Source organism: Pseudoalteromonas sp. H105 (assembly GCF_001469215.1).
GTDB lineage: Bacteria > Pseudomonadota > Gammaproteobacteria > Enterobacterales > Alteromonadaceae > Pseudoalteromonas.
The window spans coordinates 57672-115342 of sequence record NZ_LOFH01000012.1 but is presented as its reverse complement, the minus strand read 5'-3'; the positions used below and the strand labels follow the sequence as shown (position 1 = coordinate 115342).

Annotated in this window: 50 protein-coding genes (2 of these 50 cut by a window edge); 25 read left to right on the top strand and 25 right to left on the bottom strand. The window is 40.4% G+C overall.

The features are described 5' to 3' along the window. The 7 genes in view from ATS75_RS17570 to ATS75_RS17540 are tightly spaced (at most 33 nt apart) and all read right to left on the bottom strand, a layout consistent with a single transcriptional unit that may run on beyond the window. Positions 1-447, bottom strand: partial view of a PQQ-dependent sugar dehydrogenase gene (locus ATS75_RS17570; RefSeq protein ID WP_058561724.1) — the 5' end (the start) only. The gene continues 648 nt to the left of window position 1, outside the view; only the first 447 of its 1095 coding nucleotides appear in the window; it begins with the start codon at positions 445-447; the stop codon falls past the left edge of the window. After that, the gene (locus tag ATS75_RS17565) at positions 440-2365 is read right to left on the bottom strand and encodes a GGDEF domain-containing protein (RefSeq protein ID WP_058561723.1); all 1926 of its coding nucleotides are present in this window, start codon (positions 2363-2365) and stop codon (positions 440-442) included. Before ATS75_RS17565 ends, ATS75_RS17570 begins: the two co-directional genes overlap by 8 nt. 15 nt (positions 2366-2380) lie before the next feature. Continuing rightward, positions 2381-4270 carry a DNA topoisomerase IV subunit B gene (parE, locus tag ATS75_RS17560; protein ID WP_058561722.1) on the bottom strand — a complete coding sequence of 630 codons (1890 nt, stop codon included), beginning with the start codon at positions 4268-4270 and terminating at the stop codon, positions 2381-2383. A 32-nt stretch (positions 4271-4302) separates the two neighbouring features. Further along, positions 4303-4863 carry a YqiA/YcfP family alpha/beta fold hydrolase gene (locus tag ATS75_RS17555; RefSeq protein ID WP_058561721.1) on the bottom strand — a complete coding sequence of 187 codons (561 nt, stop codon included), beginning with the start codon at positions 4861-4863 and terminating at the stop codon, positions 4303-4305. Beyond that, positions 4848-5639: a metallophosphoesterase gene (locus ATS75_RS17550; protein ID WP_058561720.1), complete on the bottom strand. Its 792-nt coding sequence runs from the start codon at positions 5637-5639 to the stop codon at positions 4848-4850. Before ATS75_RS17550 ends, ATS75_RS17555 begins: the two co-directional genes overlap by 16 nt. Next, positions 5626-6084 (bottom strand): DUF1249 domain-containing protein, encoded by a 459-nt coding sequence (locus ATS75_RS17545; protein WP_058561719.1) that lies wholly within the window; start codon positions 6082-6084, stop codon positions 5626-5628. The genes ATS75_RS17550 and ATS75_RS17545 overlap by 14 nt, the downstream gene beginning before the upstream one ends. 33 nt (positions 6085-6117) lie before the next feature. Then, complete coding sequence (locus ATS75_RS17540) at positions 6118-6744, bottom strand: NUDIX domain-containing protein (RefSeq protein WP_058561718.1); 627 nt, start codon at positions 6742-6744, stop codon at positions 6118-6120. 156 nt (positions 6745-6900) lie between these two features. Here ATS75_RS17540 and tolC point away from each other — a divergent pair, with 156 nt between their 5' ends. The 3 genes from tolC (at position 6901) to ATS75_RS17525 (ending at position 9901) form a co-directional block, all read left to right on the top strand. Next, entirely contained in the window at positions 6901-8241 is a 1341-nt protein-coding gene (gene tolC, locus ATS75_RS17535; protein ID WP_058561717.1) for an outer membrane channel protein TolC, read from the top strand. Between the two features lie 101 nt (positions 8242-8342). After that, positions 8343-9269: an LpxL/LpxP family Kdo(2)-lipid IV(A) lauroyl/palmitoleoyl acyltransferase gene (gene lpxL, locus ATS75_RS17530; protein WP_058561741.1), complete on the top strand. Its 927-nt coding sequence runs from the start codon at positions 8343-8345 to the stop codon at positions 9267-9269. Positions 9270-9328: 59 nt separating this feature from the next. Continuing rightward, positions 9329-9901 (top strand): TcpQ domain-containing protein, encoded by a 573-nt coding sequence (locus tag ATS75_RS17525; protein ID WP_058561716.1) that lies wholly within the window; start codon positions 9329-9331, stop codon positions 9899-9901. A 356-nt stretch (positions 9902-10257) separates the two neighbouring features. Here ATS75_RS17525 and glnE read toward each other — a convergent pair whose 3' ends face one another. Beyond that, entirely contained in the window at positions 10258-13056 is a 2799-nt protein-coding gene (gene glnE / locus ATS75_RS17520) for a bifunctional [glutamate--ammonia ligase]-adenylyl-L-tyrosine phosphorylase/[glutamate--ammonia-ligase] adenylyltransferase (protein ID WP_058561715.1), read from the bottom strand. 71 nt (positions 13057-13127) lie between these two features. Here glnE and ATS75_RS17515 point away from each other — a divergent pair, with 71 nt between their 5' ends. The 6 genes from ATS75_RS17515 to ruvX all read left to right on the top strand — a co-directional run bounded on the left by ATS75_RS17515 (position 13128) and on the right by ruvX (position 17882). After that, positions 13128-14021: a hypothetical protein gene (locus tag ATS75_RS17515; protein ID WP_058561714.1), complete on the top strand. Its 894-nt coding sequence runs from the start codon at positions 13128-13130 to the stop codon at positions 14019-14021. 30 nt (positions 14022-14051) lie between these two features. After that, on the top strand, positions 14052-14516 hold the full coding sequence (locus ATS75_RS17510) for a hypothetical protein (protein WP_058561713.1): 465 nt from the start codon (positions 14052-14054) through the stop codon (positions 14514-14516). Positions 14517-14870: 354 nt separating this feature from the next. Beyond that, on the top strand, positions 14871-15605 hold the full coding sequence (gene rsmE / locus ATS75_RS17505) for a 16S rRNA (uracil(1498)-N(3))-methyltransferase (RefSeq protein ID WP_058561712.1): 735 nt from the start codon (positions 14871-14873) through the stop codon (positions 15603-15605). A gap of 53 nt (positions 15606-15658) precedes the next feature. Further along, the gene (gshB, locus tag ATS75_RS17500; protein WP_058561711.1) at positions 15659-16612 is read left to right on the top strand and encodes a glutathione synthase; all 954 of its coding nucleotides are present in this window, start codon (positions 15659-15661) and stop codon (positions 16610-16612) included. Between the two features lie 232 nt (positions 16613-16844). After that, positions 16845-17402: a YqgE/AlgH family protein gene (locus ATS75_RS17495; protein WP_058561710.1), complete on the top strand. Its 558-nt coding sequence runs from the start codon at positions 16845-16847 to the stop codon at positions 17400-17402. A 33-nt stretch (positions 17403-17435) separates the two neighbouring features. Continuing rightward, on the top strand, positions 17436-17882 hold the full coding sequence (gene ruvX / locus ATS75_RS17490) for a Holliday junction resolvase RuvX (RefSeq protein ID WP_058561709.1): 447 nt from the start codon (positions 17436-17438) through the stop codon (positions 17880-17882). Here the strand turns inward: ruvX and ATS75_RS17485 are convergent. The 3 genes from ATS75_RS17485 to ATS75_RS17475 are packed head-to-tail and all read right to left on the bottom strand — an operon-like array spanning position 17845 to position 20956. Next, on the bottom strand, positions 17845-18756 hold the full coding sequence (locus ATS75_RS17485; protein WP_058561708.1) for a hypothetical protein: 912 nt from the start codon (positions 18754-18756) through the stop codon (positions 17845-17847). The genes ruvX and ATS75_RS17485 overlap by 38 nt on opposite strands. 4 nt (positions 18757-18760) lie before the next feature. Continuing rightward, the gene (locus ATS75_RS17480) at positions 18761-19888 is read right to left on the bottom strand and encodes a PilT/PilU family type 4a pilus ATPase (RefSeq protein ID WP_058561707.1); all 1128 of its coding nucleotides are present in this window, start codon (positions 19886-19888) and stop codon (positions 18761-18763) included. Between the two features lie 27 nt (positions 19889-19915). Then, a complete protein-coding gene (locus tag ATS75_RS17475) occupies positions 19916-20956 on the bottom strand; it encodes a type IV pilus twitching motility protein PilT (protein WP_058561706.1) in 1041 nt (346 codons plus the stop codon). Positions 20957-20958: 2 nt separating this feature from the next. Here ATS75_RS17475 and ATS75_RS17470 point away from each other — a divergent pair, with 2 nt between their 5' ends. The 8 genes from ATS75_RS17470 to ATS75_RS17435 all read left to right on the top strand — a co-directional run bounded on the left by ATS75_RS17470 (position 20959) and on the right by ATS75_RS17435 (position 28225). Beyond that, entirely contained in the window at positions 20959-21672 is a 714-nt protein-coding gene (locus tag ATS75_RS17470; RefSeq protein WP_058561705.1) for a YggS family pyridoxal phosphate-dependent enzyme, read from the top strand. A 15-nt stretch (positions 21673-21687) separates the two neighbouring features. Beyond that, positions 21688-22509 (top strand): pyrroline-5-carboxylate reductase, encoded by an 822-nt coding sequence (gene proC / locus ATS75_RS17465; protein WP_058561704.1) that lies wholly within the window; start codon positions 21688-21690, stop codon positions 22507-22509. A 209-nt stretch (positions 22510-22718) separates the two neighbouring features. Further along, positions 22719-23252 (top strand): YggT family protein, encoded by a 534-nt coding sequence (locus tag ATS75_RS17460; RefSeq protein WP_058561703.1) that lies wholly within the window; start codon positions 22719-22721, stop codon positions 23250-23252. A 47-nt stretch (positions 23253-23299) separates the two neighbouring features. Next, complete coding sequence (locus ATS75_RS17455) at positions 23300-23743, top strand: DUF4426 domain-containing protein (RefSeq protein WP_058561702.1); 444 nt, start codon at positions 23300-23302, stop codon at positions 23741-23743. A gap of 3 nt (positions 23744-23746) precedes the next feature. After that, a complete protein-coding gene (locus ATS75_RS17450) occupies positions 23747-24346 on the top strand; it encodes an XTP/dITP diphosphatase (RefSeq protein ID WP_058561701.1) in 600 nt (199 codons plus the stop codon). Next, positions 24343-25479, top strand: coding sequence for a radical SAM family heme chaperone HemW (gene hemW, locus ATS75_RS17445; RefSeq protein WP_058561700.1), 1137 nt, complete (start codon positions 24343-24345; stop codon positions 25477-25479). Before ATS75_RS17450 ends, hemW begins: the two co-directional genes overlap by 4 nt. Before the next feature lie 84 nt (positions 25480-25563). Continuing rightward, complete coding sequence (locus ATS75_RS17440; RefSeq protein ID WP_058561699.1) at positions 25564-27396, top strand: DUF885 domain-containing protein; 1833 nt, start codon at positions 25564-25566, stop codon at positions 27394-27396. A 136-nt stretch (positions 27397-27532) separates the two neighbouring features. Further along, positions 27533-28225 carry a hypothetical protein gene (locus tag ATS75_RS17435; RefSeq protein WP_058561698.1) on the top strand — a complete coding sequence of 231 codons (693 nt, stop codon included), beginning with the start codon at positions 27533-27535 and terminating at the stop codon, positions 28223-28225. A gap of 94 nt (positions 28226-28319) precedes the next feature. Here ATS75_RS17435 and ATS75_RS17430 read toward each other — a convergent pair whose 3' ends face one another. Continuing rightward, positions 28320-29036, bottom strand: coding sequence for an SIMPL domain-containing protein (locus ATS75_RS17430; RefSeq protein WP_058561697.1), 717 nt, complete (start codon positions 29034-29036; stop codon positions 28320-28322). A gap of 116 nt (positions 29037-29152) precedes the next feature. On the opposite strand from ATS75_RS17430, the gene ATS75_RS17425 reads away from it, so the two are divergent. Together ATS75_RS17425 and ATS75_RS17420 are read left to right on the top strand one after the other, a co-directional pair. Further along, positions 29153-31825 (top strand): bifunctional acetate--CoA ligase family protein/GNAT family N-acetyltransferase, encoded by a 2673-nt coding sequence (locus ATS75_RS17425; protein ID WP_058561696.1) that lies wholly within the window; start codon positions 29153-29155, stop codon positions 31823-31825. Between the two features lie 18 nt (positions 31826-31843). After that, a complete protein-coding gene (locus ATS75_RS17420) occupies positions 31844-32791 on the top strand; it encodes an ion transporter (protein WP_058561695.1) in 948 nt (315 codons plus the stop codon). 321 nt (positions 32792-33112) lie between these two features. Here the strand turns inward: ATS75_RS17420 and ATS75_RS17415 are convergent, their stop codons facing one another. The 3 genes from ATS75_RS17415 to ATS75_RS17405 are packed head-to-tail and all read right to left on the bottom strand — an operon-like array spanning position 33113 to position 38259. Then, positions 33113-37621 carry an EAL domain-containing protein gene (locus ATS75_RS17415; protein WP_058561694.1) on the bottom strand — a complete coding sequence of 1503 codons (4509 nt, stop codon included), beginning with the start codon at positions 37619-37621 and terminating at the stop codon, positions 33113-33115. Between the two features lie 3 nt (positions 37622-37624). Further along, positions 37625-38053, bottom strand: a complete 429-nt coding sequence (locus ATS75_RS17410) for a GNAT family N-acetyltransferase (RefSeq protein WP_058561693.1) — start codon at positions 38051-38053, stop codon at positions 37625-37627. A 2-nt stretch (positions 38054-38055) separates the two neighbouring features. Further along, on the bottom strand, positions 38056-38259 hold the full coding sequence (locus tag ATS75_RS17405) for a DUF3283 family protein (protein ID WP_058561692.1): 204 nt from the start codon (positions 38257-38259) through the stop codon (positions 38056-38058). A 173-nt stretch (positions 38260-38432) separates the two neighbouring features. Between ATS75_RS17405 and ATS75_RS17400 the strand changes: the two genes are divergently transcribed. Further along, positions 38433-39098: a substrate-binding periplasmic protein gene (locus ATS75_RS17400; RefSeq protein ID WP_235591205.1), complete on the top strand. Its 666-nt coding sequence runs from the start codon at positions 38433-38435 to the stop codon at positions 39096-39098. Here the strand turns inward: ATS75_RS17400 and ATS75_RS17395 are convergent. The 4 genes from ATS75_RS17395 to zntR form a co-directional block, all read right to left on the bottom strand. Continuing rightward, positions 39095-39337, bottom strand: coding sequence for a DUF1289 domain-containing protein (locus tag ATS75_RS17395; protein ID WP_058561691.1), 243 nt, complete (start codon positions 39335-39337; stop codon positions 39095-39097). The two genes, ATS75_RS17400 and ATS75_RS17395, sit on opposite strands and share 4 nt — an antisense overlap. Before the next feature lie 100 nt (positions 39338-39437). Beyond that, the gene (locus ATS75_RS17390) at positions 39438-40571 is read right to left on the bottom strand and encodes a 1-acyl-sn-glycerol-3-phosphate acyltransferase (protein ID WP_058561690.1); all 1134 of its coding nucleotides are present in this window, start codon (positions 40569-40571) and stop codon (positions 39438-39440) included. A 159-nt stretch (positions 40572-40730) separates the two neighbouring features. Continuing rightward, positions 40731-41858 carry an SO_0444 family Cu/Zn efflux transporter gene (locus ATS75_RS17385; RefSeq protein ID WP_058561689.1) on the bottom strand — a complete coding sequence of 376 codons (1128 nt, stop codon included), beginning with the start codon at positions 41856-41858 and terminating at the stop codon, positions 40731-40733. Continuing rightward, positions 41845-42255, bottom strand: coding sequence for a Zn(2+)-responsive transcriptional regulator (gene zntR, locus ATS75_RS17380; RefSeq protein ID WP_082665513.1), 411 nt, complete (start codon positions 42253-42255; stop codon positions 41845-41847). The genes ATS75_RS17385 and zntR overlap by 14 nt, the downstream gene beginning before the upstream one ends. 103 nt (positions 42256-42358) lie before the next feature. Between zntR and ATS75_RS17375 the strand changes: the two genes are divergently transcribed. Both ATS75_RS17375 and ATS75_RS17370 read left to right on the top strand, forming a co-directional pair. Continuing rightward, positions 42359-43303, top strand: coding sequence for a D-2-hydroxyacid dehydrogenase (locus tag ATS75_RS17375; protein WP_058561687.1), 945 nt, complete (start codon positions 42359-42361; stop codon positions 43301-43303). 164 nt (positions 43304-43467) lie between these two features. Then, complete coding sequence (locus ATS75_RS17370; RefSeq protein ID WP_058561686.1) at positions 43468-43851, top strand: DUF3192 domain-containing protein; 384 nt, start codon at positions 43468-43470, stop codon at positions 43849-43851. 12 nt (positions 43852-43863) lie between these two features. Here the strand turns inward: ATS75_RS17370 and ATS75_RS17365 are convergent, their stop codons facing one another. The 3 genes from ATS75_RS17365 to ATS75_RS17355 form a co-directional block, all read right to left on the bottom strand. Continuing rightward, positions 43864-44799, bottom strand: coding sequence for a diguanylate cyclase (locus ATS75_RS17365; protein WP_058561685.1), 936 nt, complete (start codon positions 44797-44799; stop codon positions 43864-43866). Between the two features lies 1 nt (position 44800). Further along, positions 44801-48565 (bottom strand): PAS domain-containing hybrid sensor histidine kinase/response regulator, encoded by a 3765-nt coding sequence (locus ATS75_RS17360; protein ID WP_058561684.1) that lies wholly within the window; start codon positions 48563-48565, stop codon positions 44801-44803. A 65-nt stretch (positions 48566-48630) separates the two neighbouring features. Next, a complete protein-coding gene (locus tag ATS75_RS17355; protein WP_058561683.1) occupies positions 48631-50028 on the bottom strand; it encodes a PhoH family protein in 1398 nt (465 codons plus the stop codon). 296 nt (positions 50029-50324) lie between these two features. On the opposite strand from ATS75_RS17355, the gene rapA reads away from it, so the two are divergent. From rapA to ATS75_RS17340, 3 genes are all read left to right on the top strand, one after another. Beyond that, on the top strand, positions 50325-53219 hold the full coding sequence (gene rapA, locus ATS75_RS17350) for an RNA polymerase-associated protein RapA (protein ID WP_058561682.1): 2895 nt from the start codon (positions 50325-50327) through the stop codon (positions 53217-53219). Positions 53220-53618: 399 nt separating this feature from the next. Continuing rightward, on the top strand, positions 53619-54272 hold the full coding sequence (rluA, locus tag ATS75_RS17345; protein ID WP_058561681.1) for a bifunctional tRNA pseudouridine(32) synthase/23S rRNA pseudouridine(746) synthase RluA: 654 nt from the start codon (positions 53619-53621) through the stop codon (positions 54270-54272). A 78-nt stretch (positions 54273-54350) separates the two neighbouring features. Continuing rightward, positions 54351-55313: a DUF3530 family protein gene (locus ATS75_RS17340; RefSeq protein WP_082665512.1), complete on the top strand. Its 963-nt coding sequence runs from the start codon at positions 54351-54353 to the stop codon at positions 55311-55313. Here ATS75_RS17340 and djlA read toward each other — a convergent pair. The 3 genes in view from djlA to ATS75_RS17325 are tightly spaced (at most 1 nt apart) and all read right to left on the bottom strand, a layout consistent with a single transcriptional unit that may run on beyond the window. After that, positions 55296-56165, bottom strand: a complete 870-nt coding sequence (djlA, locus tag ATS75_RS17335) for a co-chaperone DjlA (protein ID WP_058561680.1) — start codon at positions 56163-56165, stop codon at positions 55296-55298. The two genes, ATS75_RS17340 and djlA, sit on opposite strands and share 18 nt — an antisense overlap. Beyond that, positions 56155-56826, bottom strand: coding sequence for an N-acetylmuramate alpha-1-phosphate uridylyltransferase MurU (murU, locus tag ATS75_RS17330; protein WP_058561679.1), 672 nt, complete (start codon positions 56824-56826; stop codon positions 56155-56157). Before murU ends, djlA begins: the two co-directional genes overlap by 11 nt. A 1-nt stretch (position 56827) precedes the next feature. Beyond that, positions 56828-57671 carry the 3' portion of an aminoglycoside phosphotransferase family protein gene (locus ATS75_RS17325; RefSeq protein ID WP_058561678.1) on the bottom strand. It continues 161 nt past the right edge of the window, so only the last 844 of its 1005 coding nucleotides appear in the window; its start codon lies beyond the right edge, outside the window; the stop codon is at positions 56828-56830.

Sequence of the window (57671 nt, the reverse complement as noted above, 5' to 3'; positions counted from 1 at the left end):
TTCACCCGTTGGTGAAAAACGAATAAATTTCCAACCATGGTGGCGATCTACAGGAAATTGATCATAAACGACGTCATAGTTAGGCTTTTTGAGGTGTTTATCTATGTCTTTGAAACGGATGATTCGCTCAACTTCAGCAACAAAGAGATCGCCATCTTTTATCGCTAATCCCGATGGCATATTTAAGTCTTTAGCAATCACTATTTTTTTATCCGCAACGCCATCGCTATTATGGTCAATAAGTGCGTATACGTTACCCGCTTTACGAGTTCCTACATACACAATGCCTTTTTTTGATACCGCAAGCTGGCGAGGATTGTCCACTTTTTTAGCGAACAAACTAATATTGAATCCATCTGCCGCACTCAGCTCTTTAAGTACATCAACAGCAATAGCAGGCATACTCAAGCACCCCAATAAAACGAACAATGCGAGCACTTTACTCATATATCTCTACCCTGTTTCGACCCTTAGTTTTAGCTGAATACAAGGCTTTATCTGCTTGTTTCAATAAGTCTTTGAAGGTATCTATTTGATTGCTCTTTTGGGTCACTCCTAAGCTGACAGTGACTTTAACTGTTTGCCCATTTTCGCAATCTATCGTCTCTTTTTCTATTGCACTTTTAATTCGATATGCAATCTCAGTTGCTTGCTCTAGATTAGTATTGTGCAGCACCACTAAAAACTCTTCTCCACCAATACGCCCTAAACAATCCTTATCACGAATAGCTTGTTGTGCTAATAGCACCACTCTTTTTAAAACAAGATCTCCCACGGGGTGACCATATTCATCATTGACCTTTTTAAAGTGGTCTAGGTCAAAACTAATCAGCGAAAAGCACGTGTCGGTTTTTGATAACTCCAGCCATTGCAACTCAGCGAAATCCATTATTTTTCGACGATTAGCCACACCTGTCAAATAATCTGTATTAGCAAGCAAACTAAATTTCCGCTTAAGCCTATATTGCCGCCAAGCAAAAAGGAGCAATACGACTAACAACAATAGTACGCTCACCATGATTGTTCGCTGTAATGCTTGCTGTTGCTCAAACTCGTTTAGTGCAAAATCTTTAAGCGCTTTATCTTTTTCTAAAAGCTGATTTTCAAGTTCGGTTTTTTTCAAGTCAAACTGTACTTTATAGCGCGAACGCGACAGTTCTCTCACTTGATTATAATATTGCTCATTTAAGCTGATATACGCTTGCTGGTAAGTAACAGCCAACGGAAAGTTTTCAGTTAAGATTGCATGTTGGCTTTGTAATTCACTTAATTGGAGTCTAAATAGAATGCTGTTATCAACAGTAATACTGTTTATTTTTAGCTCCACACTCTGAAGAGTCTGCGCCACTGCGTCTAAATTATTTTGCTCAACCTCAATCTTTGCCTGTATTAATTGATGCCTAATGATGCTTTTAATGTCTTCAATTTCACTGACACCTAACTTGCTTAAATTAAAAAAACGCTCAGCTTCAGTGAGGTTACCTTGCTCTAAATACCCTTGCGTTAGAAGAATGTAAGCATAGTAATCAAAATTAGGGGTTTTTAAGGTTTTGTTTATTGCTAATATTTTATTGGCGAGCATATTTGCATCGTCCGCCCGAGCGACATTGAGGTAGGTTTTAGCTAAGTAATAATACGACACCATGATGTCAAACTTAAGGTCATGGACTAAAAAGTACTTCAGTGCTTTTTCTTGAAGTTCAATCGCTTTTTCATAATCAAAAAGCGCCTCATAAGTACGTGCAATACTTGCATCAAGATAAGCTAGTTTTAGTGCATTATCACTTGCGCGGATCAAAGCATACGCTTTATAAAAGTAATCTATCGCATTCACTTCATCATGATTACTTAAATAAAAATCACCAAAACTGGCGTAAACGTCAGCGATTAAGACAATGTCATTGAGAGGTTCAACCAAATCTTTTGCATTATTTAGGTTTGCTAATGCAACATCAACGTCGCCTAAATACATATTTATGTCTGATTTTATCATCCAAAAATATATTTGAGTTGTTATATCTAACTTATTTAGGTGCTCACTAATCTGCTGCTCTAAAGCTTGAGCCTCGCTTAATTGACCATTGAAAAGGTAGTTTCTTGCAAGTTCTATTTGTAGTTTTGAGCGTTGTAAATCGGTTAATGCTCCCTGTTGATCACGAAGTAATACCAACAAATATTCAATGGCTAAGCTTGGGTGCTTGATACTGTTTTGCTCGGCAGTTGTGATCTTTGCCTCTAACCATTTATCGCCTTGTATTGCGCCAAAACTAGTCGCAGATACAAGTAAACAGCAAACAACAAAGCAGCTTATCGTAAAGCGATATAACCCAGCAGTTAATAAGCCACTATCTTGTTGTCGGTGCATAAAATACCTTCGCGTTTATACTTGAGCACGATTTCCATGATCTTCTAACCACTGGCGCCTGTCTGATGAGCGTTTTTTAGCCAGCAGCATGTCCATCATTTCTAATGTGTGCTCTTCTTCCTCTAGTGTCAATTGCACTAGGCGGCGCGTATTTGGATCCATTGTTGTTTCACGTAGCTGCAATGGGTTCATCTCACCCAATCCTTTGAATCGCTGCACATTAACTTTACCGCGTTTCTTCTCAGCTTCAATACGCGCTAAAATGCCTTTCTTTTCGTCTTCATCGAGTGCGTAATACACATCTTTGCCGATGTCGATTCTAAATAGTGGTGGCATAGCGACATACACATGCCCTTCTTTTACCAACGTCGGGAAGTGGCGCACAAATAATGCACATAAAAGTGTGGCAATATGCAATCCATCCGAGTCAGCATCAGCCAATATACATATCTTATTATAGCGCAAGCCTGAAATGTCATGTGAATCGGGATCAATACCCAGTGCAACCGAAATATCATGCACCTCTTGAGACGCTAATATTTGTCCTGATTCAACTTCCCATGTATTTAAAATTTTACCACGTAAGGGCATAATCGCTTGAAACTCTCGATCTCGCGCCTGTTTTGCAGACCCTCCCGCTGAATCACCCTCCACTAAAAATAGTTCTGTACGGTCATTATCAGCGGCGCTACAGTCAGTCAATTTACCAGGCAATGCAGGCCCAGCCGTTACACGTTTACGCACCACTTTTTTCGCTGCGCGTAAGCGACGCTGCGCATTAGATATACACAATTCAGATAACAGTTCAGCAATGTCAGTATGTTCATTTAGCCAAAGACTAAATGCATCTTTGACTATGCCCGATACAAAAGCAGAACAAGAACGGGACGATAGCTTTTCTTTCGTTTGACCCGCAAATTGTGGGTCTTGCATCTTAACGGATAAAACATAGCTACAACGCTCCCAGATATCATCTGGGGTCAATTTAACGCCACGAGGAAGCAAATTTCTAAACTCACAGAACTCTCGCATTGCTTCGAGTAAACCTTGGCGAAGGCCATTTACGTGAGTTCCCCCTTGCGCTGTAGGGATGAGGTTTACGTAACTCTCAGCAATTGACTCGCCACCCTCAGGTAACCAGACAACCGCCCAATCAGCACCTTCTGTGGAGCTTGAAAACTCACCGGTGAATGGGTCTTTAGGGATTACTTCATAGCCTTTAACAGCTTCATTTAAATAATCGCGTAAACCCGTTTCATAAAACCATTCTTGGGTTTCTTTCGTTTGCTTATTGATAAACTTAATTCGCAAACCAGGACATAAAACGGCTTTCGCTTTAAGTAAATGATGCAGCTTAGTCAGAGAAAAGTTTGCTGAGTCAAAATAGCTCGCATCTGGCCAAAATCTAACAGTCGTACCTGTGTTACGCTTACCGACGGTGCCAATTACATTTAGGTCTTCAACTTTATCGCCATTTTCAAACGCCATCATAAACTGTTGGGCATCACGGCGAACGACTACTTCAACCCGTGTTGATAATGCATTTACAACCGAGATACCCACCCCATGTAGACCACCTGAGAATTGATAGTTTTTGTTTGAAAACTTACCACCAGCATGAAGTTTGGTAAAAATAAGCTCAACACCCGGGATGCCTTCTTCTGGGTGAATATCAATAGGCATACCGCGGCCATCATCGGTAACTTCTAACGAGTTATCTTCATGTAGAATGACATCTATTTTACTCGCGTGACCCGCCATAGCTTCATCAACACTGTTGTCTATGACTTCTTGACCTAAATGGTTCGGGCGTGTGGTATCGGTGTACATACCTGGACGGCGTTTAACTGGTTCTAAGCCATTTAATACTTCAATGGCTTCGGCGTTATAATTTTGCTGACTCATAGTTTCTATCTTTTTATGTGCTTAGCACTGTTTTACGTGATTTTAAGAAAGTCTACAATGCTTTCGAAGGTGCTCTCAAAGTGTTTAAAACTATGATCGCCGCCAAACTCAATATGTTGTTTGCATTGCGAATAATATTTTACTGCCGGCTCAAACCCGAGTACTTCATCGCCCGTTTGTTGCAATAAATACAGTAACGAAGGCTGTTTCAACGGCGCGATAAAGAGTGCTTTTAACGCATTAATATGGCTTTTATTTAGTTCGTAATGGGTATCCTGATACGGGTTATAATTCGACCCTAGAAATGAACTCAACAATAAAAACGGCTTAACCGCAGGGTTTATTAGCACTGCAGGAAGCTGATACCTTTGCGATAAATACGTGGCATAAAAACCACCTAATGAACTGCCTATTAATACCGAATTTGGCGTTAGTAGTTGCTCCAGTTGAATAATTGCATGCAACGGTTCATGACTCAAGCGCGGCACACAATATTCTACATTATAGTTTGCCATATACTCACCAAAGCGCACAGCTTTATATGACTTTTCGCTACTATTAAAACCATGAATATAGATTACTCTTTTAACCATATTACATCTATTTCACAACACACGCGGCCTGTTTCAAGACTTTTAGACACTGTAATCAATCGGTACGCAGGCCCCAGATTTTGCTGTGACCACTGCGGAGTATTTTTGGTAAATTGCACTGAACTTGCCGGTGTGGCAACTACATTTATGTCTCGAAAATGAAAGTTATAATCATGATGAACATGCCCATGAAAAAGCCAATTAACTTGATTGCTGTTGTTTAATACATTCAATAATTGCGGGCCATTTTCCAGCATATGTTTATCTAAATACCCATTAATTGGTAATGGGTTATGATGACAAAATACAATACTTTGGCGCTGCGATAATGCTAAGTATGCAGAAATATCATCTAGGTGTGATTGCGTTACCCATCCTGCAGGCGTTGCTCCTTTTGAGTTAAGTAACAAAATATCAAAATCAACTGCACTGAGGCGTTTAGCACTGGAAATCTGCCCGTTACTTAACTGCGCCAGCAGCGCAAGATCATCATGATTTCCTGGCAACCAAAATACAGGGCAGTTTAACGCTGATTGTTCAACTAATTGCGCAAACAATAGATAGGACTCTTGCGTATGGTCTTGTGTTAAATCACCACCAAAAATGACACAATCTAAGCCTTGCGTTGCCATGTGCGACAAACACGCGGCGAAATGAGCCGCCGTATTAACACCAAAATACTCACCATCATGCTGAGCAAATAAGTGACTGTCGGTAACATGTGCAAGCTTTAGCCTCTTTTTTTCAAACGTGACGTACTCATCAAACCAAGCCATTGTTTACATCCCAGTTGAGTACTGAACGGCCACTTTCGACACACGCCACTAACCAATCATATAAAAATGCATTAAGCTGGTACTTTTCATCTTTTTGATGCATTAATGGATTGGGATAACCATATGAAGGTTTTATTCTTTGATGATAATCATGGTGGATAATTTCAGCCACTTTGGCGTCGTGATAAAGTCTAACCGTTAAAAAAAGTGGGGTCATTCCTTTGATAACACCCGATAGCTGGGTAATTGAGATATCCATGGTGTATTTAGCGCACCCATCTATCTTTATTTCAAACTGGTGCTCACCTAATTGAACCAAGCGTTTTTCTGCCACTTCTTTTTTAGCAGGCAATAACTTTAATGCGCGCAAGTAGTTGTGCTCACATAACGTAAGGTACTTAGGTAAACTTTGAATGTATCGTTGTTTCACTGCTGTTGCTGTCAAATTTGCGCCCTAAAGTTAGAGGTTAAAGGTAGCTTATTTACATTGATTTTGTATGCGATCGCGATTTAACGCCAGCCACTGCAATGAAATTACAGTGGCTGCATTATCTATTTCACCATTATTTAAGCGCGCCATGGCGTCATTAAAACTTATTATGTGTGTTTTTATATCTTCACCTTCAGTTTCAAGACCAAAAACGCCACTTTGTAATTCACTTAAATCAGCAAATGCTAAATACAGATATAACCGTTCTGTTGTGCCGCCAGGGCTAGATAAATAAGATAACATATACTCTAGATGCTGTAATTCAAGCCCTGCCTCTTCAAGTGCTTCGCGTTTGACCACGGCTTCATAATCGGTGCTTTGGTCCGTCATTCCCGCAATGCATTCAAGCAACCACGGTGAATCTTTACTGCGCATCGCCCCAATACGAATTTGCTCTATTAACAATAACTGATCTGTTTTAGGGTCATACGGTAAAACCGCCACTGCATCTCCGCGCTCTAAAATTTCGCGTTTGATGATTTCAGACTGACCCCCAGCAAACAACGCATGTTTGAATTGATATAAGTTAATTTTAAAAAAGCCATCATATAAGTTTTCAATTGGCTCCAATTTTACATCATCATTGCTAAACTGACTGATTACTGTTTCTGCCATTACCGCTCCATTAATTGTTAATTAACTCAAAAAGTTTGTGAGCTATTATATTCTGTTACACTTGTTTGCGCTGTTTTACACAATTTTTTTGTTGTTATTTTACAAAACAGGTTAACATGCTTTTAGTACGCAAATTGTCTAAGGACTGAACGACCAATGAAAAAGAACATTTTATCTGCGCTGATCGGTTTATCATGTGCATTGACTGCTACAGCATCAAATGCTGAAGATCTATTACAAGTATACGAAATCGCCACTGCAAATGATCCCACTGTTTTAAAAGCAAAGGCCCAAGCCGATGCGCAATCTTATAACAGTGACCGTGCTTTAAGTGCCTTACTTCCTCAAATCGGTTTCTCGATGGGTTATGAGAAAAAAGATGGCACCTCATATGATGGCACCGATGCACTTGGTTATGCAAAAATAGACAGTGAATCTGACACCTTTAGCCGTGGTTTAAGCTTAAACCAAACCCTTTTTGATTTAGGTGCATGGAATTCGCTTGGTATCGCAGATAAACAAGCCTTACAAGCAACAGCACAATATGACTTTGCCCAACAAGACTTGATTGTTCGTGTAGCTGATGGTTATTTTAACGTATTAAGCGCAATTGATAATCTTGAATTTGTCCAATCTGAAAAACGCGCTATCGAACGTCAGTTAGAACAAACAAAACAACGTTATGCGGTTGGCTTAACAGCAATCACAGACGTTCATGAAGCACAAGCACAGTATGACAACTCGGTTGCACAAGAAATTGTTGCTAAAAATGGCGTTGAAACAGCACGTGAGTTACTTCGTGAAATAACCGGTAAGTACCACACAAAGCTTGATATATTAAACACTGAGACGTTTTCTACCGTAAAGCCGAGCAAACAATCAACTGACTTTGTAAAAATTGCAGAGCAAAATAATTTAAATCTTCAAGTTGCAAAAGTCACCGTTGATATTGCTAAAGATCAAATCGATTTAGCTCAAGCTGGTCATTATCCAAAATTAACTTTAAGCGCAAGTTATGGCGATTCATTAGCCGATACTGCTCGTAACAACATGAAGCCACGTGGTGATAGCACAACTGTAGGACTTAATTTTAGTGTGCCAATCTACTCTGGTGGAGCAACCACCGCAGCGACAGATCAAGCACGTGCATTTTATGTTTCAGCAAGCGAAGATCTGGAGTCATCACTTCGTGGCGTTACGCGCTCAGTTATTACATCTTACAACCAAGTTGTATCAGATATTGCGACCTTTAAAGCGCTTGAGCAAGCAGTTGTCTCTGCTGAAAGTGCCCTAAAAGCGACCGAAGCTGGCTTTGAAGTTGGTACGCGTACCATAGTTGACGTGCTTATCAGTACACAAAACCTTTACAACGCAAAAAGTAACTTAGCCAATGTTCGTTATCGTTATGTTGTTTCAACATTACGCCTAAAACAAGCTGCTGGTACATTAACAAGCGAAGACTTGGTTGCAATTAATCAGGGCTTGAAAGAGATTTAATCTCAACGATTGCCTCTTTTAAAGCCAGCAATATGCTGGCTTTTTTGTATTTTTAATCGCTTACAGTTAAACTGCCACTTTTAACATTCGAGATGCTTTCTGTGGTTAACTCTTCTCCTTTTAAATTCTCTTTTTTAGGCCCTCGTTATTGGCTAACGTGGATGGGTGTCTTTTTTCTTTACATAATCTCGTGGCTTCCGCAAAAGTTACAATTATCCATGGGCAAACATTTAGGTAGATTAGTACATCGTTTTATGAAAAAGCGACGACACATTGCTGAAGTAAACATCAAACTATGTTTTCCAGAGTTATCTGCGCAAGCGCAACAACAGCTCGTACTAAAAAATATGGAAAATACAGGCATCGCAATGATGGAAACCGGGATGGCATGGTGGTGGCCGCAATGGCGAATAAACAAAGCATGTGGCTCGATTAAAGGCATTGAACATTTAGAAAACATTCAACGCTCAGGCAAAGGGGCGTTACTGTTAGTTCCTCACATGCTGCATTTAGAAATGACAGGCCGTGTGTTGGGTATAAAATGCCAAGGTGTCGGCTTTTATCGCCCTCACAATAACCCATTGATGGAATACTTTACTACAAATGGCCGATTACGCTCCAATGAATACCTCATTGGCAAACGTGATGTAAAAGGGCTGTTACAGGCACTCAAAAATAAAAAAGTTTGTTATTATTTACCCGATCAAGATTATGGTCGTAAGCGCTGTGAATTCGTGCCATTTTTTGCTGTACCCGATGCAGCTAGCACAACGGGAACCTTGCTTTTTTCCGGAAGTAAACATTGCGAGGTCGTCAGCCTAACGAGCCGTCGTGATGAAGAAGGTAAATATCATCTAGAGGTTTTACCTGTGCTTGATAATTTTCCTACCGATAACGATAGCGCTGATGTAACCCGCGTGAATCAAAGGATGGAACAAGCTGTTAGCATCGCACCTGAGCAGTATATGTGGTTACATAGGCGTTTTAAAACGCGACCTGATGAAAATGCACCTTCTTATTACAAGTAGCAGGTGACTTTCTCTATTTAATATGATTCTATAAACAAAAATAAACAAGAGTATTAATTATGTGGTTTTGGGTTAAGCATTTATCATTAGCTATCATTCTTATATTGGCTGCTCTTTATTTTTTATTTGGCCACGGCCCTGTCGTTAACGTGAAAGAAACGACCAATGCCGCTGCGCAAGGGCTATCTCGTTTTTACGCGTCTTTACGTAACCAAATAAATAAAAGTAATGAACGTGATAAGTACGTCTTAACATTACCTACACCGGATTTAAACATCGATGCTGCACTTATTGAGCGTTCTAAAGTAGTGGAGCCATCCACACCGAACTGGTCTGGGGAGTTAATGCCCAGACGATTTGAAAACGGCTCTACATTACGAAAGGTCCTCTCGGATTATGCCAAAGAAGAGAATATTGTCCTGTATTGGTACCTGAGCAAAGATTATGTGGTGAAAGATCACTTTCGTGTAGATAGTAACTTTAATTCAACCCTCTATCAGGTTGGCCGCGCCATCAATGACGACTTTGAAAGTGAGGTATACACGTTCTTCTGTTATAAGCAAAGAGCAGCTGTGATTACCGAGCTGCCCTCTGAATATGTACGTGAAAACTGCCGTCGTTTAAAAAGCTAGAGTCTGTTATCCTGTGCGGATGAAAATTCGTACAAAACAGGGGCGATTTAAGCGCGGTGTGAGATTTGTAACCGAATGGACTCGATAACTGCTCCTGCGTTATTCTAATGGCTCGCACCCATGTGAGAATAAGTCAGAACCGAGCAAAGCTTCTGCGTCCTGCTCACGCCCCTTACCACCATCCATGATGGCAACACAGAGTAAACCCGCTCCTACTCATAACCTAAAAGGCAGCGCCTGTTTCGCATTGATACTGCTTTATCGCCTAGTTATAGGGAACATCATACAACAAAGCCGCTGCCTAGCCTAAATACCAAACAGATTGCTGCAAATGCAACCTTGAAGGTCAACAGACCCTAATTGCCTAATGCGAAAATAGTGTGCCAAGCATTAATCACCAAATCCATATGATCTTTAACACGTTCACGTTCAACACAACGGCCTTTTTGATCTAGACTTAGAACATGATAGTGCGAGCGATAGTCAATATAAGCCGCTATCAATCCTTCTTTCGTTTGTTGACTAATACAGCCTAACTTGGCGGCGTCCGTTAAAATTCTAACATTATCTGAATAGGTTGTTAGCTGCTCAAATGTATGCGCGTTTTTAAGCACGATATATTGCGTAATAAACTCAATATCAGCCATTGCACCCGCATCTTGTTTCAAATCAAATAACGTATTGCTTCCTGTAGCCAAGTGATCACGCATTTTCTCTCGCATGCTAAGAACATCTTCACGCAGCACTTGTTGATCGCGTGCTTGGCATAATATTGCAAGACGAATTTGCGCAAACCGCTCTACTAGCTCCTGCTGCCCAAAAATCATTCGTGAACGGACCAACGCCTGATGCTCCCATGTCCACGCTTGAGTTTGTTGGTAATGATTAAAGCTTTCAAGGTTAATCGCCATTAAACCTGATGCTCCCTCAGGCCTTAATCTAGTGTCGAGTTCATATAGAATGCCAGAAGCTGTACGCGTGTTAAATAAGTGCATCAAACGCTGAGCCAGCTTTAAATAAAATTGTCTTGAGGAAATCCCTTTATCACCATCTGTTTGACTCGTACCATCATGGTTGTGAACAAATACAAGGTCTAAATCGGAATCATAGCCAACTTCAAAACCACCGGTTTTTCCATACGCAATTACCCCAAAACCTTTGTTTTCTTCATTTGTGTTAGGTGGCATGCCAAAGCGCAGTATCATTTGTTGCCAAGCAATATTGATAGCTTGTTCAACAATCGCCTCTGCAAGAGCTGTTAAGTGATCGCTCACTTTCATTACATCAATAACACCAGTCGCATCTGCCGCAGCGATACGAAGTTGATGAGTTTGCTTAAATTGACGTAGTGCCTCCATTTGCTGCTCTAAATCATCATTATCGATACGTAAAAAGTATTGACGTATTTCATCTTTATAAGCGCTCAGCGATGTAGGTTTATAGAGCACTGCCGGATCGATAAGTTCATCAAGTAAAATTGGATATCGAGAAATATGCTCGCCAATCCACTTACTGTGGCTACATAGAGACACCAGTTGTTTTAATGCACCTGGGTTTTCATAAAGTAATTCTAAGTAAGCTGTACGTGAAATAATTTTATTAAGCACTTGGCTAATCATACTAAACACGTCACTCGAAGCACTGCATTGCGCCAACTGTTTAAGCAGCAATGGCATGAGTTTATCTAGGATATCTCGCCCTCGTAAGCCTATTTTGGCTTTCGCCAACCGTACTTTAAAGTCAGTTAATGGCTGCTGCCACTCATCATTAGGCTCGCTAAGCAAACTCACATCACCATGCTCCCAGGCACTAACAAATGCACTTTCACACAGATCCTCAGGTTCACTTTCATACCCTATAACTAACTCAAACTCACCATGAATAGCGGCCATTTTACTATTTATATCTGCCAGCGTTTTCTCAAAATCACTAAAACCTGTTAAGTAATTCAAACGTTGCTGATTGTTTATATCATCTGGCAAAGTTTGGGTTTGCTGGTCATCAAAAATCTGAAGATATTGCTCTATTCTTCGTAGATAGAGGTAGTTTTGCTCTAACTGCTGCGCCTCTTTTTTAGCCACGACTTGGTTGTTACACAGTTGGGCTAACGCTTTCAGTAAAGATTGAGTTTGTAAATTCGCTTCTCGTCCACCGCGTATCATCTGTAATGCTTGAACCACAAACTCTACTTCGCGTATCCCCCCTGCACCCAACTTAATATTATTTGTAAGGCGTTTTCGACGCACTTCTTGCGCTATCATTTGCTTCATTTTTCGTAATGATTCAATAACTGAAAAATCAATATATCGACGATACACAAATGGTTTTAGTAATTGATAAAACTCTTTGGTGTATTTTTTTGGCCCACCAATTAAGCGCCCTTTGAGCATAGCGTAACGCTCCCACTCTCGGCCTTGCTCTTGGTAATAATCTTCAATGGCATTAAAACTCATGACTAATGGGCCACTTTCGCCAAATGGCCGTAATCGCATATCAACTCGGAATACTTGGCCATCAGCCGTTTTTTGGTTTAGCGCTGCGATCAGTTTTTGAGCCACTTTGGTATAAAAAACTTGTGCTTCTAAAGAACGTCGGCCACCTTGCGTTTTACCGCTATGAGGGTAAGCAAAAATCAAATCTATATCAGAGGAATAATTAAGCTCTTGACCACCTAGCTTTCCCATTCCTAAGATCAGCATGGGAATAGCGTTGCCCGCTTTATCTGTGGGTTGTCCATTTACTTTTGCAACCTGTGAAAAAATCCACTGATTTGCACCATTTATCAAACTATCAGCCAGTAATGAAATATATTTAATACTATCGGCAATTTCATTTGCACAACATAAGTCTAAAAAGGCCACTTTAAGCCAATAACGTTGACGGTACTGACGTAAAATTTTAAACCCTTCAGCTTCTTCAACCTGGGTAAAATCAAAATTTAAAAATGGGCATGGGCAATCACGAAGCGACATTTCGTGCTCAGATAACAGCATATCAATAAGCGCAGGCTGGGCCTCTAAACAGCGCCATGCAAAATCACTCAACCCTAACAAACGTACTATTTTATCATCGAACGCTCGTTGACCATAAAGTGCGATAAATCGATCTTCACCTAATTTTTGTAATTGTAGGGGGAGTTGTGCACATTCACTCATTAAAAACTCTCTTTTATATCAAGCATATCCATACTAGAATAACTAATATACTAAAACCAAATAGGTTAACCATGTCATATTTGTCTTTATCTAACACTAGTTTAGTGGCTATTGCTATCTGTTTTGCAGTTATTTGTATCACTGTATTTACTTTACGCGGATTAAACCACTTGAAGGCAAAACAAGCTTTAAAAGAAGAGCTTGCACAACATGATAACTTTGCGATGGGCATTAGTTTTGCCTCAGAGATAAGTGTTGTCATTGCAACCATCGCTTTTTTATTCGATGAGATAAGTTTTCGCACAGCACAATCAAACCCATTAAAAGTGGTTACGCTAATCGTTCTTCTATTCGCATTTATCAAGGCTGGCCACATCATTCATCGAAAATGGATTTTGCATCGTTTTAATGAAGAAGCTGCTATTTTAAAACAAAATGTATGCGCAGCAATGGTCGATTCAGGCATGCTCATGGCGAACTGCATAATTACACTTGGGTTATATAACTGGTCCCACACGCAAGGGTTTAGTAGCTTACTCATTGCCTTTGTTAGTTTCTTTTTACTTCAAGGTTTTTTTGCTTTAGATAGCAAAATACGTGAATACCGTTTCGCACAAGCAAATCAAGGCGCTTCATTACAAAGTAATTTTAATTTAGAAAATACCTCAATCGGTATTCGTTATGCGGGCAAATCTATCGGTCTTGCTCTAGCAATGTACGCAGGTTTAGCGAGTGCTACTTTCCACAGTGGTAAAATGGTCGAAAACTTATTCACATTAGCTTTACATTGCGGCTCGATGTGGTTATTACTGTATATATTAACGACCATCATCAAGTACATTTCTTTACCTAATATTGATACTGCGCTTGAGATTGATCACCAAGATAACATTGGGGTAGCCTGCATTGAGTTTGCTGTTTTCTGCGCTATAGGCTATTTACTTATTAGTATGTTTTCAATTTAACAATTGAAAATACCCAAAATGTGGGGCCTTATGCCATTTCAAGTAAATAATTTTTTATTAATCGATAACGACAGTGATTTTAGTCGTAGATTCACTGAACACTACTTTCGTGGTTCACAAAATAGTACATTAGTTATCGCAGGCGCAAATACTCGCCAATTGGTTAAGCTCATGTTTGATCAACTCATTAAAGATTATTGCTACTGTGACTTTGCTAACGAAATTAGCGTTTCTGAGTTGGCAACCTACTTACATGAGCATCATGAAATAGCAGGGGTTTTGTTCAATGAAACCGATTACCTTTTAGCCGATGACAAACAACGTTTTATTTATAATTCACTTCACAGCGTGCGGTTTTTAGTCAGCGAGGGCGAGCAAGGGTTTCAATTTTCACCTGTCCCAGATGAAGCCCATAATAATCACTTATCATGTCAAGGTGACATAGCGCAAACGCCACATGATTTAGACGCGTTAAGTGAAAAGTTAAATAGTTAAATAGTTAAATATCGAACACACATATACCCAAACCACCTCAAGATGCGAGCGTCGTTGGAATTAAAAGTGATTTAGGCAAGGCATTGATTACAAAAAATAGTGGTTCTATTGTTAAAATCAATAACGCAGTATAAACCATTTTTATACCAACCTCTTGGGCGTTTCACAGGCACTTACTCTCATCGTTTTTACTTCTTAAAAGGGGCTGTCATTGTTTCAAAATAACGCCTTGATATTAAGCCCCCTGTGAAACGCTGAATTCTGCATCTTGAAGTGGATTGGGTATAATAGTATTTGCACCTAGGCGCTCCCTTTCATACCATAGCCATATTAGCTATCTATCTTAAGGTCATCATGCGCGTTCCTCATATTTACCAAGCAAGCGATATTGCTTTATCAACCCCAGTTCAACTAGATGACGATGCGGCAGGTCATATTGGCCGCGTGCTTCGAATGAAAGTCGGTGAGCAAGTATCACTCTTTAACGGGCAAGGTGGTGAATATTTATGTGAATTAATCGACGTTGGTAAAAAGTCTGTTATTGCAATGCCAATAGCGTTCAATGATATCGACGTGGAATCACCGTTACGTATTCACCTAGGCCAAGGTATTTCTCGTGGCGATAAAATGGACTTCACCATTCAAAAATCTGTTGAATTAGGCATTACAGACATCACCCCTATTTTTAGCAAACGATGCGGCGTTAAATTAACTGCCGAACGCTTAGCCAAAAAACATCAACAATGGCAAAAAATAGCGATTGCTGCGGCTGAACAGTCTGGCCGAAACCGTATTACAACCATTCACCCACCTATTGATATCAGTGATTGGCTTAATCAAAAAAGCGATGAAATTAAATTAACATTGCACCCGCGAGCTGAGCATTCAATTAAAACAATTACAGTTCCAGAGAGCGGTGTACGCTTTTTAGTTGGCCCTGAAGGTGGATTTACCGATGAGGAAATTGCGCTAACTAAAGCGCAAGAGTTTGTCGACATTCGTATTGGCCCACGCGTTTTACGAACGGAAACGGCAGCTTTAACGGTCTTAAGTGCATTACAACTTCAATTTGGCGACTTAGCGAATTGAAATTACTAAAAGTACCCTCATATCAACAACACTCTATTTAGTAAGGTAGCAACATGGCGATTAAATTAGGTATTATTTCAGATCCTATTAGTGGGTTTAATATTAAAAAAGACACGGGGTTTGCAATGATGATGCAAGCTCAAAGCCGTGGTTATGAAATCTACTACATGGAAATGGATGATTTATCATTGCGTAAAGGCAAGTCCTATGCAACAGCCGCTAAAGCAACTGTATTCGATGATGAAAATCACTGGTATGAGTTAGAAGAAAAGGCGACGATTGCATTAGCTGATTTAGATGTCATTTTAATGCGTAAAGATCCGCCATTTGATACCGAATACATTTATGCAACTTACATCCTGGAACGTGCAGAACTTGAAGGCACGTTAATTATAAATAAACCGCAGAGCTTACGCGATGCCAACGAAAAACTATTCACAGCCTGGTTTAGCGAGCACACGCCAGATACCTTGGTAACGCGCAATAAAAAGCAAATTCGAGAGTTCCTTAATGAACATAAAGACATTATTCTCAAGCCTTTAGATGGTATGGGGGGAGCATCTATTTTCCGCGTGGCAGAAAATGATGCTAACTTTGGTGTAATCTGCGAAACACTAACCGAACACGGTACTCGCTTTGCAATGGCTCAAAATTTTATTCCAGAGATCAAACAAGGTGACAAACGCGTATTGGTTGTTGATGGTGAAGTTATTCCGTATTGTTTAGCACGTATTCCACAAAACGGCGAAACACGCGGAAACCTAGCGGCAGGTGGTCGAGGTGAGGCGCGCCCTATCAGTGAGTCAGACCTAAAGATAGCGCAAGCTGTAGCCCCTACACTCAAAGCTAAAGGGCTTATTTTTGTCGGTTTAGATATAATTGGTGACAAGCTCACAGAAATAAATGTCACTGCACCAACCTGTGTAAAAGAAATTGAAGCGGCGTATGATATTTCAATCACAGGTATCTTATTTGATGCAATTGAAGATAAATTAGGCCGTAGTTAACTAATCTATGCCATACTTTATTAAATAAAGAATACCCGCTTTGGATTTAAAAGCGAATTTAGCAGCATAATGTTTAACTGCATTTGCTGCTGACTTTTGAACCCTAGCAGTTAGCATAATAATATTAACGCACCAGAACTTTCCTATTTAACTGAATTAAAAACAGCACATTCTTTCGTGCTATTTAAATAAAAGTAACTCCCCACCTTGGGGTAAAATGAGGGGTATCGTTATGCAATCATTAGAAAATCATTTTTTAATCGCCATGCCATCAATGCAAGACCCTTTTTTTAAACGTGCCGTTGCATATATTTGTGAGCACAATGAAGACGGGGCTATGGGTTTGGTGATTAACCAACCTATCAATATCACCGTAGGTGATTTACTTGATAAAATTGAAATCGATAACGACAAATCAAATCAATCTGCACAACTGGCAGTGTATGCCGGAGGCCCGGTAAAAACTGATCGAGGGTTTGTTTTACATTCACCTAAACCAGGCTACTCAGCAAGCCAAAAGTTGAGTAGCGACATTATGATTACCACATCCAAAGATGTACTAGCCAGCCTAACAACAACACAGGCGCCGGATCAATTTATTATTACTTTAGGCTACGCAGGCTGGGAGCAAGGGCAATTAGAGCAAGAGCTGTTGGAAAACTCATGGCTTATAATAAAAGCCGATCCTGACATTATTTTTAACACACCTGTGGAAAAGCGCTGGGAAAAAGCAGTCGAAACTCTTGGTTTTGACATTGGCCAATTAAGTACTGAGGCTGGACACGCCTAAGCGCTCAAGTTTTTGAATGAAATAGAAGATACAATGACAAAAAGACAACTCAAGCCCAAAGGTGAGCGCACGGTGATGGGCTTCGACTTTGGCACAACTAGCATTGGTATTGCCATTGGCCAAGAATTAACAGGGACTGCATCAAGTCTCAGTGCAGTAAAAGCAAAAGACGGCATTCCTAACTGGGATTTTATAAAGAAACATGTTGATGAGTGGCAACCCGATTTATTGGTTGTTGGCTTACCATTGAATATGGATGGCACAAACCAAGAGGTTACTTTCAAGGCCAAAAAGTTTGCTAATCGTCTGCATAACAATTTTGGCCTACCTGTAGAGACACAGGACGAACGATTAACCACTGCGGATGCAAAAGCGCGTTTATTTGAACAAGGCGGTTACAAGCGCCTAGGTAAAGGAAATGTAGATAATATGTCTGCAGTTATTATTCTGGAAAGTTATTTTGAACAAGCTTACGGGTGAGCGGTAAGTTAATAATAACCTGATCGTTAAGCTGTGGTATGAACCCAGCTTGGCGGTAGGCTTTTTCTATTGCACCTTGCTCACGTAATATTTTCAGCCCTTTTTGCAGGGCAGTAAATGCGCTCAACCCATCAGGGTGTAGTTTAGACACGACAAAGTGACGACTATCATCTAACAATACAAGCATATCTGGCACGGCGGTCAGTTTAATGCCTTCAAGTACATATTCATTGTTCATCTCAGGCATTAATGGCATCAACATAAAATCGACCCATTTCATAGACACCATCCTAACTTGACTCAACCACTCATCTTCTCTAACTAACCGCTTGAGAGGTAATTGCGAGAGTGTCTGCCAATCAGTTCGCCAGCGAGGGGTTGAAACGCTAGTAAGCACATTAAAATCAGAGAGGTTTTTAATATTAAATACCGCTTTATTATCAGGTGAGGCAAAAATGCCAGCAAAATACTCACCTTTGCGGATCACCGGATCGCTGATATACACTTCATCAGTAAATGATTTAGTGTCTTCATACCAATAGCTATCAAAGCTGATGAGTAGCTCACCTTTTTCCAGCAAACGCGTATTACGAAAGTTTATTTTTCCAACTTGGTAATCAAACGTTTTTGTAAATCCACCTAAATATAGAGCCTGCTGGGCAATAATCATATCGACCACGTCACGACGAACAAATTCAGTATTAAAGTCCTTAATTTGAATAGGCTCTTTACCAGCTAAAAAACGCCGATAGTCATTGTAAACATCATCTCGAAGATAAATCGCAATACTGTCTGGCTGTGCGACAGCAAAAAATGGTGTGCATACACAATAAAAAAACAGGGGAATACAAAACCATTTCTTGCCAAACTGCATACAGCTAACCTTTGTTGTCTAAGCCATCAATGGTTACGCCTTGTAAAAAGCCAGCTCCTTGCTGTTCATTGTTTCTAAGTTTAATCATCAAACGTAAATCATTTGGTGAATCTGCATGGTGGAGGGCATCGGCGTAATTAATACGCTGTTGCTTGTAAAGCTCAAACAAAGCCTGATCGAACGTTTGCATGCCCATATCTTTAGCCTTTGCCATGGCTTCTTTAATCCCACCAATATCCCCCTTTTTGATGAGCTCGCCAACAATCGGAGTATTGAGCAAAATTTCAATGGCTGCCACACGACCATTACCATCAGCTGTTGGGACTAATTGCTGTGCAATAATTGCACGTAAGTTTAATGATAGATCATATTTGAGCTTATCGTGCTTTTCTTTTGGCACCAAATGCATGATGCGGTCAATAGCTTGATTGGCATTATTTGCATGTAATGTTGCAACACACAGGTGACCTGTTTCTGCAAAACTAAGTGCATATTCCATCGTCTCTTGTGAGCGTATTTCACCGATTAGAATAACGTCAGGGGCCTGACGTAATGAGCTTTTTAATGCAGACTCAAAGCTTTCTGTATCAAGGCCAACTTCGCGCTGAGTAATAATACTCTTGCGATGCTCATGCACAAACTCGATCGGGTCCTCTATCGTTAAGATATGACCTCGCTGATTCCGATTACGATAACCAAGCAATGCTGCAAGTGACGTTGACTTACCCGTCCCTGTTCCACCCACAAACAAGACTAACCCTCGCTTGGCCATAATCACATCAGTTAACGTAGAAGGCAGACCCAGGTCGTTAACATCGGGTATTTGAGTAACGATACGACGAATAACCATTCCTGCACGATCGCGCTGCCAAAATGCTGAAATCCTAAAACGCCCTTCATCTGTCGCAATAGCAAAATTACACTCTTTCGAGTTATGAAACTCAGCTTTTTGCTTTTCGCTCATCGCCGATTCAACAAATGCCAGAGACTCCTCATCACTGAGTTTATCGTCACCTAGAGCGATCAACTCACCATTAATCTTCGCACTGACAGGTAGTTGACTTGATACAAATAAATCAGATCCTTGCTTATCTATCATCAACTGTAAAAAATAATTTAGAGAATGAGACATACTATTCCTTATTGCATGAGCTGAGGGCTAACCGCCAAAATTAGTTTTGTCTTGCGCTTTAGCGCGCGCTTCAGCCGTTGAAACAACGCCATGATTCACAAGGTTGACTAAACATTGATCCATGGTTTGCATACCATGGGATGAACCCGTTTGAATTGATGAATACATTTGTGCAATTTTATCCTCTCGGATTAAGTTTCTGATTGCAGGTACGCCTATCATAATTTCATGTGCAGCAACACGTCCTCCCCCCACTTTTTTAAGTAAGGTTTGTGATATTACAGCGCGTAATGATTCAGAAAGCATGGATCTCACCATGTCTTTTTCTTCACCCGGGAACACATCGATAATACGGTCAATGGTTTTTGGCGCTGACGTGGTATGCAGCGTTCCAAATACTAAATGACCGGTCTCTGCTGCCGTCATTGCAAGGCGAATTGTTTCTAAATCACGTAACTCACCAACTAAAATAACATCAGGGTCTTCACGTAATGCACTTCTCAATGCATTGGAGAAGCTATGTGTATCACGATGAACTTCACGCTGATTAATCAGCGATAGTTTGTTGTCATGAACAAACTCGATAGGGTCTTCAATGGTTAGTATGTGGTGGTGTTTATTTTGATTAATATAATCAACCATGGCCGCCAGAGTGGTTGATTTACCTGAACCTGTAGGGCCTGTAACCAGGACTAATCCACGAGGGTTATCCGAAATTGTTTTAAATATATCAGGCGCACCTAAATCATCCAATGTGAGTACTTCACTTGGGATGGTGCGAAATACAGCAGCGGGTCCGCGGTTAGAGTTAAACGCATTGACACGAAAGCGCGCCAGATTAGGCACCTCAAACGAAAAATCCACCTCTAAATTTTGCTCGTAATCCTTTCGTTGATTATCATTCATAATGTCGTAAACTAGGCTATTTACATCTTTATTTTCCAACGCTGGAATGTTTATACGACGCACATCGCCATCAACACGGATCATAGGGGCAACACCTGATGATAAGTGTAAATCCGATGCTTTATGTTGAACACTAAAGGCCAATAATTCGGTAATATCCATTTATGACTCCACAACCAACTGATAATTATATGGTTACAATACCAGAACGACTTAACGCCGCCTACGCAAGAATTATAAAAGCGGCAAAAAAAAACCACCGTAACGAACAAGATATTAGCTTACTTGCGGTATCAAAAACAAAACCTGCTGAATACATTTTAGCTGCTTATAATGAAGGACACCGAGAATTTGGTGAATCTTATGTTCAAGAAGCCGTTGATAAAGCCATTCAGCTTGAAGAATATGCCGATATCATATGGCATTTTATTGGCCCTATTCAATCGAATAAAACAGCATTAGTCGCTAAACATTTCCATTGGGTACAAAGTATTGAGCGTGAAAAAATAGCGAAACGCTTAAATAATCAACGTCCAGACACCATGCCACCACTCAATGTACTAATTCAAGTAAATATCAGCTTAGAACCGGCTAAATCAGGCTGCCATCCAAATGAGCTAATGGATTTAGCACGCTACGTGGATGCATGCTCAAACTTAACACTGCGAGGAATTATGGCGATTCCTGTAAAAACCGACGATTCACAGCAGCAAATACAATATTTTGAGCAATTAGCGACTTGCTTTGATAGACTTAAGGCCTTATATCCTCAAATAGACACCCTGTCGATGGGCATGAGTGGTGACGTAGAAGCAGCAATCGCTGCGGGCTCAACCATGGTTCGCATCGGCACGGATATTTTTGGCCAACGAAGCTAAGGTGATAACTAAGATATGACAGATAAAACAATTGCGTTCATAGGCACAGGTAATATGAGCTATGCCATTATTGGTGGCATGGTGAAAAACGGATTTGCAGCATCAAATATTATTGCAACAAACCGAAACCAAGAAAAACTCGCCAAGGTAGCAGCCGATTTTGGGGTCAAAACCACCGCCGATAATAACGCAGCACTGCGTGATGCCGATGTAATTGTATTATCAGTAAAGCCGCAAATGATGGGTGAGTTATGTCAATCATTTCAAGATTCAGGCGTAGACTTTAGTGATAAACTCTTTATCTCTGTAGCCGCTGGCCTAACAGTGGATCGCTTACGTGAAATGCTAGGCCAAAAAGTAAAAATGGTACGTTGTATGCCTAACACCCCTTCTTTACTTGGCCGTGGTGTATCAGGCTTGTTTGGCGCAGGTGAAACAACCGACGAACATGACTTTGTACAACAGGTCTTTGAGTGCACCGGTATTGTAGTTTGGGTTGAGCAAGAATCTGAAATCAATAATATCATTGCCGTAACAGGTTCATCACCAGCTTACTTTTTCTTATTTATGGAAGCCATAGAAGAAAAAGCAAAATCCTTAGGATTTAATGATGAAGATGCGCGCCGTTTAGTACAACAGACCGCGCTGGGCGCTGCTGAAATGGCATTATCACAGCCTGATATCAGTATATCGCAACTGCGTGCCAATGTGACTTCGAAAGGCGGAACAACACATGCTGCTGTTGAGCACTTAAAAGAGCAAGGTCTAACTAGCACTGTTGCTGATGCAATGGATGCTTGTATTGCCCGCGCAGAACAAATGGAACAAGAACTTTAATCAGGGCCTTTTGACCTTTCAAGGTTAAATTTGCAGTAGCCTGAAATGTTCTGCCTAGGGGCGGATTTACTCTTTGTTGCTTGGTTTTTACTTAGTCCACTAGGTTACAAACCTCGCGTCACGATTAAACCGCCCCTAGCTTGAACAAATTTTAATCCGCAAAGGTCAACAGACCCTAAAGCTATTACGCTTATTTTTCGAGGTATATTATGAATGCTATGCAATTTTTAGTCGGGATTGTATTTGATCTATTTTTAATGGTGGTATTACTTCGCTTTTGGCTACAAACAGCCAAAGCTGATTTTTACAACCCGTTGAGTCAATTTGTTGTAAAAGCCACCTCATTTGCTGTGAACCCACTGCGCAAAATCATTCCCGGTTTTGGTGGCTTAGACTTAGCCTCATTATTGTTAGCATTCATTGTCGCTGTAGCAAAAATTTCAACCTTAATGCTCTTATTTTATGGTGGTTGGGCTGCACAAACAGTATTTGTATCAGCGTTTATTACGGTAATAAAAGAAGCGCTTAACCTTATGTTTTGGGTGCTTATCATCCGCGCTTTATTAAGCTGGGTTAGCCAAGGTTACAACCCAATTGAGGCTGTTTTCCATCAGTTAACTGAGCCAATGCTGAAACCAATACGTAAAATAATACCGCCGTTAGGAGGCTTTGACTTATCGATAGTTGTACTCATTATCGCTTTGCAGTTTGGGCAAATCCTCTTTATGGATTTAATCGGTTAATCCACGCATTATCGAGGCCTCTAGGCCTCTTTTTTTAAGGGTCAAATATGAAAAAGCTAGTTAGTCTTTTATTTTTTGCATTAGCGGGTATCACATTTAGTGCACACAGTGAGCAACAGCAAGGGGGCCAATACAAAGAGCTAGGCCCTTGGCAAGTTCATTACATTGCATTCCCCTCAACATTTATTCAACCGCAAATAGCGAAAGCATATGGCTTAGAACGAAGTGATTACAAAGGTATTGTTAATATTTCGATTTTAAAAAACAATGCAGATAAAACCGCACAAACAGCCATGCTTACTGGCACAGCAAAAAACTTACTTGGCAATAAACAAACGCTCACCTTTAAAGAAGTAATTGAAGGCGAGTCTGTTTACTACCTAGCGCAAGTAAAGTTTACTAATGAAGAGATCTTACGTTTTGAGATCGACATTAAACAAGATAATCAATTTCAAAAATTGCAGTTTCAACAAAAATTTTATGTAGATTAAATCATGACACACACATTAGTTTTAGCCACAGGTAACCAAGGAAAGGTTAAAGAACTTGCACAGATGCTGACCCCCCTCGATATTAACGTAGTCCCGCAAAGTGATTTCAATGTTTCTAGCGTGCCAGAAACCGGCACCACATTTGTTGAAAATGCGATAATAAAAGCCCGCCATGCTGCAAAAGTGACCGGATTACCGGCCATTGCTGATGATTCAGGTTTAGAGGTAGATGCACTAAACGGTGCCCCTGGCGTTTACTCTGCTCGCTTCGCGGGTGACAACGCCACAGACCAAGACAATATAGATAAACTTTTGGCTGAATTAGCTGATAGCCCTGTTCGCAGGGCCCGATTTTGGTGCGTATTAGTCTTAATGCGCCACGGCGATGACCCGACTCCCCTTATTTGCAGTGCAAGCTGGGAAGGTCAAATAACACAAAACCAAGACGGTCAAGGTGGCTTTGGCTACGACCCGGTTTTTTATGTCCCTGAACTTAATTGTACAAGTGCACAGCTAACGAAAGAGCAAAAAAATGCCATTAGCCATCGCGGCCAAGCACTAAACGCTCTACTAGCAGAGCTTAAACTCAAAGGCGGCCTGTGAATTTACCCCTTTTAAGCCTTTATGTGCATGTTCCTTGGTGCGTGCAAAAATGCCCATATTGTGACTTTAATAGTCATGGGCAAAAAGGTGATATTCCAGAAAAAGAATATGTTCAGCATTTAATCGATGATTTAAAAGCAGACTTACATTTAGTGCAAGGACGTAAAATCCATTCAATCTTTATCGGCGGTGGCACACCCAGCTTACTAACAGGTGACGCGTACATTCGCCTCTTAAACGCGGTTGATTCATTAATTGGTTTAGCAGACAACTGTGAAATCACGTTAGAAGCAAATCCGGGAACCGTTGAAACAGGCCGCTTTAAAGAATATGTCGCCGCAGGTATTAATCGTATATCGATTGGTGTGCAAAGCATGCAAAACGACAAACTCAAAGCTCTTGGTCGCATTCACGGTGCTGATGAAGCTGTTTATGCTGCCCAGCAAGCCCATGGCGCCGGTTTAAATAGCTTTAATCTTGATTTGATGCATGGCTTACCAGGTCAAACGCTAGAAGATGCGCTAAGTGACTTGAAAAAAGTCATTGCCTTAAACCCACCCCATATTTCTTGGTATCAACTGACGATTGAAGCCAATACACAATTTGCTTCAAAACCCCCCATTTTACCGCCGGACGACACATTGTGGGATATTCAAGAGCAAGGCCAAGCTTTACTGGCTGATGCTGGTTACCAACAGTATGAAATTTCAGGCTATGCAAAACCGGATTATCAGTGCCAACATAACTTGAATTATTGGCGTTTTGGCGACTATTTAGGTATTGGTTGTGGCGCGCATGGTAAAATAACCGACGCGGCCACAGGGAAAATAACACGCACGATGAAGGTGAAGCACCCACGTGGCTATATGGATTTAGCTAAGCCATATCTATTTAAACAATGGGCTGTAGAAAATGACGACTTACCCTTTGAATTTTTTATGAATCGTTTTCGACTTTTTGAAGCCTGCCCTAAAAGTGATTTACATGCACTTACAAATTTATCGCTACAAAGTCAATCAGAAGCCTTGAACATAGCGGTAAATAAAGGCTTACTAGTTGATATGGATAACCACTGGCAAGTAAGCCAAAAAGGTCACCGTTTTTTAAATGACCTGCTAGAATTGTTTGTGTAGTGCAAAGCCAATATGGCGTGTAGCTACATACTAATAATAATTAATTTATAACCTTTATTGGTTTCTAACAACAAAAGGGAAAACATGCGTAAACTTACCTTTATCGCTGCCGCAGTGAGTATTGCACTGCTAGGTGGCTGCCAACAAATGGCTGAACAAAAAAGTACTCAAACTGTTCAAGTGCAACCTGTTCAAAGCGAAATTGACAAAGCCAATGCGTTTTTCGAAGATACCTTCAACCGTGATGTGATGAGCAGTCCTGTTTATCAAACTTATATGGGTATCAAAAAAGATTACGATAAATGGGATGATGGCAGCGAAGAAAAAGCGCTTGAAGACCTTCAGCAAACTAAAGACGACTTAGTGGCATTAAATGCGATTAACCGTGACTTGCTCGATGACAGCACAAAAGTAAGCTATGACCTTAAAAAGCAAGATCTTGAAAACAGCATTGCTGATTTTAAATGGCGCTACCATAACTACCCGGTAAACCAAATGTTTGGTGTTCACTCGATGATCCCTGCATTTATGATTAATCAGCACCAAGTGTCTGACGTATCTGATGCGAAAGCGTATATCTCGCGCTTAAATGGTGTAACCACCGTCATTGATCAGCTAATTAAAGATTTAGAGACACGCGCTAACAAAGGCATAATTGCACCTAAGTTTGTGTTTCCGCACGTGATTGATTCAAGCAAAAACATCATTATCGGTGCCCCATTTGAAAAAGGCGAAGATTCAACATTACTTGCTGACTTCAAACGTAAAGTAACGGCACTGGAAATTGATCAAGCACAAAAAGACAGCCTAATTGATGACGCTGAAAATGCGCTCAAGTCGGCGATAAAACCGTCTTACTCTAAGCTAATTAATTACTTAGCACAGCTTGAAAAGCGTGCTGACGACCGTGATGGTGCATGGAAATTCCCAGATGGTGAAGCGTTCTACAATAACGCATTAGCACGTACAACAACGACAGATCTTACTGCAAAAGAAATCCACACAATTGGTCTGGCCGAAGTGTCTCGTATTCATGATGAAATGCGTGAAATCAAGGACAAAGTGGGCTTTAAAGGTGATTTAAAAGCGTTTATGCAGTTTATGAAAACTGATAAGCAATTTTATTACCCAAATACAGCTGAAGGTAAGCAACGTTACCTTGATGAAGCAACGGCAATGATTGATAACATGAAGACGCGTTTAGATGAGCTATTCATTGTTAAGCCAAAAGCTGATTTAAAAGTAAAAGCAGTTGAAGCTTTCCGTGAAAAAGCAGCGGGTAAAGCATTTTATCAACAGCCAGCTCCAGATGGCTCACGCCCTGGTATTTACTACGCAAACCTTTACGATATGGAAGCGATGCCTACATATCAAATGGAAGCACTTGCTTATCATGAAGGGATGCCGGGCCACCATATGCAAATTGCTATTTCGCAAGAACTAGAAGGCGTGCCTAAATTCCGTAAATTCGGTGGCTACACAGCGTATATTGAAGGCTGGGGCTTATACTCTGAGCTAGTACCAAAAGAAATGGGCCTGTATGAAGACCCTTATTCTGATTTCGGTCGTCTTGCGATGGAACTTTGGCGTGCCTGTCGACTGGTTGTTGATACTGGTATCCATGAAATGAAATGGACTCGCCAACAAGGTATCGACTACTACGTAAATAACACACCAAACGCGACCTCTGATGGCGTGAAAATGGTTGAACGTCACGTTGTAATGCCATCACAAGCAACCGCTTATAAAGTGGGTATGCTGAAAATTTTAGAACTGCGTGAAGCGTCGAAAGCGAAATTGGGTGACAAGTTTGATATTCGCGAATTCCATGACGTTGTGCTAAAAAATGGTGCTGTACCATTAAACGTACTAGAAAGCTTTGTTGACCAATGGGTTGCAAGTAAATCAGCTGTTTAACAACACCTGAGTAAGTATATTAAAGGCCGCAACTGCGGCCTTTTTGCTGCTTGCAAACCTGCGCAGTGGTTAGTTAACAGCTTGACCAGCAAACGATTTCAGCTAGGATAGAATAAACAGTAATGAGGGAATGCCAATGGATACATGTATAAAACAACTCACACAACAGTTACAGCATCACCAGCTAAAAGCCGTTGTAGGTGATTTCCCTAAATTACCGTCAGAGCAACAAAGCATGCAACTTATGCATTTGTACCAAAGCGCACAACGTATGGATGTCAAATACAGCTACTTGCAAAATGTGGCGACCCGCATACTCGCAGAGCACCCGTTCCCCAAAAATTTAATTAGTGAATTTAAACACACTGAGCTTTTAAGTTTCTTTACCCCAGGACTTAAATTTAACAATGGGTTTGCCTTACAGGATGACCTTAAAAATAATGTGATGCATGCTTTATTTAGCCACTGCGATGCCAATACATTACCTTTTAATTATGTTCGCTCGCTAATGCTGTTTGAAAGCAACGAAAGCCTCTTACAAGCCCTGACTCAAGTAAATAGCGTAGGCCTAACACCAGTTGCAAGCTATATAACCTGTAATAAAGTACAAACCAGCTTACCTAAACACGAGTTTTCCGCACTACTGGCCCTTATGGAAGCTCAGTTTAAGCAAAATGAAAACATCAATACGGCTGCATTTTTAAATGCGCTAATCAACCTAAAGAATACTTTACCGAGCCATACTCTCAATGAGTACACGGTATTGTTAGCAAGCGCTTACCTGCGTTGTAAAACAGAAAAAATAGAAACCTACCTTCAACAACATTAATAATAAGAACGAGCGCGAACACCTAAAGTCAATCCAAAAAACGCCTTCAAGTGTTCACATTGCCGTTTTAAATTCGCCGTCAGAGCAAGCTAAATTAGTCTGACAAATAATATTCTACGCTTGTGACAACACGTACTTTTTTGAGCTGCGGCGTATTTGAATCCCTGTTAGAAATACTAAACTGCCCTTGACGAGCCGTTTTTATTTTGCCCAACTGAGATTGTGAATCTTTAGCAAACTTGATTGCCACTTCACGCGCCTTTTCAGTGGCTTCCTGTACCATGGCGGGTTTTACATCATTAAGCCCTGTAAACAAATACTCAATGCGCGTTTCATAGCTGTCTTGCACAATCGCAATCCCTTGCTTAGCGAGTTGATTTACCTTTGCCAAGGCATTTTGTACTTTTGATGGCTGTGATGAATAGACCGTAATATTTGCACGAGCTATGTACCTAAACTGCTGGCCTTCTCCACCGTATTCCCGTGCTTGTTTATCAACAATGGATTGAGCACCACGACTAATTTCGTTGTCATTAAAACCATGTAATTTTAAAAATGCGATAACCGCATCATTTTTTTGTTCAATGCGCTCAACCAACTTTTCAAGATCGTCATCCGCATCACTAAATTGTAATGGCCAAATAACGGTATCCGCCGCGACTTCAATCTCCGCAAGTCCCTTAACGGTAACGGTGCGTTCCATCCCTTTAACCTCAAGTGCCGCACTTTTTAAAATGGCCCCCAACCCTAATAGCCCTAATGAAAATGCAACCGCTGCAATTGCAATATGAGTCGATTGTGTTTTACTCATTTATAACTCCTTGATATAGATCGCGAAAAATAGCACTAAAACGTGTTTCATTAAAATTTAAGTGGTAGAGTTTAAGCGATTAAACTTAACCGCCACTTTACAGCGAAGGAAAAGCCATGAGTGTTAAGCGCATTAGCCAATTTTTTAACCCTACCTCTGTTGCCGTTATTGGTGCATCAAATAATGCATCGCGTGCCGGCTTTATCGTTATGCGTAACTTACTTCAAGGTGGCTTTAAAGGGCCTATAATGCCCGTTAGTCCAACGCACAAAGCCGTTCACGGCGTACTGGCTTATCCGTCTATCACTAAACTCCCCATCATTCCTGACCTTGCCGTTATTTGCACCAACAAACACACTGTAGCAAATATTATCGTTGAGCTAGGTGAATTTGGTTGCAAAAACGCAGTTGTCATCGCTGCAGGTATGAGTATAGAACAAAAAGAATCGCTGGAAAGTGCAGCTAAAAAAGCCAATGTATCATTGCTTGGACCAAACTGTTTAGGGTTGCTCATTCCGCATATTGGCTTAAATGCGAGCTTTTCGCACACTGTCACTTCACCGGGTAAAATTGCCTTCATCTCGCAATCTGCCGCCGTATGTTCAACCATTTTGGACTGGGCCAAAAATAAAGAAATTGGCTTTTCATACTTTGTTTCTGTAGGAGATTGCTTAGATATCGATTTTGCTGAGTTATTGGACTTTTTAGGCCGTGACGCAAAAACCAAGGCAATACTACTTTATATAGATAATATCGAAAATATTCGAGGCTTTATTTCAGCGGCACGCGCAGCAGCATTTAGTAAGCCTGTTATTGCCATAAAAACAGGGAAAACGGCAGCCGGCGCACTGGCAGCTGAAATTCATACCGGTGGAAAACAAAGCTCAGATGCTGTCTACGATGCACTATTTCAACGTGCTGGCATGTTAAGAGTAAGCGATTTAACGGAGCTTTTTGCAGCAACGCAAACGCTAGCGATGCACCCTAAACTACTTCAAGTTGAACAGCTCACTATTTTAACCAACGGTGGCGGGCCGGGTGTTATGGCGGTAGATAGCTTGTTACTCAGCTCAGGAAAGCTCACTCAACTAAGCGAAGAAACCCGTGCTGCACTGAATAAAGTCATCCCCCAATCTGATATGACGTCTAACCCTGTTGATATTTTTGGTGACTCTTCTCCTGCACGCTATAAACAAGCACTTGAAATTTTATTACACGCGAAAGAAGTCAAAAATCTGTTAATCATTCATACTCCTTCGGCAATTGCACCTAGCGAAGAGTACGCACAAATTATTGCGCAAACATTAAATACTTTGCCTAAGATGGCACGCCCTTATGTTATCACTAACTTCATGGGCGAAGATGCCGCTTACGCTGCGAGAAAGCTATGTAGCACTCACGCAATTCCGACATACCGCACTCCCGAAGGTGCAGTAAGAGCATTTATGCACTTGGTTATTTACCGCAGAAACCAAAAGCACCTTACCCAAACCCCTGAGTCAAATACCGACGATGCGAAAATAAATAAAAGCGCAGCGAAAGCCTTGGTGGATGAGTTCTTAGCAGACCAACAGAGTTACTTATCGACCCACCAGTCTCGTCAAGTGCTCGCTCATTATGGGATAGAGTGTATCCAAACTGAAGTGGCTTACACCCCAACAGAAGCCAAAGAACAAGCCATGGAATTAGGCTTTCCTGTTGCTTTAAAGCTAATTAGCCCGAGTATTCCATCAAAATCTGAAGTTGGTGGTGTCGTCCTTAACCTCAATGATGCACAAGAGGTAGAACAGACCGCCTTTGCGATGCTGCTGCGAATTAGAAACACCTACCCTGATGCTATTATTGAAGGGTTTTCACTGCAAAAAATGGCGCCTCGTGCGGGTGCCAATGAATTACGTATTGCGATAAAAACCGAGCCTAACTTTGGCCCTGTGATCTTAATTGGCGAAGCGGGTACAGGGCTTGAATTTGCTCAAGCGGCTGTTGCGCTACCTCCATTAAACATGAACTTAGCAAAATACCTCATTGCAGCCGCTCACGATAAAGGGGTATTAAAAGAGAGAATACTGCCTGAAAAAGTTGATAAATATCGCCTTTGCGCGTTATTAACCCGGATATCTCAATTGATCATCGATCAGCCCGACATAACAAGCGTAGAACTAAACCCTATTTTAGCGAGCAATGGGCAGTTTTTGGTGTTAGATGCAACAATGACGCTGAGTCGTTACAAAATACAAAGTCACCGCAAACGTTTATCAATTCGGCCATACCCGATTGAACTGGTTAAACATGTGACATTAAAAAATAATACACAAGCTGTACTTCGCCCTATAAAACCAGAAGATGAGCAAGCTCATCAGGCGTTTGATCAATCGCTAACTAAAGAAGATCGCTACAAGCGCTTTTTTGGTGAACTACCACAGTTTAATCATGATCAGCTGGCAAAAATGACACAAATTGATTACGACCGTGAAATGGCTTTTATTGTAACGCAGGAACAAGAGGGCCAGAGTCTAACATTAGGGGTATCACGGGTGTTAATGGATCCTGATAAAATTCGAGCAGAATTTGCAATTGTCGTGCGCTCAAAATGCCAGGGGTTAGGCCTTGGAGGCATATTAATGCGTGCTGCAATTGAGCACTGTAAAAGCCAAGGAGTGCAATTGATTGAAGGCATTACATTGCCTGAAAATAAAGGGATGATTGAACTTGCTCGAAAACTTGGCTTTAAAATCAGTCGTGATTTTGAAGAAGGTAGTATCAATATGTTGCTCGATTTGACGCAATAAAATAACACGGTATCTATTTTGAATTCATTACGAAAAAAAACGGCATTAGTACTCGAAGGCAACGGTGAATACCGCAACGTTAGCCATTACATTGATGTATTCCTCATCTCGTTGATCATGCTAAATGTGGTTGCCATTGTGCTTGAATCAATTGTGACTTTGGCCAACGAATATGCCTATCAATTCATTATGCTAGAAATAATATCCGTTGGTATTTTTGCCATAGAGTATTTGCTAAGGGTATGGTCATGTGTTGAGAGGGCTGAATATAAAGCAATACCGGTGAGCAACTTCAAGCGCCGCCTTAAATACATGTTATCGCCATTGGCGCTAATTGATTTAATGGCGATTTTACCGACCTTATTAATGATTTTTGTTTCATTCGATCTGCGCTTCTTAAGGGTCTTTAGATTATTACGTGTCTTTAAGCTTACTCGGTACTCGCGAGCTATGCAGTTACTATTACAATCATTTCGCGATGAAAGTAGCTCGCTTTTAGCTGCATTTTTTATCATGTCTGTCGTGCTTATTTTGGCATCATGTGGAATATACCTGATAGAACATGATGTACAACCCGATAAGTTTGGATCAATCCCGGCCGCAATGTGGTGGGCAATGGCCACATTAACAACGGTTGGGTATGGTGATGTAGTCCCAGTTACACCTATGGGTCGTTTTTTTGGCGGCATGATCACATTAGTCAGTATGGGGATGGTTGCTATTCCAACGGGCTTATTAGCATCCAGTTTTTCAGAGCAATTACGCAAACGCCGTTTACATTTTAGTGATGTAGTGCATGAATCTCTCAGTGATGGAAAACTTGATGATGAACAACTAGAGCGCCTTGAAACACTTCGCGTTAAGCTTGGGTTAAATAAACAAGAAGCAAATAAGGCAATTAAAGATCAACTCAATGATCGCAGTCAGCATTTATATTGTCGCCATTGCGGAGCGAAGCAAGACTAAGAATTAACGCTCTCTATTTCAAAAAGAGTACGATAAACACCGACCAAAAACATAAATACAGGCCATTAATGAGCCTGTATTTATGAATTGAAATCTAAGAATATCCCTTTACGCTAAGTGATTAACCTGAACTCTGGTTAAGAGATGTACTAATATACTGATATTAAATAATAAATTTTTTTATAAGTCTCCAGCCGGAGACTTTCAGGGGTAACAAGGCGAGTTTATGCGTCAATGGCTGACCTATTGCAAGTAAATTCAACACAGTTAGCGCTTAAAGTAGCCGCTGGAGATAAATTTATTATCCAGAGCTCAGGTTGATTAGTCTTTACTTAATATGTCGCGCCAATCCCTCTCTAACAAGGCCGTAACGTCATCCCCTGGAATAGGCTTACTAAAGAGATAGCCTTGAAACATATTACAGCCAAGCGCGCGTAAAAAATCTAACTGCTGCGTAGTTTCAACACCTTCTGCAACACATTTTTTACCCAAACTCTTTGCAAGTGTCATTGTGGACTCAATAATTGCTTCATCACCGTTATCAATACCAATATCTGTTACAAAACTACGGTCAATTTTTAAAACATCGATTGGAAAACGCTTTAAATAAGTGAGTGACGCATACCCAGTACCAAAATCATCCATGTATAAGCGACAGCCAATGTCTTTTAATCTAATCATACTCTTTAGTGCATCATCAGAGTCATTCATTAATACCGATTCTGTGATCTCAAAAACCACGGTATCAGGCTTTACATTAGCACTTTCAAGTGCTGCACTAATTTCACCAACAAGCCCTTTATATTCAAAGTCGAGCGCTGATAAGTTAATTGATACGTACAAATCTGGGTATACTAATTGCCACTGTTTCAACTCAATAAGTGCCCGCGACAATGTTTGCAACATGATTTTGGTAATTAGACCAATACTCTCAGCGACTAATGCAAACTCTTGCGTTTCATACACATCATTATCAGGCCAACGTAGCAGCACCTCGAGCCCTTCAACCTGTTGCTTGGATGCATTTACAATAGGCTGATAGAAATTACAAAACTCATGCTCTTTATACGCTTTAGTCAATTGAGACTCTAAATGCAATGCTCGTTTAACATGAACATTCATTTCCTGTTTATAAAATTGATAACTGCCCTCTGCGCTTTTTTTCGCATGATAAAGTGCAACATCACTGGCTTTAAGTAAACTTTTGCTGCTGTGTGCATCATCAGGGTAAATAGCGACACCAATACTCAGGCTAACGTTAACTGTTTGCTCATTGATTAAAATACCATCGGTAACACTGTTCATAACCTTTGAACACAAGAGTACGACCTCTTCAACTTGCTCTATATCCTCGACCAAGAGCATAAATTCATCGCCATTAAAGCGAGCAATACTGTCATTGTGACGCAATCTAGATTTGATTCGCTCGGCCACTAACTTAATAATGGTATCTGCAGCTTCATGCCCTAAGGAGTCATTAAAGTGTTTAAAGCGCTTAATGTTAACATTGAGCAAAGCAACTTTTCGATGATGTGATTTAGCCTGCTCAAGGGCATGCTCTACTCGGTCATTAAAGAGGGTTTTATTGGGCAAGCCGGTTAAACCATCATAATTTGCTAACAAGAAAAGTTCATTCTCAGCCAACTTTTGTGCGTGTATATCTGTTAAGATCACAACATAACTTTCAAGCCGATTATCATTTCCAGCTACGGCACTTATTTTGATTAACACATGACGCAACTCACCATTGGCTAGCCTTACAGTATCTTCGGCACTATAGTGCTCTCCTACGCTTTGATCTTTCATAATACGTATGTAATTCATACGTGATGAGCGGCTCATACCGAAGTTCAAACTGCGACTAGATCTGTAATCTGTTGGGAACTCAAATGCAGTTTGCAATGCTTGATTGGTCGCCAGTATGCGTAAATTTTTATCCAGAATGAACACCCAATCTCGCGTTTGCTCAAACGCTGCACCAAATAAACGCGCATGCTCTTCAAACACAAGCTCTCGAGTCATATTGGTATAGGTACCGGCTACTTTTTCAGGGGTTCCACTTTGCCATGCGACGACTTTGCCAAAGTCTTTGTACCAACGCCAATGCCCTGTTTTATGACGAAGTCGATAAGTACAATTAAAGTACCCTTTTTCGGTCGATAAAAACTCGAGCCATTCAAGGCGGAATTTTTGTTTATCTTGTGGGTGAATTTTAGCCAGGTACTCATCTAAATTAACCGTATCAAACTCGTAACCAAGCTCATTCTTCAATCGTGGCTGATAGATTATTGGACTTAATGATTGCCAATCCCACACCCCTGAATGACTTCCTTCTAAAGCTAATTTTAGTCGCGCTTCACTTTCTTGGGTTTCTCGGTGTGCAGCCATTAAAATCTGCTGGATGCGATTTCTGCGCATTACCCAACCTGCAATTATTGCAAAAAGTGTCATGGCGTATAAAGCCATAAACAGTGGCGAACGCCATAATGGGTATTTTACCTCAATATCTAATGTGGCAGGGTGTGTAAAATCACCGGTTAACGGATCCTTTGCCCAAATTTTTAGTTGGTAATTACCTGGATTAAGCTTTGGAAATAAGACTCGATTATTATTACGGGTGTAGGATTTCTGCCCATCTGAAAGCTGGTACTCATACACAATGCGTTCTTGGTAATTAAACGCCATCGCAGAAAACGCGATTTCTAATCCTATGTCATCGTGCTCTAACGTCACTTTTTTAATAGGCTGTTTTAAATCGACCGATAATTCACGTGACATAATATCAATGCTAGTGACATTAACATGATCAATTAATCCATGCTTTGGACTGTTATCGTCAGGAAAAAAATACGTGATACCTTTTAACGTACCATACACAATTTGCCCTGTTTTTAAACGCGTGAATGCACCGCTATTAAACTCTGTTGAAACAACGCCTTCAGATGCCGTAAACTGTTGAAAGTGTTTATTCTCCGGGTTTAAACGCCAAATTCCTTTATGGCTGCTCATCCAAATCATACCGGATTCATCAAGCACCATGTCGTACAGTAATGTACCCAGTTGATTTTTATCTAAATCAATGGTGTGTAAAAGCTTATAAGTACTAGCATCAAGCCCTATTAAGCCAAAATTTGAAAGCGAGATCCACAGCACATTGTTTTTATCAACAATATATGACATGACATTAACGGCAACATTTTCATGCTGCTCAGGGACCGTATAAATTTTTTCAAGAGTATACGTTTTAGGATCAACATGGTACAAAACACCGGCATTATAAAACAATGGGGAGTCAGGTCTCGTGGATAAAGTCGGTAAAAAGCCGAACACTAAGAAAGGTTCAAAACTCTCAAACTCACCTTTTAAAGGGGTAATAATTTGGCTTTCAACATCATACATAAACACCCCATGTTCGGGGTGAACATAAAACAGCTCACCACTGGGCATCAGCACAGCACCATGCACCCACCCTTGAATCAGGTGTTGTTGACTGGAGTCTTTTGTGATCGCTGGTAAAATGTCATAGCTCTTAGGGTCAAAACTAAAGAGCCCGCGATTAGTATGTAACCATAATTTATCTTTATGCGCTTTAATATTGTAAACACTAAATTCAGTTGTAAATAGATCAACCTGATAGTCTTTTAAAAAAACCTGACTTTCCATTGTTGTTAAATCTACCGCAGTCAATCCATTATGCGTAGCCAACCAAACGCGATCATCATATTCGGTTATCCCCCAAATTGATGGATGCGATAAGCCATCTCCTTTAATTTTGCTGGCATCTAAATTTTCAAAGTTGTAGCTATCAAACGGTAAATAAAAAGCACCATCACTCTTAGTTGCTACCCACATAGAGCCGTTATCATCTTTCACTATATCGATAATACTCGAATCAGATAAAGCATAGTTACTTTCTTGAATGCGATTATTTTTTACCAACTCGCCTGTCTTCGCATTATAGTTAAACAACCCTTTATCTGTACCTAAGTCATACATACCTTGGTTGCTAATAATTTTCCAAATATTAAGATTTGGTAGTAATGTTCTGTTTTTAAACGGTGTATCTGGGCGCTCAAACATGCTTGATAAGTCACCAATGTCGACTTCGTATAGACCACGCACAGCACCAACTAGCAGCTTATTATTTTCAGCTAAAGCAAATGATTTAACATAATTTTGGTAAATGTGTTCAGGCTCACTGCTTAAGTGTTCAAGAGGGCGATATTGTCCAGTGCTAATCTTGTAGACATAAGCGCCATCACTTGTGGCAATAAAAATGTAATCTTTGTAATGAAATAGATCGCGGATAACGGTGCTACGTGTTCGATCAGGTAGCTCAAAAATGGTTTCTATTTTACCAGTCGCTAATTCTAACCGAGCAAAATCCCAACCACGTCCAATCCACAAGGATTTATCATCGGTTACGAGCATACTAAAAACGGATTGACTTAAAAACTGCTCTTCGCTGACCGGTTTAGATAAAAACTGTTGATAGCTGTCCGTGACAGGATCATAGCGAAATAATCCCGCTAATAAGGAGGCAATCCAAATATAACCCTCTGGGTCTTGGTAAATACGGTCGATGATTACTTCATCGAGTTCCCCATTTGGACCTGCAATATGAATAACTTGATAACCGTCGTATCGGTTTAACCCTCCCTCTGTGGCAAGCCAAAGATAACCGTTATTATCTACCAGCATTTTGCTTACATAGCTTTGCGATAACCCTTCACTCGGTGATAAACGCTTTACTTTTGCGCTTACGCCCAAGGCCGTTACAGTGCTAATAGCGAACACTGTAAAGAAACATACTTTTAACCAGTTACCCATCTACTAACCTACATATTCTAAATCATTATCTAGACAGCACTGTAAAGGGATGATATTGCGCTGTTCATACGCTTTAAAAAGAATCATTAAAGGCGCAGGTAATGTTAACACAAAGTTAAAGCCAATAGACTGATAGAAATGAATTAAATTTTGATAAGCAAATGTATAAACAACATCATGTTGCGCTGATACCGACCGTTTGATTAACTCAGAGGCTATACCTTTATTACGCCATTGTGGCGCAACCAAGACGGTGGATAAAAATAAAGTCCCTTCACGAGTTTGCACACGACATGCCGCTATAATGTCAAAATCATCATATGCAACCCACACCTCATCGTGTTTATTTGCTCGCCCTCGAGCATTATGCAGAGCATAGAACTTATTAACAAGCGGCGTTTTTATCGAAGCTAACCGTTCAAATCTTGGCAAAGCTAGCTCTGCATTAACGCTAAATACTGTTCAAACTTTTGTTTCAAAAATGCCTGTTCAGCGCTAGGGCGGCTATTTATCGTTGTATACACATTCTCGCGGGTCTTCTTCCCCCGTTTTATTTGGTAAGCCCAAAATGATGCTTCATAATCAAGCTGAATTTGATATTTTTGTTCGCGAGGTAAAGAGCACAAATTATATACCATGATTGTCCAATTATATTAAAACCTATATTAACCCCGAGTATATCAAACTATTATAAATTAGTAGAAAGAGTCGCTCTCAACCTTGCACTTACGTTAATTTAAACGTAGATTGATGGCGATTTTTCGTTCCTTTTGGAAAGGCATTGTTAAAAATTTATTTTATTACAATAATGATGTGCTGCGTGCTTTTACCCACTGTAAGCTCAGCTGCTAATCGTTCATTACAATTTAACCGCCCAGCAGACACCCCTCAAGCACGCTATGTGATTGAGTTAATGTCGATCGCCTATAGCAATATCGGGTATGAATTAGAAGTTATAGATTTTAATCACCAAAGTGCTTTAGCCGCTGCAAATAATGGGATTTTGGATGGGCAGTTAGGCCGAATCAATAGCATTTCTCAGCAATATAAAAATTTAAATGTAGTTAACTTTCCATTATTTGAGTTCAATCTTATCCTGTTAAAAAATTGCGATACGTGTCGCTTTGAGCAACTCAATAATATCGCAATACAAGCAGGGTACCCTGCAGCAAAAAGCTATTTAGATAACAACCCATTTATTGGCGAAGTAATAAGAGTAAAGAGTGTCACAGCACAGCTTAATTTGTTAGCACAAAAGAAAGTTGATGGCGTGTTACTGTTAGATTTTCTGCTCAAAAGCAAACACCCTAGATTTGATATATCAACGTTTTCAGCTGACGTATTAGTGCCTATCCGTAGCTTTCACTTTTTGCACAAACGCCACAAAGAGTTAATTCCTTTTTTAGAACAGCAACTGACGCTCCTTGAAGAAGACGGAACTGTAAACCAGCTAAGAGACAAGCACCTGAATCACTAAAAATCAAACCCTTGTTGTTCGGGCTGAGCGGCTTTTGTGGCTGCACGTTGTTTTTGAATGTAGCGCTTATAACGCTGCTGGCATAACTCAATCACTTTCTTTTTTTGTGTATTAGTAAATGAGTTCCAAGAAAAACGTTCATCTCGGCTGCGGTAACACCCTTTACAATATCCCCGATTATTGACCTCGCATATCCCTTTGCAAGGGCTAGGAATCTCAAATATTTCAATTTGTTGCATTCGCAATACACTATTCATTCAATACTGAACTAAGTATAGCTCGTTTTTCGGCCAAAAAAAAAGCCGCTCAATGGCGGCTTTTCTTTGATAAGGCGTTTAATTACTCACATATTTCATTACTGTTTATCTCAGCTTTACGATGAAATGGTTTTGCATACATGGCTGTTACAAGTGCTCTGAGTTCTTCTGGTACACACGCCATTCTCTGCTCAAATGCCTGGGCATCTTTATTATCTATCACTGCTTGCTGGCAGCCACCAGCAATGTAATTGCCTGGGTGTAAGAAAAATGAATCGACAATTTGCTTATCGATAGTTTTAGCGAGCTGCTCTGGTGAATCACACCCCTGTGTTACTGGTTGTCCAAAAGCTAAATGCACATGCCCTTTTGCTGTACTGAACCCCTCAACGATACTCGCAATATCCTCGCCCGCAGATTTTACATATTTACCGTGATGCTGTTTGTGATAGAGCTCTTTTGCTTTTGCAATAGCGCAAGGTTCATATTGATACGAAATAGAGACGGGCACGATTTTGAGTTCACGTACATATTCAGCAAACTCTTTCTTTTGCTTACGCCCTTGCAATTGCAACATTTTCAATAAGGCCGGATCAGTTTGGTCAAATCCATCCTTTGCACGCCCTTCTTTTTGAGCAATCCAAATAGAGTGACCCTCGCTTATAGAATCATATATATAAGCAGAAAGCTGAGAAAGTGCTCTAAGCATTTCTTTAGGTGCTTTTGCAGAGCGTTTAACAATGAAGCTTTTATTGAGTCGCATTAGCTCTGTGATATACGGTATTTGCAATAAATTATCACCGATTGCAATACGGACTGTTTTCATATTGTGGCTAAACAGCCCCCAGTTAACTAACGCTGGGTCCAATACAATATCACGGTGATTTGATACAAATAAGTATGACTGCTTAGGGTCTAGCTGCTCTAACCCTGAAAAGGTCACTTCAGATGTTGTTCGTTTAACCAGCATCTCTAAATAATGAGCAACCTCTTGCTGAACTTGCTCAACAGAACGCACATCGCCCCATTTTTTTTGTAATTGACGTTTAACTAAAAAGCGAGCAACAAATGGAATCGTAGATAAAAATCGCGGTAGATTGTATTTAGCTAACACATCTAAAAATGCATTATCATTAATTAAGCGCTCAACTGAAGCCGCTACTTCATCATCATTATAAGGTCTTATATCGGCGTACTTGTCCACTAATTCACTCATTACTGCATCATGTAAAGTTAAAAAAACTGCGCGTAAAAATACGCACAGCTTAAATCAGAGCTGGATTATAACTCAGGCAAACGAAAATGCGAACCGAGTCAATAAGTCACACAATATATTACAGGGCAACTTTTATATAAGTTTATAAATAACAAACAATTAAGTAAACCTCTTACCAGTTGCGTGTAATCTGGTTATCATTGCTTTTAACATCAAACGAAGCATTAACACCATTAAGATCAGGCCACATACCCAACTAAACCACTGGGGGAGAATCTCATGCTCATGCCCCATCATCGGGCTTACAACAAAACCGTATTGCGCGACTAAATAATCAGTTAAAAAGCCAAATGCAATTGCAACACCAATAACGCCCACTAAATAAGCAGCTACAGCCCGCTTACCCAACTCGCTAGCTACCACCCCTAAAGTGGCTATGTTGGTTGCAGGCCCTGCCAGCATAAAGACCAATACCGCACCTGGCGATACCCCACTTAGTAATAGTCCTGCCGCTATTGGGGTAGAAGCTGTGGCACAAATATACATTGGAATACTAATTAATATCACTACGGTCATGGCTAAAAGGCCACTCCCCCACTGGCTTAAAAATGATTCAGGGACGTATGTCTGTACTAGGGCGGCAAAAAATAATCCTATCAGTAACCAGATCATAGTATCTGAGAGTAATTTATTGCAGCTAAATATAATAGCTTGCTGTATTTTTTGCCATTGCGTAGGCGTTGCAACCTGTTTGCTTGCACAGCAACTTGACTGCTTAGGCTCTGTTGGAATCGGGCGCTTAGCCGAACAGCATGATGTTTTTTCTGGTTCTGGTTTATTTTTACTTGCACAGCAACTAGCCTGCGAACTTGACTCTGTACTTTCACCTGTCGTTTCACGCCCGACTAAAACTCCCGCCACAATGGCGCTTGTGATAGCCGCAACCGGCCTTATAATTGCCATAAACGGGCCTAGTAACACATACGATACTGATACGGAATCAACGCCAGTCTCTGGTGTGGAGACTAAAAATGCAGTCGTTGCACTTTTTGACGCACCAGCACGACGCAGTCCTATCGCTGCTGGAATAACACCACAGGAACATAACGGCATTGGCGCACCTATACATGCCGCCTTAACAGTCGTCCAGAATCCCTCTTTACCAAGATGTTTATTCAAAAAATTAGCCGGCAAGTAAACATTAAGTATCCCAGCAATTAATAACCCTAACATTAGCCAAGGAGCTGACAAAAGAAACAGCTGCCAAAAATTGTTAATTAAGTCCATCGAGATCCTCCAACGTTGATAAAATTGAGCAATTATTTGCGGGTTCTTTTCCCCCACAACACGTGTCAGCTAGTATTGTTAATGATTGATGAAACCGTGTTAACTCATCGATTCGTTGTGCAATTAAATCCCGTTTTTGAATCGTTAACTCTTTAACTTCATTACATGAATGCTGTTGCTTATGAAATTTGATCTGTAATAACTCTTTTATTTCCGCCAAACTAAAACCAACATGTTTAGCTCTTAGTATAAACCTCATTTGCTTTAATTCTGAATGACAATAGTCTCGGTAGCCTGCACTGGTTCGTCTAGAAGGCATTAACAATTTATGTTTTTCATAGTACCTTAGCGTATCAGTGCTTACACCAAGCTGACTTGCAAATTCACCTATTTTCATCATCGTCTCCACACATGGTTGTAAGCTTAGTCAGTATCATAAAACTATAAAGCTTAGAGTACACACTAAGGTCAAGCATTTTAATTTTTTAAAGGGAAAATACATGAATATTACATTACTCGACTCTGCCACATTGGCTAGCACCCCATTAACACCTTTTGAATCACTGGGAAATTTCACCCATTACCCTTTAACAACACCCGATCAAGTTTTACAACACAGCGCTGACGCAAACGTATTAATCACTAATAAAGTAAATTTAAGCGCTCAGACTATGCGCAAACTGCCTAAGCTAAAGTTAATCTGCGTAGCCGCAACAGGCACTAATAATGTCGACCTGATTGCCGCAAAAGAGCTGGGGATCACCGTAACAAATGTCGCTGGTTACTCTACCCCCTCAGTCATACAACATACTTTTACACTCATCACCAACCTATTAGGACAAACACACCGCTATGCTGCTGACTGTAAAGAAGGACTGTGGCAACAAAGCCAAATGTTTTGTCGGCTTGATTACCGTATTAACGAAATTGCAGGTAAAACACTGGCAATTATTGGGCATGGTGATCTAGGTAAAGGCGTTGCAAACGTTGCCACGGCGTTTGGTGCTAATGTAATTGTATGTGAACGTAAGAATCAACCTCCACGCGAGGGAAGAACTGAGTTTTATCAAGCAATCAGAACAGCTGACATTATTAGTATTCACTGCCCCCTAAATGATGAAACGCTTAACCTTATCGGTCAAGAAGAGCTGGCTATGATGAAGCCCAGCGCAATACTTATAAATACCGCACGAGGCGGTATTGTTAATGAAACACAACTTTGTGAAGCATTAAATAACAATGTCATAGCGGGTGCGGGCTTTGATGTTTTGAGTAATGAACCTGCGCAGTCAAGCAACCCTTTGGCAAACTATTCTAAAGATAATTTAATACTCACCCCACATATTGCATGGGCAAGTGAAGAGTCAATTTGTCGCTTAGTCAATGAAATATGTTTAAACATTCACGCCTTTAGAAAAAACGAACACAGAAATAGATTAGTATAATTAACTAAATTTTAGTTTTTTATACCAACATAAATGGCTAAAATTATTTACTTACTAACACAAAAAATATAAGCCATTGATTTTAATTTAAAATTAAAGTTGGCCAACTATTTGCTTTTACTAAGCAAGTTATAGAAAAATTATTTGAACTCAGGATAAAAAAAATGAAAAAGTTAATGTTGATTGCCGCTTTGAGTGCGCCGCTTCTAACGGGTTGTGTAATTGCTGTTTCAGATGGCGAAGCTGAAACTCACTGGGCTGGAGACTCATCAAGTAGCTGGGAAAAGCACCATAAAAATAACCGCGAAACAATTGCTAGCTTAGCGCTAGATAGTAATTATCAAATGGTATTAAACCGTCTTAAAACACCTAACTTTACTGAGTTATTAAAGAAAGATGATGACGTATATCAAGTCTTATTTTATGCCACACATAGCATTCACTCTGACGGAAAAATGACAAAAGATGAATGCACACCACTGGTGTTTAAAAATGACAAGCTAATCGGTGTTGGTGAGACTATTTATAAGTCGTTAAGCAATAACTAATTAGTGAATTTATTAACGAACAAAGCTGCGGACAATGACTTTATCTCTTCCGCAGTTTTTTGCTTCATATAACCCTGAATCAGCCTCTTCAAGCAATTGCTTTTCAGTGTTATCTACTAATAGTGTCTCGGCTTGAGAATTCTCAATCTGCGTTGTTGCAACACCCAGACTTATAGTGACATGATCAGCATTCAGCGACTCAGCATGCGTAATATTAAGCAACTTAATAGCATCACGTAATTTATTGGCAAATGCCAACGCTTGTTCTTTGTTCACGTCTGGTAAAACAGCGGCAAATTCTTCTCCACCATAACGAGCAACAAAATCTCCCCCTCGCTGGCACTGAGCCACTAATGTTTGAGCTACTTTTTTAAGGCATTCATCGCCTGCTCTGTGACCATAATGATCGTTATAACGCTTAAAGTGATCTATATCAGCGATGATAACCGATAACGGTGTTTTATTTCGAATGCTGCGTCGCCACTCACTGCTCAACATTTCATCTAAGTAACGCCGATTCGGAATCTCTGTCAAACCATCGATAGATACAAGCATTTCTAACAAATCATTTTTTTGCTTAATCAATAACTGATTCTTAACACGGGCTTTAACAACCACTGTACTAAAAGGTTTAGTAATGTAGTCCATTGCGCCTAATTCAAACCCTTTTGCCTCATCGTTGTGGCTGGTATTAGCAGAAATAAAAATAACAGGGATGGCTTGCGTAAGCTGATTTGCTTTTAGTCGACTAAGCACTTCATACCCATTTAAACCAGGCATAACAATATCAAGTACAATTAAATCAACACGATTGGATTCTACAAAGAGGAGCGCTTTTTCACCACTTTCTGCAGAAAATACCTCGTACTCATTGGCAAGCGTTCTTTCTAATATCAACCGATTGAGCGGAGCATCATCAACGATGAGTATTTTCGCCTTTTTCAACATACTAGATTTCCCTTACTTGAATAAACGCATAGACTTGCTGCAGCTCAATGATAAGCTCTTTATGAAGAGTATAGTCCACTTCTGATGTTTTTCTTATTACGGTTTCTAACCGCTGCGCTAATTCTGATAGACGCAAAAAGCCTAAATTTCCCGTAACACCTTTAATATTATGTACTATTTTAACAAGCTCTTCAGGCGACTTTTCATTGTTTAAATTTGATAAGTGACCGTCACATAAATCAGCTAACTTACTCAACATTACTTGTAATAACGCGTTATCTCCTGCAAATTGAGATAGAGCAAAAGACTTATCAAAAAATGCTACCGGATTCATTTCAACCGTCGTAATAGCGTGTAATAACGTGCTGGCAATTATGGGCTTGGTTAAATGTTTATTCATACCTGCAGCCATTGATCGCGCTTCATCTTCCGCTTCACAATGAGCAGTTAATGCAAAAATCGGCAACTGTTGTAACGTATAGCTTTTTCGTAACATCTGTGTCGCTTGCAAACCATCTAAAATTGGCATTTGTACATCCATTAATATGAGATCCGGTTTGACTTTTTCCACCAATTCAATCCCCTTTTTGGCACTGCTGGCTTGTAAAACGTTAATACCTGCCTGAGATAATATATTGTTGATAATATCCAGGTTAAGCGGGTTATCATCTATAGCAAGGACAAGTAAGCCATTGAGGTCAACTTGCGAAATAGCCTCTGCTGAAGTGCTTTTAGTTAAAACAGGTTGAGAGATTAACCTCTGTATAAAGGCCGAGCTCTTTATATTCGTAATACAAATTGATGCATCTTCTAAAGTAATAACCTGTTGATTGCTCTTTATGGAATAAATAGGGATTTGAGATGTTATTAATTGCTGTTTAATAGGTTGAATCGCTAATAAATGCGCCAAGTCATAGTCATTAATAATAATGTATTCGCAGCTTAGTACTTCACTATTCGCCTGCAATTGAGCTAACGTTTTACACTTAATATCTGATGCTAAAAGCTCACAAGCTTGGCTAAACTCGTCACCTTTTTCTGTATCCGTTATAACCAAGCCATTATGCCAAGTAATTTGACTGGCATATTCATTTTCAAGGCTGTTAAAAGTAATGTTAAATGAAAATTCACTGCCATTATTTTTACTACTATTAACAACTATTTGAGCCCCCATAAGGGCAAGTTCATGTTTAACAATAGCTAACCCCAAACCCACACCTTGGTGCTGACGAGTTAACGATTCATCTCCCTGTGTAAAGGCATCAAATAAGCGTTTTTGATCTCTATCATCTATTCCAACACCAGTGTCTATCACTTTAAAAACGAGAGTCTGTAAGCCTTCTTGCTCGTCTAGTATCGCTAGTTTTAATGTTATCGCCCCTTGCTCAGTAAACTTAGCTGCATTCGTTATTAAGTTCCCCAGTACATGCTGTAAACGAATATAGTCCCCTACTAACTGAGTGGCAATTGCAGGATCGACTTCAATATTAAACTCCAGCGGTTTGTTTTGGCATAAGCCTAACAGCAGGCTTTCGCAGCTATCAATCAATTCAATTAAGTTAAATGGTTTTAACTGCAACTGTGCTTGATTACTTTCAACTCGAGCAAAATCCAACATACGATTAAGCATAATTAATAAGTTTTGTGCAGCACTTTTAGCCTGGTTAGCATACTGTACCTGCTGTGTTGATAGGCCTTGTTGAAAAATCATATCAATTAAACCAGTAACAACATTCAATGGCGTGCGTATTTCGTGGCTCAAATTAGCAATAAAACGGCTTTTAGCCTGCGTAGCTCGCTCGGCATCTTGTTTGGCTTGGGTTAATGCACTGATGTCTTGAATATGAATGGCGTAATAGTAAGGCGCAAGCTGAGAATCCCACACCAAGGATATACTCAATTGCCACCACTTTTGTTGACCTTGTTGCTCTAGAGTGAGGTGGTAAACCTTTTGTTTTTCAGTCAGTAAAAGCGCTAATGTTGAGTTTATTTTTTGCCACTGAGACTTAGGGAAGAGCTCGCTAAAAAGTAATTTAGACTCGTTTTTGTCAATATCAAATAACTTTCTGGCAGCCCTATTTAATTGAAGGATTGTGTGTTCTAAAGAAAGCAAAATCACGCCATTAGCAGCGAATTCAATGGCGCTTCTAAATTTCGACTCAGAACTTTTTAATGCATTGAGTGCATACTCTTGCGCCGTAATATCTCGACCAATAGCCATCGATCCTAACAACTGGTTTTGCTCATTATAAAAAGGCGATATGGTGAGCTGATATACATGGCTGTCGTTCTCTATACGCTGCTGGGCACGACTTCGGTTACAGAGGACTTCCCGCTCTAATTCGCTAATATGACCATTGTCATCACTAATATCACTTAGCTGCAGACCCACTAATTGACCTTGTTCAACGCCAATGTATTTTTCATAAGCACGATTACATCCTAAAAACGAACCATCAATATTTTTAAAATATATCAAATCTGGCACACTGTTTAGCATCGTGTTCAATAAGGCAAGGTGGCGCTCTTTAGCTTCGTAGCTTCTTGCAAGTTCGCGTGTTTTTATTTTTACTTGTGAATCCAACTCAGCATTCGCTTGCTGCAATGAATCAACCAACTGCATATTCTTATTAAATACTTTTTTTATTCGACTAAACCAAGGCTGCCAATTTATCGGTATTTGATAACGTGATGCTTCAAAGCGCTGCGTTTCACTGTGCTCAAGGTACGCCATTAAATGGGTAATGGGTTTAACAAATATACGCTGACTTAACCAAAAAACAACACTAAACATAGACACTAAAAACACACTAAGAAAAATAAACTCAATCAGTACCTCGTATCGAATAGGCAAGGTTAATTGCTCATGCGATTCATAAAAACCTAACGTGACTGGTTGCTTATCAGATTGTTGAAAAAGGAGTAATTGATTTTTTTTGTCTGGCGCTTGTAAAGCGCTGCCTGTCCATGAAACATTGGGCCAATACTGTTTAAGGAGCTGTGTTGCTTTAATTGTCCTTGTAGAGCTTGCAATAACATGACGAGACGCCGTTAGGAAAATATACTCTCCACTATCTGAAGAAATTTTATCTAACCAGGCAGAGATCGCCTGTAAATCATAAATTAAAATAACATAGTCATTACTCATCGGCGTACGCCGCTGACCGAGTGCAAAATACGCTTTACCTTCAAGCTGAATAATTTTACTTGAAGAGAGCATATTATCTCTAAACTGCGGCCTAAACTGGTTATCTAATATCTGAGTAAGAAAAAAGCTCCCATTATCATTGCGTCGCTTTACATAAGCAAAACCTTGCTCATTAACATACGCTATCGCCGACAACGATTGAATAAGAGACAGTGTTGTATTAAATGCAGGTCCAAGTGCAATCACCTGCTGCCACTGAGCGATTGCTTGCGGGCTTGATGAAAAACGGCCTTGCCCTACTATTTCACCACCTTGTGCCGGGATTTTTCGGTAGTAGTAGTCATTAAACTGATTTACATCATTTAACCATTGACGATCAAACCGGTAAAAAAGAGGCTGCTCGTATTGTGCCAACAAGGTGGTCACTAAGGTTTGTGCTGCATCCATTCGGTGAGCTAATTGCGCAGCTAAATTACTAAATTCAGCTTCACGTTGAACAGTCGCTCGCTCTAATTTAATGTTATAAAGGTGCAGGCATAAAAGAAATGCAACAAGTAAAGGTACAACCAAAGCAACGGCAAGTGAGCGGTAATAATGCTTTAAGGGTAAAAAGTCCAACCTAAGATCCGTCGTATGGCTCGATAATCTTTTCTAGACTATCGAGCCAAGCACTCGGACGCAAGTTATAAATTTTCTTCTGCAAATGAGGCTAGACGGCTGCGCACCACACCGTTTAAGTTTATGGTGGCACTGCCTTCAAAATCCTTAAAGCGCTCAACAATGTACGTTAAACCTGAAGTGACAGGTGTTAAATAGTTACTGTCTATTTGTGCTAGATTGCCTGAGCAAATAAGCTTGGTGCCTTCACCGCAACGTGTAATGATTGTTTTAAGCTGTGAAGCCGTTAAATTTTGGCTTTCATCTAAAATTACCACTGCATTTTGAATACTTCGCCCGCGCATAAAGTTGACCGATTTAAATTGCATATTGGCTTTTTCCATAATGTAGTTGCGGCTTGATACTGGGTTTTCATCCCCTTTATGCAAAACCTCCAGGGTATCAGTGATTGCTGCAAGCCACGGCGCCATTTTTTCTTCTTCCGTACCAGGTAAAAAGCCAATGGACTCAGCTATTTCAGGGGTATTACGAGTGACAATCACTTTGTCGTAAATACCTTTTTCAATAATCATTTCAAGGGCACTGGCAAGCGCTAACAATGTCTTACCACACCCAGCGGGTCCTGTTAGAATGACCAACTCAATGTTTGGATCTAGTAAAGCGTCTAACGCCATGCCTTGGTATATATTTTTGGGTTTCACCCCCCATGCAGACTGATGCATTAAACGTTCGGCACCGATGTCTTTAAGCATAATATGTTCATCATCATAGGACGTAACACGGGCCGCAAAATGCTCACTGCCATCCAGTAAGTATTCATTACAGAACACATCTGGTATTAAACTTTTAGCTACTTTATGAAACGTATCTCGGCCGTGTTGCTGTGTTTCACACTCACCGACATGTTGCCAAAAATCACCTTCAATTTTTTTATAGCCAGTGCTTAATAATTCAATATCATCAATAAGTTGATCTGTGCGGTAATCTTCAACAAACTTAAGCCCCGCGCCTTTTGCTTTTAACCGCATGTTTATGTCTTTAGTCACTAACACTACTTTGGCATCGCTGTGTTGTTTCTGCAGATGAACAGCACAATTGATAATACGGTGGTCGTTTTCGTTGCCGGGTAAGCCGGATATGGAATCCGCGAAGAGGTGATCATTGACGATAATCAAGGTACCAGTGGAAGAGACCTTGGCTTTTTTATTCGTTGGCAGTGCAACCCCTTTTAGCATTTGTTCTGGCGTTGCGTCTCTTAACACATCATCTAAGCCACGAATGGCAACCCGCGCATCACGGCTAACATCATGCTTTCGGTCTTTGATGTGATCTAACTCCTCGAGTACAGTCATTGGAATAACAACATCATGCTCTTGAAAAGATAAATAAGCGAGGGGCTCATGGAGTAGTACGTTGGTATCTAGCACATACATTTTACTATCAAGGTTCGAAGCTTTTTCCATAGCACTTTCCTTACGTTTTATGATTTTTATGCTATACCCAACTAATCAAGTGAAACGGGATAAGTGGATGCCCTAAAAAACTTAATTACTAAGGTATATTCTAAGTTTAGCTTAGTTGTCATAAAAGTCTGTTTTATGACAAACCTTTTTTTGTTTTAAATTAGCCTGAATGACAGGTACTAACATAGAAATAATTCACCGTTATTAAATTAATTAAAAGTGAGCTAGTTAGCGCCTTGCAGTGGTGTTAGGTAACAGGTAACATAGCCGCCTTTTTCTTCATAGACGAGACATATATGAATTTTTCCTTAGGTCAGCGTTGGATCAGTGATACAGAGTCAGATTTAGGATTAGGCACCGTAGTTGCCCTTGAAGGCCGTCAGGTCAGCATTTTATTTCCCGCCAGTGGCGAAAACCGTGTTTATTCTATGACAGAAGCGCCGGTGACTCGTGTGGCATTTAATCCTGGTGATGTGATCAAAAGCGTTGAAGAATGGGAACTAGAAGTTGAGTCTATTGAAGTACAAGGTGAACTGCTTTGCTACCATGGAACACGCGTTGATAATGGCGAGCCAGCACAATTAAAAGAAACCTTTCTTGATCATTTTATAAAGTTTAACAAACCACAAGATCGCCTCTTTGCAGGCCAAGTAGATCGTTTTGACCGTTACACGTTGCGTTATCAAACATGGCAACATCAATTTGAGCGCCAACAATCACCCATCAAAGGGTTGATTGGCCAACGTGCAAGCTTAATACCCCACCAGCTTTATATAGCGCAAGAAGTTGGTAAACGTTTTGCTCCTCGCGTTTTACTCTCTGATGAAGTGGGTTTAGGTAAAACCATCGAAGCTGGTATGATCTTACACCAACAAATAATTAGTGGTCGTGCTAGCCGCGTGTTAATTGTTGTACCTGAGAACCTACAACATCAGTGGTTAGTTGAAATGCTACGTCGTTTCAATTTGCATTTTTCAATTTTTGATGAAGAACGTTGTGATGAAGCCTTTGCAGACTCACCTAACGTATTCGATACTGAACAGTTAGTGCTTACTAGTCTTGAGTTCATCACCAAGAAAAAGCGTTGGTTTGAACAAGCAACCATGGCTGATTGGGATTTACTGATTGTCGATGAAGCGCATCACTTAAGCATTAACAATGCTAAACCAAGCACTGAATATCAGCGCATTGCTGAGCTTAGCCAAGATATTCCGGGGCTAATTTTATTAACAGCCACCCCCGATCAACTTGGTCACAGAAGTCACTTCGCCCGCTTACAATTACTCGACCCAGATCGTTTTTATGACTACGATGCATTTGTTGAAGAAGAAAGTAATTACAAGCATGTTGCAGAGGCAGCAAACCAGTTACTACAACATCAAGCCCTTGATGACAGTGCTAAAACAACACTCATTGAACTGTTAAAAGAAACCGATATCACCACAGTGCTTGAGCAAGCACAAAAGGGTGATGCTGCTGCCCGCAAAGAAATTTTATCGATGCTGCTGGACCGTCATGGTACAGGGCGAATTTTATTTAGAAATAGCCGTAGTGGCATCGACGGCTACCCAAGCCGTAAGTTGCACGCCTACCCTATGGCAATGCCTAAGCAATATAAAACAGCTATTTCTGTGTTGGGTACTATGAGCGGAATTCAAAGTGCTGAGTTAAGTGCGCAACGTGCGTTATTCCCTGAGAAAATATTTCAAGAGTTTGAAGGCGAAAGCGCTAGCTGGGGTGCTTTTGACCCGCGTGTAGATTGGTTAATAGACACACTTAAAACTTTGAAACACGAAAAAGTATTACTTATTTGTGCAAAAGCTGAAACAGCCATTAGTCTTGAGCAGATCCTACGCGAACGTGAAGCTATTAAAGCTTCTGTATTCCACGAAGGAATGTCTATTATAGAGCGAGACCGCGCAGCCGCATTCTTTGCAGATGAATACGATAATGCACAAATATTATTGTGCTCTGAAATTGGGTCAGAAGGGCGTAACTTCCAATTTTCTCATCACTTAGTGTTGTTTGATTTACCACTCAACCCTGACTTACTTGAGCAACGCATTGGCCGTTTAGACCGCATAGGTCAAACAGAAGACGTAAACATTCATGTACCCTACTTCGAAAACACTGCACAGGAAGTCCTATTACGCTGGTATAACGAGGGTCTAGACGCGTTTGAAATGACCTCCACCACAGGGCAGTTGCTTTACAAAGAGTTTAGTGAAGATTTACTCGACTTTATCTCTGCACATAACTGTGATGAAGATGAATTAGACCCACTCCTTGAACAAGTAGCGAGCCAAAATGCGAAGTTACGTAAACAAATGGAAAACGGTCGTGACCGTTTACTGGAGCTCCATTCATCAGGTCAAGGAGCGGCAAATTCGCTCGTCGCTGACATTGAGCAACTTGATAACCAGTTTGAGTTACCAAGTTACATGATTAATGTCTTCGATACATTCGGTGTAAGCCAAGAAGATAAAGGCGAAAATACCATTATCTTAAAGCCAACAGAACACATGTTAAACCCGTCGTTCCCTAGCTTGAAAGATGATGGCATCACCGTTACCTTTGACCGCGATACCGCTTTATCACAAGAAGACGTGCACTTTATTAGCTGGGATCACCCAATGGTTCAAGGCACGCTCGATATGATTTGCGATGATGACTTTGGTACAGCTTCAGTTGCACTGCTGAAAAATAAAAAGCTACCGGCCGGTACTTTTTTTGTTGAGCTAATATTTGTAGGTGAAGCAATGGCGCCTAAAGCCTTGCAAGTTGGCCGCTTTTTACCGCCAACACCGATTCGCATATTACTCGATAAAGCGAGCAATAACTTAGGTGACAATGTCGGATTTGATGGGTTTAATCAGCAACTTTCAGCGGTTGGGCGTCAAACAGCAAGTAAATTAGCTGGCGCATTACAAAGTGCAATTCATCCGATGATTAAATCAGCTCAGGAAATGGCTCAAGCCAAGCTTGAAGTGATTCGTGCAGAGTCCCTTGCGAAAATGCAACAATCATTAGCACAAGAACAAGCGCGTTTGGCTGCATTGAAACAAATTAATCCAAATATTCGTGAAGAAGAACTGACTTTCTACGATAAGCAACGTAGCGAATTAACCACGCATATTGAAAAAGCTCAGTTAAAGCTTGATGCGATCCGCTTGATCGTCGTATCACACTAAATATGATTTGAGTACAAACCCTTAAACTTCAATTAAGCGCGGTGTATCCAATTACATCGCGCTTTTTTATATTATAAATAGCCAAAAAACGATTGCCCCTGACAAACAAGCCCATATTACAAAGACTTGTCTCAGTTCTTTATTTAATTTATAGACCTGTCCTTTGTAATTTTCTCTGAGAAATACAGCACCTAAGCTATTAATTTAATTGAAATGATGACAGACGAGGCTGCCGAAATTTACCGCTAAGCCACAACGTGTACATGGTTCACTCTCTAGGCTGCTGCATAACAACGCCGATTTGCTTTATTCAAATCAACATAAGGAATCAAGTTTGATGATTGTGAAATACCAGCGACTTCTTTAAAATAGCGCTCTTACCAATTGCTGAGGCTGGCCGTGTTACTTAATTACAATCCCCCACTCGATCCATATTTAACGATCTTATACCAAGATGACGATTTACTGATTGTAAATAAACCCAGTGAATTATTAACGGTTCCAGGCAAAGATCCTAAACATGCGGATTGTTTGATTGCACGTGTTAACCGTGTATTCCCAACAGCTAAAATTGTACACCGTTTAGATATGGCAACCTCAGGGGTTCTTTGCTTAGCAATGAACAAAGCCGCACACCGTCATTTAAGTATGCAGTTTCAAGCGCGTCAAACCGCGAAACGCTACATAGCACGCGTCTATGGGAAAATAAATAACACAACAGGTTCTGTTGATTTACCACTGATTTGTGATTGGCCTAACCGACCAAAACAAATGGTTGATCATGAAAATGGCAAACCATCTTTAACGCATTTTAACGTACTTGAGTATGAAGAGTTTGCCACTCGGGTCGAGCTCACTCCCATTACCGGGCGTTCTCACCAATTAAGAGTACATATGCTATCACTCGGGCACCCCATATTAGGTGACAGGCTTTATGCACACCCAGATGCACTTGCTGCTGCTCCACGCTTACAATTGCATGCTCAAATGTTACAACTCGCTCACCCTATTACCGAACAGCTAATGACTTTTGAAGCAAAACCCGACTTTTAGGCCGCGGCGGAAAATTAGTTAAACTTTTGCCCATCATTGCCGATATCTACATATCAGTATAATAGGTAATGATGATCTATGTGTTCAGCAACCTCTCTTTTGCAACGGCTACGTGCAGGTTTAATTACCTGTATTATGAGTATGTGCATAACAAGCCAGCCTATTTATGCTGCCGAACACATTGCCCCCACCCCATGGTCGAGTATTGTTAGTAGTGACTTGTCACGATTAATGCCAAAAAGCGAAGTCAGGCAATTAATAGCCGGTGAAACCGAATTTGTTAGTTTACATCGGGAGTATATGAGCGCCGAACAGCGTGCCGTAGTTTTAATTATTCCTGATTGGCAAAATTTACCCACAAATAACGCTGGGGTTAATTTTTTACGCACTCATCTAAACGATTTAGGCTACACAACGATAGCAATGACTGTGCCTGACATTAATTGGCAAGCAAGTAACGAAGACACCCAAACTGAAAATACAGACCCTGCAACAGAAAATAGCCAGCAAACTATAGACACTAATGAAACAAACTCATCGGCTAAGCAAACGGCTCAAGACCCAGAAACGACAGCAAAGCACGTTGATACTATTGAGTATGTTAGTGATGATATAATTGATGACTACAAAGAAAACTTAATTGCTCGTTTTGAAGTACTCTATCAAACAGCACTTAATGATGGGGACAAAATCGTACTGGTTGCTCAAGGGGCCAGTGCGGGCGTGCTAATAGAACACTATGCCAGTTTTCCGAATGATGATTTAGAAGCATTCGTTAGCTTAAGTAGTTACCTGCCAAATAATGAACGTAACCAACAATTGAATACGCTTGTATCGACGATAAGCCCACCCCTTCTCGATATCTTTTACAGCAATGATAACCCTGACCTATTGCTCAGCGTGGCAAACAGAAAGCGCTGGGTTAAACGTCACAGTAAATATGATTATCGCCAACGGCAGCTATTCGGCTTGCGTTCAGAACCAGCACAACACGCACGTTTAACAAAGGAAATTGACGGCTTTTTACGCCGCCTTTTTTAAAAACTCATATGCAGATTGAATATCTTGGCTTTTTTTAACCGCTAACTCCATCATGTGTTTAGGCAAGCCTTGCGATACCAATTTATCTGGGTGATGCTGCGCCATCAGCTTTCTATACGCTACTTTTATATCACGTTCACTGGCTTCATTATTAAGCCCTAATAAGGCTAATGCTTGTGTGCGATTCATTCCATTATTATTGGGCGGTACATGGTGACCTGACCCTTCCCGATAGCTGCTGCGACTCTGTTGGCGTTGCTGCTGACTAAATCGCTGCTGTTGCTGACGGAAATTAAACTCGGCCTGATAACGCTTCAGCACAAAAGTGAAGTGCGTTTTAGAAATCCCCAGTAATTTGCTCACCTCTTGAAGCAGTTCTTTTTCTTGCGTCGCTAGCACACCATCAGAAAACGCCATCTGAATTTGAATTTCTAAAAATAATTGGATTAAATCATGACGCCGAGCAAAGCGTTCTTTAAAATCGTACACCGTTTCTTTTAATGAAAAGTCAGTGTCTTTACCTGCTTTAAAGGCACCTTGTGCTTCTTTTCGGTTTTCACCCGTTAAGCCCATTTCATCCATAAACAAACTAGCGGCACGAATGTGCGTTTCACTCACTCGCCCGTTTGATTTTGCTATGTGTCCCATAACTGCAAAGCAGCTAGTGAAAAATAACGCTTGGCGCTGATTAATATCATCCTCACCATTAAACAAGCTTGAAAAGCCACCTGCTTTATCAAAGTTTTGCTTTAAGCTTTTATCGAACATATGACCTAAATACAGGCCAATAAATAATCCGATAATACGTCCAAACATAAAACCAAAACAGGCACCTAAAATCTTACCCCACATGAGGCACTCCTTTTAGCGTTTCATTTAATTGTGATAGTCGTTCAGGCGTGCCAATATCATTCCACATGCCTATATAAAGCTCTGTTGATACATCAGCCGAAGCTAAACGCTCGCGTAATAGAGGCCCCAACGGTAATACACCATCTGGTATGCCTTGGAAAAAAGACGCTTTAAATCGGCTAATACCAGAAAACGTATACTTTTGGCTTTGTGGCCCTAAGTGACGCAACGTGAAGTCACCATTTGGATTATGCTCTGGGTTTTCAACAAGGACGATATGGCCTTCACCATCATCTAAATGTAGTGCCTTTAATGCACTCACATCATAATCGGTAAATACATCACCATTAATAACAATAAAGTCATCACCTAAAAGTGATAACGCACGAATTATCCCGCCCGCAGTTTCAAGGCCATGTTCGGGCTCTTGGCTATAATGAATCTTAATGCCAAACGCTTGACCATCTGCAAAGTATTCTTTGATCTTATTACCTTGCCATGCAAGATTAATAACTATTTCTGTAATACTCGCAGCTTTTAAGCGTTCAATATGGTGCTCAATTAAGGGTTTACCCATTATTTTAAGCATCGGCTTTGGCATTGTGGCTGTCAGTGGCATCATTCGTTGCCCTCGCCCTGCGGCTAATATCAGTGCCTTCATATTAGTTACCTACTTTCTCGCTGATAGCTTTTGTCATAGCGGGTATGATCTCGCGCTCAACCCAATAGCCTAGTTCATTTAGCTCATTATATTTTTTAGCAATCTCTACTATATAACTCAGGGTTGGTAAGATATTTTTTATATACCCCGACTTGCCATCGCGAAGGTTAAGACGACAAAAAATCCCCGCAGCTTTAAGATGCCGCTGAACGCCTGTTAAATCAAACCAACGAGTAAACTGCGCATAGTCAACCCCCTTAATGACTCCCTGTTTAGAAAATTCAGTAAAGGCGAAGTTAATTAAGCTGTTTAATTCATCTTCAGGTAACTTAAAGTAGCAGTCACGCAGTAATGACACTAGGTCATAACATAAAGGCCCCGTAACAGCGTCTTGATAATCAATGATTGCCCATTGATTATCACTGCGCATAATATTTCTACTATGAAAATCGCGATGGACCGTTACTTTTGGCTGCATTAAAATATTATCGACAAGCACAGCGCAACTGGTTTGCCACAGTGCTTTCACGTTTGCATTGAGTGGTTGCTGTAAAACCCCTTCAACTAACCACTGGGTAAATATATTCAGCTCAACGAGGATAAACTCAGCATCAAAATCCTTCATGTGTTGAGTCGCAGGCACATTTGCCCATTGTGAGCTTAGCGTAATTAACTGTTGGTAATAGGTTTTTCGCTCTGCATCTTGGAGTAAATCGGCAAGATGTGTGCTGCCTAAATCATTCAACAAGAAAAACCCTTGTTGCTCATCCAAATTTAAAATAGTAGGAAGTATAAAACCATGCTTTGAAAACACAGGATTTAACTCAACATAGGGTGTGTTATTA

What these genes read in the sequence shown, in the direction of transcription:
- ATS75_RS17565 (WP_058561723.1), bottom strand. Translation starts at nt 2,365, where the DNA reads ATGCACCGACAACAAGATAGTGGCTTATTAACTGCTGGGTTATATCGC.
- parE (WP_058561722.1), bottom strand. Translation starts at nt 4,270, where the DNA reads ATGAGTCAGCAAAATTATAACGCCGAAGCCATTGAAGTATTAAATGGC.
- ATS75_RS17555 (WP_058561721.1), bottom strand. Translation starts at nt 4,863, where the DNA reads ATGGTTAAAAGAGTAATCTATATTCATGGTTTTAATAGTAGCGAAAAG.
- ATS75_RS17550 (WP_058561720.1), bottom strand. Translation starts at nt 5,639, where the DNA reads ATGGCTTGGTTTGATGAGTACGTCACGTTTGAAAAAAAGAGGCTAAAG.
- ATS75_RS17540 (WP_058561718.1), bottom strand. Translation starts at nt 6,744, where the DNA reads ATGGCAGAAACAGTAATCAGTCAGTTTAGCAATGATGATGTAAAATTG.
- tolC (WP_058561717.1), top strand. Translation starts at nt 6,901, where the DNA reads ATGAAAAAGAACATTTTATCTGCGCTGATCGGTTTATCATGTGCATTG.
- ATS75_RS17525 (WP_058561716.1), top strand. Translation starts at nt 9,329, where the DNA reads ATGTGGTTTTGGGTTAAGCATTTATCATTAGCTATCATTCTTATATTG.
- glnE (WP_058561715.1), bottom strand. Translation starts at nt 13,056, where the DNA reads ATGAGTGAATGTGCACAACTCCCCCTACAATTACAAAAATTAGGTGAA.
- ATS75_RS17515 (WP_058561714.1), top strand. Translation starts at nt 13,128, where the DNA reads ATGTCATATTTGTCTTTATCTAACACTAGTTTAGTGGCTATTGCTATC.
- ATS75_RS17510 (WP_058561713.1), top strand. Translation starts at nt 14,052, where the DNA reads ATGCCATTTCAAGTAAATAATTTTTTATTAATCGATAACGACAGTGAT.
- rsmE (WP_058561712.1), top strand. Translation starts at nt 14,871, where the DNA reads ATGCGCGTTCCTCATATTTACCAAGCAAGCGATATTGCTTTATCAACC.
- gshB (WP_058561711.1), top strand. Translation starts at nt 15,659, where the DNA reads ATGGCGATTAAATTAGGTATTATTTCAGATCCTATTAGTGGGTTTAAT.
- ATS75_RS17495 (WP_058561710.1), top strand. Translation starts at nt 16,845, where the DNA reads ATGCAATCATTAGAAAATCATTTTTTAATCGCCATGCCATCAATGCAA.
- ruvX (WP_058561709.1), top strand. Translation starts at nt 17,436, where the DNA reads ATGACAAAAAGACAACTCAAGCCCAAAGGTGAGCGCACGGTGATGGGC.
- ATS75_RS17485 (WP_058561708.1), bottom strand. Translation starts at nt 18,756, where the DNA reads ATGCAGTTTGGCAAGAAATGGTTTTGTATTCCCCTGTTTTTTTATTGT.
- ATS75_RS17480 (WP_058561707.1), bottom strand. Translation starts at nt 19,888, where the DNA reads ATGTCTCATTCTCTAAATTATTTTTTACAGTTGATGATAGATAAGCAA.
- ATS75_RS17475 (WP_058561706.1), bottom strand. Translation starts at nt 20,956, where the DNA reads ATGGATATTACCGAATTATTGGCCTTTAGTGTTCAACATAAAGCATCG.
- ATS75_RS17470 (WP_058561705.1), top strand. Translation starts at nt 20,959, where the DNA reads ATGACTCCACAACCAACTGATAATTATATGGTTACAATACCAGAACGA.
- proC (WP_058561704.1), top strand. Translation starts at nt 21,688, where the DNA reads ATGACAGATAAAACAATTGCGTTCATAGGCACAGGTAATATGAGCTAT.
- ATS75_RS17460 (WP_058561703.1), top strand. Translation starts at nt 22,719, where the DNA reads ATGAATGCTATGCAATTTTTAGTCGGGATTGTATTTGATCTATTTTTA.
- ATS75_RS17455 (WP_058561702.1), top strand. Translation starts at nt 23,300, where the DNA reads ATGAAAAAGCTAGTTAGTCTTTTATTTTTTGCATTAGCGGGTATCACA.
- ATS75_RS17450 (WP_058561701.1), top strand. Translation starts at nt 23,747, where the DNA reads ATGACACACACATTAGTTTTAGCCACAGGTAACCAAGGAAAGGTTAAA.
- ATS75_RS17440 (WP_058561699.1), top strand. Translation starts at nt 25,564, where the DNA reads ATGCGTAAACTTACCTTTATCGCTGCCGCAGTGAGTATTGCACTGCTA.
- ATS75_RS17435 (WP_058561698.1), top strand. Translation starts at nt 27,533, where the DNA reads ATGGATACATGTATAAAACAACTCACACAACAGTTACAGCATCACCAG.
- ATS75_RS17430 (WP_058561697.1), bottom strand. Translation starts at nt 29,036, where the DNA reads ATGAGTAAAACACAATCGACTCATATTGCAATTGCAGCGGTTGCATTT.
- ATS75_RS17425 (WP_058561696.1), top strand. Translation starts at nt 29,153, where the DNA reads ATGAGTGTTAAGCGCATTAGCCAATTTTTTAACCCTACCTCTGTTGCC.
- ATS75_RS17415 (WP_058561694.1), bottom strand. Translation starts at nt 37,621, where the DNA reads ATGGGTAACTGGTTAAAAGTATGTTTCTTTACAGTGTTCGCTATTAGC.
- ATS75_RS17405 (WP_058561692.1), bottom strand. Translation starts at nt 38,259, where the DNA reads ATGGTATATAATTTGTGCTCTTTACCTCGCGAACAAAAATATCAAATT.
- ATS75_RS17400 (WP_235591205.1), top strand. Translation starts at nt 38,433, where the DNA reads ATGTGCTGCGTGCTTTTACCCACTGTAAGCTCAGCTGCTAATCGTTCA.
- ATS75_RS17395 (WP_058561691.1), bottom strand. Translation starts at nt 39,337, where the DNA reads ATGCAACAAATTGAAATATTTGAGATTCCTAGCCCTTGCAAAGGGATA.
- ATS75_RS17390 (WP_058561690.1), bottom strand. Translation starts at nt 40,571, where the DNA reads ATGAGTGAATTAGTGGACAAGTACGCCGATATAAGACCTTATAATGAT.
- ATS75_RS17385 (WP_058561689.1), bottom strand. Translation starts at nt 41,858, where the DNA reads ATGGACTTAATTAACAATTTTTGGCAGCTGTTTCTTTTGTCAGCTCCT.
- zntR (WP_082665513.1), bottom strand. Translation starts at nt 42,255, where the DNA reads ATGAAAATAGGTGAATTTGCAAGTCAGCTTGGTGTAAGCACTGATACG.
- ATS75_RS17375 (WP_058561687.1), top strand. Translation starts at nt 42,359, where the DNA reads ATGAATATTACATTACTCGACTCTGCCACATTGGCTAGCACCCCATTA.
- ATS75_RS17370 (WP_058561686.1), top strand. Translation starts at nt 43,468, where the DNA reads ATGAAAAAGTTAATGTTGATTGCCGCTTTGAGTGCGCCGCTTCTAACG.
- ATS75_RS17365 (WP_058561685.1), bottom strand. Translation starts at nt 44,799, where the DNA reads ATGTTGAAAAAGGCGAAAATACTCATCGTTGATGATGCTCCGCTCAAT.
- ATS75_RS17355 (WP_058561683.1), bottom strand. Translation starts at nt 50,028, where the DNA reads ATGGAAAAAGCTTCGAACCTTGATAGTAAAATGTATGTGCTAGATACC.
- rapA (WP_058561682.1), top strand. Translation starts at nt 50,325, where the DNA reads ATGAATTTTTCCTTAGGTCAGCGTTGGATCAGTGATACAGAGTCAGAT.
- ATS75_RS17340 (WP_082665512.1), top strand. Translation starts at nt 54,351, where the DNA reads ATGTGTTCAGCAACCTCTCTTTTGCAACGGCTACGTGCAGGTTTAATT.
- djlA (WP_058561680.1), bottom strand. Translation starts at nt 56,165, where the DNA reads ATGTGGGGTAAGATTTTAGGTGCCTGTTTTGGTTTTATGTTTGGACGT.
- murU (WP_058561679.1), bottom strand. Translation starts at nt 56,826, where the DNA reads ATGAAGGCACTGATATTAGCCGCAGGGCGAGGGCAACGAATGATGCCA.